Here is a 57,671-nt window from a genome sequence, read left to right as displayed (position 1 = left end):
CCAATCTGGCGTTGATAAGCACCGGTAAATGATCCTTTTTCATGTCCGAACAAAGTACTTTCCAGCAAAGTTTCCGGTAATGCACCGCAGTTTACTTTGATAAACGGGCCGGTTGAGCGGGTACTGTAATAATGAATGGTTTTGGCGACTAATTCTTTACCCGTACCGCTTTCACCAGTAATCAATACGGTGGTTTTGGTTTGTGAAATTTTGGCAATATTGCGGCACAGTTCCATCATATTCGGGCTGTTAGTCAGAATATGACCCTTATTATCCGAGCTGAATAATTCTATTTTTGGCGATAAATCCATTCCCTCTTTTTTAGCTTTGCTCAACTCCAGAGTACGTTTTATCAGTGCTTTCAGTTCATTCAGGTCAAAGGGTTTAACAATATAATCAATTGCACCGAGTTTTAATGCTTCTACCGCCGTATCCACACCGGCATAGGCAGTCATAAGGATGATGGATATATCCGTATAGTTCTGTTTAATTATTTTCAGTGCTTCCAGCCCGCTCATCTGAGGCAGGCGATTATCCATTAAAATTAAATCAACCGGCTGCTGTTCTAAGGTTTCAATAGCGTCTTCTGCATTATCAACAGCAATAACCTGATAATGTTCCTGTGATAAAAAAATAGATAACAGTTTGCGCAGATTTAATTCATCTTCGACAATTAAGATTTTTTCTGACATAAATTCCGGATTATTGTGTATCAGTTAACGGGAAGTGCTACTTCAACCGTAACACCATTGCTGTGTTCATTATTTTTAATGCTAATTTGCCCTTTATGTGAGGAAACTATTTTCTCTACCATGGCCAGACCCAGTCCGGTACCAGAAATTTTAGTGGTAAAAAATGGTGTAAAGATTTTATCCATTATTTCGCTTTTAATGCCTTCACCATCATCCTTTATCCGGATTAACTGATACTTTTGGTTAGCAGACATTAATGTAGAGATTTCAATTTTGCCCTGATCACTGACTGCCTGGATGGCATTGATTAATAAATTCAGTATTGCCTGTTTGATTAATTCTTTATCCAGATACAATGGCGGTAACTGGCTGGCTAATGAAAGAGTCAGGACGATGTTATTTGAGCGGTGAGATGAATTAACCAGTACCAGCACTTCATTAATCAGGTCGTTTAATTGTACCGAAACATAATAATTTTTTGAGGGTACTGAGAAATCAAGTAGCTGCTGAATTACCTGATTAATCGAATCTACTTCTTTCAGAATAATATCAAGATATTCATTTTGCTCCGCACGGGGTAAATCATTTTGCAGATATTGCACGAAACCGCGTACTGCAGCCAGCGGATTGCGGATTTCATGGGCAATGCCTGCCATCAGCTCGCCCAGTGCCACCAGACGTTCGGTTTGCTGGATTAACTTTTCTACTTCTTCCCGTTCGGTGATATCTTTAAAAATAACGACGGCACCAATAATATTGCCCTGATAATCTTTCAGATGGCTGGTGCTGGCTGAGATTCGGATAATTTGCCGGGCAACCGGGAAATCTACTTCCACACCGACATGATCGATACCATTATATAAAGTATCCAGTAAAGGACTTTGAAAATTTTTATCATCAACTATGGTTGAATATGGCCGACCAAGGACTTGTTCCAGCTGATAGCCGGTGATTTTTTCTGCAGCCGGATTCAACATGGTAATAAAGCCATTATTATCCACAGTAATAACCGCATCCAGTGTGTTTTCCAGAATCAGCTCGTTGATGGTTTTGGTTTTTCTGAGCTTTTCGGCCAGACTGTTAATTCCGCTGACAATTTCATTCAGCTCACCGCGTATAACCGGCAGACGCCTGTCCAGCGAGAAGGGGAGTTTTTCCAGCCCCTGTTTGATTATATTGATATCAGTATTCAGTTTTCTGGATAAAACAGAAGCAATACAAATACAGCTCAGCATACAGATCAGGCTGATAATAATGACATTTTTATCAAATACAAAGGCCTGTTTTTCAATGTCATCCAAAGTTTCATTAGCCCAGATATAGCCGATTATCTGATTATTGCGCACAATAGGAGTCATGGCATTCATGATATTGCCGCGGACTTGCTGTCCGGTTTCAATCATATGCCGGCCGCTGGTCATGACTTCACGCCCTTTATGCTCAGCCGGAATAGATTTACCAACATTCACACCATAGGCTGACTGTGGGGCATACAACACAATGGCATCTAATTGTTTATGATAATAACCGGCTGCAATATTCGGCATGTTTTTCAGCAGCGGTTCGATTTTAGGAGAGAGATACTGATTAAGCTGGGTTATTTGTTGTGTTCGGGGCAGGCTTTTATCCACCTGCTGGTAAGCATCACCTAAAAGCAAGTCCAGAGTTTTGGTAATGGCATAAAGTTTATGGCTTTTTTCCTGTCTGAGAAGTTCACGCCCTTCTTTATCAATTAGAACGGCACAGACAAAAATTGAAAAACAGGATAGGAAGGTCACCAGTAAAAAGATACGGGCACTGATTCGTTCCGGATATAGGCGCTGAAGAAAACTGGTGTTCATAAGTGCTCAAATATCCATAATTATCAATAAAATATTTTTAGTATCCGGCTGGTATACAGCCAAAATATTTATCTGAATTAATTTTAAATTATCAGATGAATTATGCAAATTAACAAGTCAGGCGATATCGGAGAAATTCATTACCACCTGACTGTTTAACCTAATCATATGTCTGTTAACCAGACATAACTATTAGTTTGACCGGATTGTCATTAACAGCGTTCCAGAATAACAGCCGTACCTTGTCCGCCGCCAATGCATAATGTTGCCAGACCCAGCTGTTTATCACGATGAAGCATAGAATAAAGCAGGGTAACCAGAATACGCGCACCGCTGGCACCAATAGGATGACCCAGGGCAATGGCACCACCATGAATATTGGTTTTGTCCATGTCAAAATTCAGCTCGCGTCCGACACCGAGGAATTGGGCAGCAAAAGCTTCATTTGCTTCGATTAAGTCGATATCAGACAGCTGCAGTGCTGCTTTTTGTAAAGCCAGCCGGGTGGCCGGTACCGGACCCATCCCCATTATGCTCGGATCAACGCCGCCAGAAGCGTAGCTGCGAATATATGCCAGTGGTTTTAAGCCTAATTCTTTTGCTCTGGTTTCTGACATCAGCACAAGAGCAGCGGCACCGTCATTAATACCGGAAGAATTACCCGCAGTCACTGTACCGTCTTTTTTAAACGCCGGTCTGAGTTTTGCCAGACCTTCCGCAGTGCTGTCTGCTTTGGGATATTCATCCTGTTTAAAGATAATATCGCCCTTGCGTGAGCTGATGGTAACCGGAACAATTTCTGCTTCAAAGTCACCATTGTTATTAGCTTCCGTAGCCAGCTTTTGAGAACGCAGTGCCAGTTCGTCCTGTTCCTCACGGCTGATAGAATACTGTTCAGCAATATTTTCTGCCGTAATTCCCATATGGTAATGATTGGTAGCACAGGTTAATCCGTCATTCACCATGGTATCGTACAGTTCGGTATTACCCATTTTCAGTCCCCAGCGGGCTTTACTGCCAAGCAGATAGGGTGCCTGAGACATATTTTCCATACCGCCGGCGACAACAATATCATTGTCACCGGTTAAAATACTTTGTGTGGCCAGTACGATTGATTTAAGTCCGCTGCCGCATACCTTATTTACAGTAAAAGCCGGTACGCTGCTGGGAATACCTGCATTCAGTGCAGCCTGCCGGGCAGGATTCTGTCCCAGTCCGGCCTGAAGCACATTACCCATAATCACTTCATTTACCGCACCGGCATCCAGTGCAGCACGTTTTAAAGCTTCGTCAATAACAACTTTCCCCAAATTAATGGCACTGACAGAGGCAAGTGAACCATTAAAACTGCCGATGGCGGTGCGTGCAGCACTGACGATTACGGTTTTTGTCATAATAAACTCCCTTTTTTTAACTAGAAAAAGTACAGACCAATCAGGAATATCGGCGTAGTGAATATCAGCGCTGTCATACAATATCCCATAATGTCACGCACCCCGAGACCGGCAATAGCCAGTGCAGGTAATGCCCAGAATGGTTGCAGCATATTCATCCATTGTTCGCCGTAGGCAATTGCCATCGTAGATTTACCTAAATCAGCACCCAGAGCCTGTGCGGCAGGAATTACGAACGGGCCTTGAATAACCCAGTGGCCGCCACCTGACGGTACGGCAAAATTAATAATGCCGGAGCTGAAGAACGTCCAGATAGGGAAGGTATCCTTGCTGGCAATATTGATGAAAAATTCAGTGATAAGACCACCCAGACCGGAATGTTCCATCATCAGCTGAATACCCGCGTAAAACGGAAACTGAATGATAATACCGGCTGTGCTTCTGGCTGCATTGGAGACAGCACGCATGTACGCCATAGGTGTACGGTGTAACAAAACACCGGCAGTCAGGAAGATCAGGTTAACGGTATTAATGGTGATATTAAAACCATTATGATAGAAGTAAATCAGCAGATAACTGATACCCAGAGCACCTACCAGCAAAGAAAGCAGCTTACTTTCTTCCATTTTTTCAGCTATGGTAGCTGTTTTCCGGTCAAGCTTACGCTGAAAATCGGGTTCCGGTGCCAGCAGCTCTGGATTAACCACATTCACCTTACCGTCAGTTCTGACCATAAACCGCACCAGAAGAGGTAAACAGATAATCAGCATAGAAGTAATAAAAATATTACTGGCTGAAAACATGGTCTGAGAAATCGGCACAATGCCCTGCGGATTAGTGTCACTAATCATAAAGTGTGCAACAGGATTCCCCGGAGTTGCCGCCATTAAAGGCATTGACCCGGACAAACCCCCACCCCATGTCATAAAAGCAATATAAGCACAGGCGATCAGTAAGCCATAATCCACATTCTTAACCTGTCTGGCCACTTCCTTTGCCAGCATGGCACCTACAACCAGACCAAACCCCCAGTTTAAAATACAGGCAATGCAGCCGACAAAAGTAACCAGCATGGCTGCTTGTGTAGGAGTTTTGGCCAGAGAGGCAATAGATACCAGAACAGATTTCACCGGAGGTGAGCTGGCTAAGGCATGGCCGGTAACCACAATCAGGGCCATCTGCATACCAAAGGCCAGCAAATTCCAGAAGCCGTCCCCCCACATTTTTATCAGACCTAAAGGCTGTGAATCAGTTAATCCCCAGGCCATGAAAAAAATGATGAAAGTAAGCAGTAAAGCAAATATCAGCGGGTCAGGCAGATATTTACTGACCAGATTAGTCGTATGTCTGGATAAACGTGAAATCATAAAACTTATGCCCCTGTAGCAATGGACATCGTTTTCAGATTATCCGCAACAATAAACTCTGCCGTGGTGTGCGCTTTTACGGTATCAACATCTACACCCTCAGCGGTTTCAATCAGATACATTTGACCGTTTATAAATTCAAATACAGCCAGCTCAGTAATGACCATGCTGACTTTACCTTTCGCAGTAAGTGGTAAAGTGCATTCCGGCAATATTTTCGGTTCACCGGTTTTAGTACAGTGTTCCATGGCAATAATTACCTTTTTCGCACCTGTAACCAGATCCATAGCACCGCCCATACCCGGCACCATTTTGCCCGGTACCATCCAGTTAGCCAGATTGGCATGCTGGTCAACTTCCAGTCCGCCAAGCACACAGGCATCGACATGGCCGCCGCGAATCAGCATAAAAGAAAATGCACTGTCAAACATCGCCGCACCGGGAACAATGCCGCAAGGCTGACCGCCTGCATTAACAATATTCGGTTCATCAACTGTTTTAGGCCCCAGCCCCAGAAAGCCATTTTCTGATTGCAGCGTAATATTGATACCTTCAGGCAAATAATTCACCACCTGAGTTGGTAAACCAATCCCCAGATTAACAACATCCCCATTACGTAATTCCTGAGCAACACGGCGAGCAATTAATTCTTTTTTATCCATTGTCTTTATTCCTTAATCGTTAGTGCTAACCATAAAATCAACTAAAGCTGCCGGTGTCATCACCGCATCAGGATGTATCTGACCGACTTCTACCAGTTCATCAGCCTGAGCAATCACCGTGTCAGCAGCGGTAGCAATCAGCGGATTAAAATTACGTGCAGCATACTGATAGACCAGATTACCGTTGTAATCAGCCTTATGCGCATGAATGATGGCTAAATCAGCACGGATTGGCAGCTCAAGTAAATACTCACGATTATTAACTGATAAAACTTTCTTGCCTTCTGCAACAATCGTACCGACTCCGGTAGGTGTTAAAACTCCGCCCAGTCCGGCACCGCCGCAGCGAATCCGTTCAGCCAGCGTACCCTGAGGTACCAGCTCAACTTCCATCTCACCGGCAATCATTCTTCTGCCTGTTTCACGATTGGTGCCAATATGGGAAGTAATCACTTTTCTGACCTGATTATTGTTAATCAGCGGTCCGACACCAGTGTCTACAAAAGCTGTATCATTTCCGATAAGTGTTATATCCTTAATACCCGATTCCAGAATTGCATTAACAATCTTTGACGGCGTACCACACCCCATAAAACCGCCAAACATAATCGTCATACCGTCATTAAGAAAATCCCGGATTTTATCGGTAGTGATTAATTTTGTTTGCATCAACGGCTCCTTGTTACACGTTAAAAATTCATCTATGCTTAAAAGCAAGCCACTTTGCTATTGCAATTTGTATACCAGATTGGAATAAGGAAAATAAAATAATAAAATATTGATTTATATATAGAAATTTTATATGACAAAAGATTTTTAAATAAACTTGGCGCAGAAAATTGCACTTGCGTGCAAAAAAAATTGCACGATTAAAGATTTATTATTTATTTGACATTAATGATAAGTAAGAAATTACATTGATTTTAGTTACACCAGCAGACAAGAAAATAAAGTATCAGAATAATCTGGGAAAATAATTAATATTATGATTTATTGGATAAATAATTCTATATTGATAAAAATACTTTCAGTTTATTTTTATCATAAATTCTTCAGGAAAATTCCGATAAAGTAATTTGTACAAGGAAAAAACTATACAGTATTTGCTTGACGTGAATAAACCATAATATATTTTATCAATTTTCAGGTCTGAACTAAGAAGCGCAGAACCTGAATACGTTCATTAGAGTATAAAAGCAAATAGAATTTAAGCTATACAACCATATCTGCAATTAAATATATAGAACTACCAATGATTTGTATTTATCAGGCAGTTTTTGAGGATTAAAATGGCTAAAAAGGCTTGACGAGTTTAATATCGACCCCTATAATGCGCTCTTCCTTTCCCTGATAGCTCAGTCGGTAGAGCGACGGACTGTTAATCCGCAGGTCCCAGGTTCGAGCCCTGGTCGGGGAGCCAAAGGGTCGTTAGCTCAGTCGGTAGAGCAGCGGACTTTTAATCCGTTGGTCGAGCGTTCGAATCGCTCACGACCCACCAATACATTTTCTGATTATCTGATGATTAATTTGGCGGTAAGCTGAAAAACTCAGCAATAAACAGCATCATATTTACCCTATTCACGTACAAAAAGATCATCAGCGATAATAAGATTAATACTTAATATTTAATATAATTATTAATCAGTATCTGTCGTATCAGCCGGAAATAAATGCAATATCACATTTCAGGCAAAATTTATACTGAAAAAATGTTATCAAGAAATGACTTTAGTTTCGGTTCAGCTTCATCTTCCCACTTTTTTATCTCACATTCCCAGAGAATCAGAACCCGCCATCCCTGATTCAGAAGATTTTCTATATTTTTTTTATCACGTTTGATATTAAGCTCAAATTTTTTAATCCAGAAATCCTGATGTGATTTAGGAGCGGATGAATACTTACAGCCGTGCCGGTGCCAGAAACATCCGTGTACGAATATCACAGCTTTCCGGGATCTGAATACAATATCAGGCTTACCAGGCAGATCTGAAGCATATAGTCTGTATCTGTAATTGTTCTTCCATAACCATTTACGTACCAGAATTTCCGGCTTGGTATTTTTGCTCCTGATCTTTGACATATTAAAGGAGCGCTTTTCCGGTGAATGAACATCCATATCTGAATAATATAAACAATAATACTGGAATTTGATTGTTGCCGGTTACAGTGGCAGTTTTATGATATTAACATTTAAATTTAAATGTTTATACAATGATTTCAAAATTTAAATACTTTATAAAAAATAATCTCCGGTGTTAAGGATAACAGATACGGCAATTATTGTAATTTTTAAAAGATTAATTACAGTTTGATTACTGAAATCATCTTCTGGGCAATAGCTTTTATAACCGGTACACATACACTGTTCCCGAACTGCCTGTATGCCTGCACATCAGAAACAGGAATTTTAAAATAATCAGGAAACCCCTGTAATCGTGCGGCTTCTCTGGGCGTAAGCTTTCTGGGATTCTGCCCGAGCTGCTCAATCAGAATTTCACTGCCGTCTTTATAATATCTGGCTGAAATAGTATTAGTATATTCAGAATTGCAATTGACTAACCCGTAACCGAAGCCTTTACCTTTATTTCTGTTTTCAGCTTTCCGTCTCTGATGGCCGGCCCATAATTTATCAGAAATAGTGTATTTAACATCAACTTTCTGTTCCAGTATATCACCCACCTTCGTGGGAATTTTTAACGGTTCAGGAAATGTAAAATCTGCTGAATGATCTAAAAAACCTACTATATAAATTCTTTCTCTGTTTTGCGGAATTCCAAAGTCTCTGGCTTTCAGAACATCATAAAAAACTTTATAACCGGCTTTTTTTAAATGATCTAAAATAGTCAGCAGAGTACGTCCCTGATCATGCCCCTTCAACTGCTTTACATTTTCCAGCAGAAATGCCTTAGGCTGTTTTTTTAATAAAATACGTTCAATATCAAAAAACAATGTACCCCTGGTGTCGGAAAATCCTTTTTTGAGACCGGCCTGGGAGAACGGCTGGCAGGGAAACCCCGCCAGTAGAATGTCATGATCGGGAATATTATCTTCATTTATCTGAGTAATATCTCCTGCAATATTTTCTTTGCCATAATTTTCGGCATAAGTTTTTACAGCATGGCTGTCTATTTCTGAGGTAAATACGCACTCAATATCATCTGAAGCCTGCTCAAACCCTAAGCGAATACCACCAATACCGGCAAATAAATCTATTACTTTCATGACATTAAATTTAATTTCATTTCCAATGATTCAATACTTCAGGAATATCTTTATTGAAATAAGTTTCAAAATCTATAACATTATATTCATTTTTCATTTTTTTTAAAACTTTAACGGAATTAAGAACCACCAGGGTAATGTTATGCATCCCAATTTGTCTAACTTTTTTTTCGGAAATATCTTCATCTACAGTAAGTAAATAAATCCCCGGTACATTTGATCTGCCAATTTCTTCAACAACCTCCTGCCACCGTTCTCTCAAAGTTGTTTTCATTGAACCGATAATTGTATGCCTTCTCGATTTTCCGAATGAATCAACCCCGGGAAGAACTGAATCAACCATTTTACCTAAATGGAGATCAGAGAAAGCTTTTCTGCCAACGCCTTTCTGCGACTCATACGGATAATTAAAATAATCATATAATAAATATATAATTCCTTCAAATACCTTTCCCGCCCTGGATCTTCTGGATTGTGTATTGCTTAAACATAACTGATAAATATACGGACTGATATAACCGGAATAGACACCGAATAATTGATTTAATTTATCATGAAACACTTCTTCTGTAATGCCGGACAAGGAGTATAATTCATCACTGATACTATGAAGCATTTCCCGCGGAGAATTAAAGATATTAGCAATTTCCTTTAAAATTTCTCCGTTAAATATGTTCTCCTGCTGCAGAAAATCGTCATAAGCCAGTTCCCTTAATTTAACAATGGTTTCGGAAATGCGACCTTCTTTAAGTAAGACATTAATTGTTTCTGCATGATTTTCTTTTATCTGGGCTATTGTGTCTTTAGGTGAAAGAAATAATCTGTTCCTTTTTTCCCGTATGATTTGATTGAATTTTTCTACCTCATTTTCAGGTAAACGAAGTAATGGTGTAATAGTTTTCATCGTTTTCATTTCTGTATCAGTTTAATAATAAATTACATAATTTAATAAAAACGATATTTTATTATTGACTAGTAAATTTTCAAATATGGTTTAGGGTGATTTTATTCAAATGTTATAAAAAAACTACACATATTTTTATTCAAAAATGTTATAACTTATGTATAAATATATTATTTTTAATTAATGGTATTCAGAAATAAGTGATATTTTATATCATATCAATATTACTGATTGCCGGTAATAATTTTAAATGTATGATAGTAAAATGTTTGATTTAATTTGTTAATTTTAAATGACTAGCCTTATTTATTCTTAATGGCACCGCACACAATCCCGGATAGCTCTCTGACAATCAGGTTATATTATCTTTTTTATTCACAGCAATGATGCACTTTTTCATCATTTTCCTAAATGGTTTTGATAAAAAATGGTTTGATAAATATATTTGTAGTAATGATTTTTTCTTTGTAGACATTTTCTGACTAAATCATTGGCAAAATTTATCGTATCAGAACAGATAAAAGAATTACAAAATTCAATATGTAAATATATTTGTTGATTAATTAAGAAAAACCAGTTTATATTTAATAAAATTATTATTTATTAACAAATTGACAGGAAAGTTATATGAAGAAAATTGTGAGTTTATTGATAGGGTTATTTATTTCCTTAGCAATTGCTGCATGCGGTGGTAATTCTTCACCAGAAGCTGCTGCAAAAGTATTTACTGAGGCTGTATATAGTGGTGACAGCCAAAAAGTAATTTCTATGATTTATCTTAGTGAAAAAGATAAAAAAGAAGCAGGAGTACAGGATATATTATCCGGAAAAATTAAAATGAGTGTTTCGCATGCCAAAGAAGTTGCTGATAAAAATGGCGGGTTGAAAAATATATCCATTGAGGATATCAAATATGAGGATGATAAAAAATCAGCACATGTTCAAATAAGTGTAACTTTCAAAAATACTGAACAAATAAAAAAGAAAAATTTATATTTAATTAAAACAGATGATGGCTGGAAGGTAAAAAGTTAACCGATGAAGACCTGCTTAAAGCAGGTTTTATTATGTATAGATATTTAATATATTTTTTAATGATTTGCCTGATTCTGCTGACCGGCGGTTCTGCTTCATTTATATTTGAAAGACATCCTCCTTCATATCCACGCTTGATCCGTGATTTACCCTTACTCGAAGTTGGAGACTGGGTTGTGCGTTCAGGTACTGCGAATGACAGTCGATGGATTCGTTATTTGGGAAAAAGTGAGTATTCACACATTGGGATGATTGTGCAATTGCAGCCTAAGGTTTTAGTTATCCATGCTACAACAGATGACGGAGAATCAGTTTCAAATCAGGTGATGATTTCCGAATTAGAACATTTTTTTAGTCCGGTATTGGCTCAGAAAGGTGCGGTTATAAGACCTTTATTTTTGAATAAGCAAGAAAAGCAACGGATTACTGCACAAGTTTTGAACCAGCGCGGAAAACCTTTTGTCTTAGATAACAAAAACGAATCTCATTTATATTGCACAACATTATTATTTGACTCAATTGCTAAATTTCATCCGTCATTTAAACCTGAATGGAATTATATATCAGTGCCGTTTTTTGAGGGTGAATATCTGTTTCCTCAGGCATTTGTTAATTATCCCGATACCAAAGTAATTTATCAGATTAAGAATAACTGAAATTCGGGTTGATATATTATTGTTTAATATAAAATATATTTCTATTATTTGGCATTTAAGATTTAAATCAGATTTTTCAACATGAATAGGTATGTTTAGTAATCTGTATAGCTATACAGATTACTGCTGTTATTCCTTTCGGAATATTCATTCAAAAATTTTGATTATGGTTTGACTATAGATTATATGCTTAAAATGGTAAATACATTTAAAAGACATAATAGTACTGTCGAAATTAAGACTTTGTGAATAAAGTTAGTTCTGATTTATTTTTATACATTTTGTGATTTCAGAACAGATTAATCAGAAGCAGGGGAGGTAAATGCTCAGATTATGGTAGCTCCTAAAGTATTTTGAAAGTGCTTTAATGCCCATGAATGTCCTACCGGGTCAAAGCTGGCCACAGCATGCTGATGAACGAGAATCTGATAATTGAGGTTATATGCATCAACCGCTGTATGTAATACGCAGATATCAGTACATACGCCGGTTAAATGTATTTCGGTAATATTTCTTTCACGCAGGCGTAAATCCAGGTCTGTTCCGCTGAATGCAGAGTAGTGACGTTTATTCATCCAGTAAATTTGCGGATTGGTTTGATTGGCTGTGTAGAGCTGTTTCAATGAACCGAAGAGATTCTGACCGTGGGTACCAATGATATTATGCGGCGGAAATAATTTATTTTCCGGATGGTACTTATCATCAGGCTCGTGCGCATCAATAGCAAATACGACAAAATCTTTCTGCTCAATAAACGTTCTGGTCAGATTTACCATTTCATTTTCTATGGCTTGGCCAGCCTGACCGGTTGTCAGTGCTCCGTCTGTGGCAATAAAGTCGTTGGTATAGTCGATTGAAATAAGTGCTTTCATATGTCATTCTTCAAATTGTTATTGTTGTCTGAGCTCTGTAAATTATAAATTATAAGTTAAACTAATTTCATTTTATTGTGTCTATTGGTGTTTATATAATTTTATTTTTAGTCAAGGTTGAATTCGTGAATTCGAACCTCGTTTCCGTACTGAATCTTCTCCTAAGAATTTCTAAAATTTATATAACTATTTGAAATAATAAAATTAATATTAAATTTATTGTCTATTGCAATCTATTTAACTCTACTTATTAAAGCAAGTACATTTAAGTCCACCGATAAGTCCACAGCTATATTCATTTTAGACAGCTGTTTTAACTGGGTATTTTATTTCCTATAATATATTTTTTAGGTCAGGTAGATACTCGATCATTACAAGGTAGTGTTTCTTAGTTCCTAGTTATTTTTGTCATGAAAATACTTTGAACAACGAATAAGAGGATAACACTTCCAACCGATTTATCAATCCGATGAGCCAAATCTACCCTTAATGTATATATCCTTAAGGACAGGGCTGGTCTTTACCTTAACATTAAGCAGAACATTACTAGGCAATGGCAATTTCGCTTTTACTGAGAAAGTATACAAAAATGGATCTCTTTCGAGGATTAACTCTGATATAAATTTATAGAAAGTACGTTCTTAACGGCAACAGTCTCTGTATTTAATCACATCGGGTGTTAACCCATGTACGGGCGAAAAACAAGATTAAAATTTTTGGAAAATTTTTTCAGATAAAATTAATTTTTGTTGAGTATGTACGAACATAGAAGGAGTTTAAGTTTAGAAAGTTAGAAAGGCCAAGTTAATTATCGATAAAGTACGCATATTCAAATAGAGCAGCGAGGAGGATTATCTATTGCGAAGAAGTATCGAATCTGGTCAAATAAGATTTTTCGTATGCCATCACTGAAGGATTTATTGACCGTAATCCCGCAGGGGATTTAGATATTGTAGCCTTACAATCATTAAAGACCAAGTAAAAAGATATCAACGAAGACAAGAATACTTATAGGAACTGATTACTATCGGCACTGGTTCCAACTAGTACAGATTAAATTTTGATGATAATTATTGCTATCAATTAGGATATGCAAATATATCAAATTCTGTAAAATTAATTCTATCATCTAAACTATCAAAAATATTTTGATTAAAAATTAATTCATTTTCCAATATTTTTAGAATTTTTTTATCATTCACCCATGAATGGTTCCATAGTTGTATCTGTTTATTTTTTAAAGCTATTTGGCATAGATGTTCAGAAAATTCTATATCAGGTAACTTATTTTTTAACATGCGTTGTAGCCATATTTGAGCAAATCCGGAATCAGACATACGTTCTAGCTTTTGATAAACTTTCATTGCAAGATTTTTTTGGTCTTCATCATTCAATATAACTAAGAATTGACTAATTATAGCGCAACAAACCGAAATACTTTTAGGATTTAGATAAGCAATATCTGCGACAATACTGATGATTTGTCTTGAGTATTGACTAAGATTTTTATCCTGTTCTTTTGTAATACGTTTTTGAAATTTGTTAAGTGCTGTTGTGAGACTACCAGAGTTTGGATACTCTAAAGAATGGTATTTAATTAATAGAATATGTTTTTGTAATGTAAGATTATTTATTTCTGGATTTGGTAATTGCAACCAGGCTAGTTTATCTTTTTTGATAGATGCCATGACAACATTATTATGATTTTTTGTTTTACTTGAATTAAGTTTTAAACCGAATGGTCTCAATATTTCAGATAGTAATTTTAAAATAATTTTTCCATCATTCGTAGAGTTTACAAAAATTCTATAATCATCCCGGTATCTGAGTATAAAATAATCATCAATATTATTTTCTTTTATTTTTTCTGTTAGTAGCTCATCAACATATCCTAGAACCATTTCGGCTATAAAATCCATTAAAACAGAGCCTTGTGGTATACCATTTGTTTGTTGGTACTGGGCCTCCTGAATACTAGAATCAATAAAATTGCCAAGCAAGTCTCTCCGACGATTTTTTTTTGCAATCTCTTTTGTTTCAATAGCCCATGCGATAGAATGTGTATAAATTGAACTATAACAATCTGCTATATCTGTTTCAAATATAAAATCATAATCAATGGATAACGCTATTGACTCCTGTTCTACAGCTTCCCACCATTGTGAGATTTGTTGAGCTTTGTCTCTTTGTTTATTTTCTGCTTTGACAGGTATGCTTAAACAGCGAATTTTAGGGTTCTGTTGAAATTCTTTAAATCTTTCTTTTATTTTGTCCCAGTTTTGTGGTTCTGTAATTTTATCTACTAAAGCAACATATACTAAAGGATGGATGATCTGTAAAGGTCTCCATGAGAGCTTGCCATCTTTATTTGTATAAAGAGTATAATTTACATCATCTAGATTTTTTATTTTTTTTAAGTCAGATAATTCATTCAGTGTTCGATGATTTAATTCCTCAGCTAATTTTTGCAGCAACTCTGTAAATGAGAAATATATTGGTAAATCAATATTGCAATAGCTTTCATGTTTTAGAAAAAATTTTTTTGCTGAATCATTTTGTAAATCTAAAAGAGATTTTCTAGATGCCATTACTTAATTCTCATATTGCTTCTTATAAAAAGCTACATTTTATAATTATTGTGAAGAGGATTGACTGATAATTTTTTAAACTTGCTTAGATAATATCCATAAATCGTTTTTAGTTGGAAATGTTAGTCAAAAATATAACACTGTTTTCTGGCTATTGTAAATAAATGGTATTAGCTAAAACAATGATATGTATTTTATAATTTTGTTAACTATTTAGACATTTGCTAGAGAGAAAGTCTGACAAAATATTCAATACTTTGTTGCAGGGCACTAGTCTGGTTTTGTTTATCATTGAGCTAAAGCATTTGTAGTGCCAACTATTATTCTTTCTTAATTAATATATTTAGCGTTAGTGATTTCAGTATTTTACTATTGTTAATAATTCTTCTCTGTACTTTATTAAGTGGCGTTGTAATAAATATTGCAGCAGCCTGATTTAAGAAATATTTATCATTATTTAATTTGGTAGATTAAGCGAAAAGTTTATTCCTCCTTACCATTGTGACTACGAAAGGGAAGTTTATGTTTTGTTTCATCGGTTCTGATACAAGGCATTTTCTTCTTTCCTACAGGACAGTTAGTTAATGAAGCTCTTGCTCCTTGAGCTTCTAGATTTTGAATAGAATGCTCTAAATAAGTTAGCTCTGCACGTCTGTTTTCTATTTCATCAAAAGTAGGTATATAGCAAATTACAAATATGAGCATCATCACAAAGCATAAAGCTAAAACGGACCAATTAATAATAATTATCTTCCATTTTAATTTTTTTGCTGCTTCAGCTAAGGTATCTGCAGTTTGTTGGGCTTTTCTATCAAGTTCTTGTAAGTCACCTATTACTTTTGTGGAGACAATATTGGCGCTTGTTTCTGCGGCACCTTTAATGGTATTCGGAACATCTTGAATAAATTGGTGAACAGTATGTTCAATAGTTTGATGCAGTTGCATTGACCTTTTAATAGCATTTTTGATGTCTTCTTGGCTTTGTGTTTGGTTATTCATTAATATAGCTAATGCATCAAAGCCATCTTGCAATTGTTTATTCATTACTTTGTATTCGTCGTTATTATTCATAATTACCTCTCAAAGCTTGGTTCATCTCTTTCTATTTCTCTTCTATGTCTGATGATGTGTTGTTGTTTAATTTCTACTTCTTTTCCTTTCCACTCTTGCTGTAGAGAGTTTCGCCAGTATTTATAATCCTTTCTTAGATCCATTATATCTTTCATCACCACATAATGAATTTCACCTTTAGTATTGGTGGATAGTAATAATCCTCCTGAACCACATTTTCCACCATTACCTAATGTTTTACGTACTATATTTAAATACCTTTCAGCATCTTCTGGAGTATAGTCATCTGAACCATTGGAGACATCGCTTGCGATATACTCAATAAATTTATTAAATACATTTGGCTGATGCTCTGGTAGTGAATTCATCTCAACATAAGGGCCAATTCTGCTGACTAAGGTGTGGTTATTCAAATCATCTTGGGTTACGCTAGTTTCTATATACCAATGGATTTTTTTAGAAATTGATAGCAGGTCGTAATATTGCTCATTCTTTAAGATATTTTCTAGCATCTTATGACGGATTAATTCTTTGTTAGAACGATTCTTAGCTTCCTTGAATTCAATTAAGTAAACTTTGTTTCCTAGCTTAGCCATTAAATCACCTAATAACTTATCAGCAGGTGTCTGCTGCAGTAGATTAATATGGCTAGTAAATGATAAATCAGTATTTTTAGAGCCAATACGATAGCCTAATCCAAATAGAAAGTTACCGATAATGATGTTCTCGTAGATTTTCATAAAGTGTTTGACCTTAAGACAAAGAATTTTCAACTTTCTGATTGTTTAACTTCATTAAATAGTATATTTTCTAAGGCTTTATTTATTAAGATGACCGCTTGTTTGGCGCAAAACATCCGTAATCCTGCGAAGTATTTGTTTGGGATGATTTGTAAGTCTCAGTTAGGAGCGTTTAGGACCACTAGGTTGGATTATCAAGATCAGGTTTAGTCTTTCATTATAACACTCACATATTAGCTTCAAAAAATACTCGCTTTAGTCAAACTAAAGCGAGTGCTGTTATTTCACGGTGACTTGACCATTCATTAGCATGGGGAGGAGAAAATCTCTTAATGATTGCAAATTATTATTTTCTATTTCAAGTTTATATTGCTTTTGTAAGAGCGGCGTAATCATCTCTGTAAATTTCTTTATAACAGATAAATTTGCATAGGCGAAAACAAAATTTTTTAACACCCCATGTCTAATTCCTTTGTGAATACTACCTGATGATGAGTTTTTAGAAAAAACTTTCATCTGCTCGCTTGATAGTAGTTTAAATAAATATTCACTAGTTACTAATGACTCATTAGCCCTAATAGTAAAAACTGACTCATTAATATTCCAATTAACAGGTTTTTCATGAATTAAATATGTGAGCCCAACAGGTTGTATACTTGTAAAAAGTATATCTCCTACTTTGATATCTGATCGTTTATTAATAATATCAAGTGTTACATCACTTACTCTATCCGTTTTATCAGAGAAAATTATTCTGCCCTGTTCGATATCTTTGATAGTAATATAATAATTATTACCTTCTCCTAATTTGAAATTATCTCTTGGGTTTAATCCTGTTCCAATACGTTCTACTACACTATTAAGTTGCTTATCAACCCAGCCATCTGGTATTTCTTGTTTCAAAGTAGTGTTATAAACCATCTTACCGCCTGAGCTTTTATAGGGTTTACCTTCTTCATTAGGAAAATCAAACTGCACAAACCAGTAGTCATATAAGGTTTTTGCCATCGCTTCTAATTCAGCATTGATGCGGTTGTTTAGTTCAATTTTTTGATCTAAAGTTGATAAAACATTAGCTATTTTAGTTTGATCATCTTTACAAACATGGTTTAAAGTCAATGTTTCCAATGCTGATATGTATAAATTTTTTTGAATACTACCGCCAGATTTATTTATTAGTTCATTTCTTTTGTGTTGCAATGTATAAAAAACATACATTAAATTTGATAAATTCTGCTTTACATGAATGTTGATAATTGCCCTATTACCACACATTTCATCTTTTAATATTCCTAATAAACCAATAGTTCCAGACTTACTAATTGCTATAGTATCTTTGCTAAACAGCTTTGCACTTTTTCCAGCACTTTCAAAACCTTTTTCCGTAAGAGTTCTTTCAGTATCATATACGTATCTATTATTAAGATCAGAAGCTCTTAACCACTTTATATTTCCACCAAAATACTCAGGTTGCTTTTGAGATGGATTTACATAGCCTTCTTGGAAATCACAGCAATCTTTTAATGTAAAACTTTTACTCATACTTCAACCTCGCCAACTGCTTTTTAATTTCTTCTTCCATCGTATGCGACTCTTTAAATAGCTCTTCAAGGTTTTGAGTATAGCCTTGCATTTTGGTAACGAATTCTTCGGGGGTAATATCCACGTACTCAATTTTTACGTCAAAATATTGCCCTGCGCTTAGGGAATAGTTTTTGTTGATAATCTCCTCATAACTCACCACCACAGAAAAATCTTCGTGTGCTTGTTTTTGGTTGAAGGCTTCGGTAATTTGTTGTTCTTCTGCTGGGGTGAGTACAGTTTTTTGGTTTTTGCCGTCTTTCACTTTTTTACCAAGGTTGGAGGCATCAATCAAAATTACCTTATCTTTATTAGTGGTATCAATAAAGATAATTGAGACATTAGTGCCAGTGGTGGCAAAAATATTGCTGGGCATGGAGACTACGCCTGCCAGCATTTTATTATTCACCAAATGCTCACGGATTTTTTTATCAATGCCTGATTGAGCGGTAATAAAGCCGGTGGGCACGACTACTGCTGCTTTACCTGTGGGTTTTAAGGAAGTGATAATATGCTGTAAGAACAATTGGTAAATCTCCATTTTGTCCTTATCTTTAGCTTTGATTTTTGGAATGCCTGCAAAAAAACGATCTTTATTAGCTTTGGTGTCTAAATCATCGCGGTAGTCGCTAAAATCCAGTTTAAAGGGTGGATTAGACACAATGTAATCAAAATGTTTTAGTTGATTGCCTTCTTTATGATAAGGGTGCAATATAGTATTGCCCTGTATTACATTAGGAATAGAATGCACGAGTCGATTCAATATTAAGTTTAAGCGTAATAGGTTAGACGATTTTTGTGAGATATCTTGGGTATAGATGCTGCATCTGGTTTCACCAATAGCATGGGCAACGTTCATTAATAAAGTGCCCGAACCTGCCGAGGGGTCATAACAGCTAACGTTATTTACTTTCCCTCGTTGTTCAACAGGTACTAGTATCGCCGTCATAATACGGGCTACAGCATGAGGGGTGTAATATTCGGCATATTTACCGCCGCTATTGCTATTATAGTCTTTGATAATGTATTCAAAAATAGAGGCGAAAAAATCAAAGCCTTTTGAGAAATTATCTTTAATCTTAAATTCCACTAGTTTATTGATAATGGCACGGCAGAAGGCATCTTTTTTACTGTCATCAGCAATAAAGTTACTGAGACGATCAAACAAAACAACCTTAGCACCGCCTCCTGTTTTAATGGAGAATACGTCGGTATTGCTACTGGCAATATCGATAAGCGTGTCATCAAATATTTTAGCAAAATTTTCTTGATTTTGGTTGTTAAACAAATAGCGAATAAAATGCACAGGCTTTAAATGCGCAATTCCCGCAGGTAAACTCAACAGGAGCATTTCATAATCATCTTCATCATTATGCTCCATTGAAGCCAAAGATTCTTCCCAATTATCGGTTTCAGCTATGTGAGGTTGAATTTTTTTAACGGCTGAAGCAAATTGGTCGTTTAAAAACTTATAGAGAAAAGCTTGGGTAATGATTTTAAATTCGTTGCCATCGTTACCCAGACCGTAGTTAGCACAAATAGCCTTTAGATCGTCAATTAATGTGCGAGTTTTTTTTTGAAAGTCGAGTTCGAGTTCATCTACCACTGAGAAGCTCCGTTAGTAAATTCCTTAAGGTATTCTTTAACCACCAGTTCATTAATATAATGAGAGGTAGCAGGATCTAATTTTATCTGATGTTGTGTCTTAAATTGGTTTATGATAGCTTGCATTGTAATTTTTTTAAAATATCCTTCATTATTTATAATTGGTAAATTTTGAAATATTTGCTCATCGGTATCGTGCTTTACATCATTTAGAGCTTGAAAAATTTGACGTTTATTGGCGCTCATTATATTTTTTTCTATTAAGCGTTTATGAATGCGGGTGTATTTTTCATCGCCCGAGTATTTTTGACGAAGTAAATTATTCTCTCTATTTAATTCATTAACACGCTTATAAATATTATTGAGTATTTCGGTATTGGCTTTCATTTCTTCTTGGGTGGTTGCACTCAAGTTCTTTTTCCTAAATAGCCGTTCCAGTTCTTCTTTTAGGGTGATGAATTTGGGGTCGTCTTGGTCAAAATTATCGTTCAGTGCCTCACGGGTACGCCTGAGTGTTTGCTGATAAGCATCGGCCAGCTGAAGTTCTTCTTCACCTACTTTAATAAATTCAAAAAGAATATCTTCTAAGGCGATATTCAAGAGATTGTTGGTTTCTGTGCCTTTTTCTAGGCTCTCTTTTAAATTGAGCAGATTCAGCCGATTAGTCGCCTCACGGTAAAGCAGATTAAGTTTGTTAAAATCGAGCTGGTCTAAGAAGCTAACCTCTTCTTGCAGACGAATAAGATTGTATAGGCTCTTAGCATTAGCCAAGGCTTTTTTAAGAGCTAAGATTGTTTCTCGGTTGTCTATTTCATTAATCTGCTGTGAAAAAATTTCTGCATTGGTGATATTGTAATTAAATAGCAAATCTTTAATCTGTTCGATTTCTTGCCGAATTTCTTGTTGCGATTTAAACAGCTGTGAGTAGCTTTCTATTTCATCGCCCAGTTCGTCTTGCAGCTCTTTGAAATAGGCTTTATTGGTCTCATCAAATTCTTTGCGAATATCGGCAAAATCAACCACATAACCATAGCGAAAATCTTTATAAGGCCGATTTACCCGTGTTAGGGCTTGCAGTAGATTATGAGAGCGGATGACACGCCCTAAATAAAGCTTTTTTAATCGTCTGGCATCAAAGCCTGTTAAGAGCATGTTAAATACAAAGAGTAAGTCGATTTTGCCTGCTTTAAAGTCTTCAATCCAGTCTTTACGCTGTTGTTTTGTACCTACGTCGTGCAAAATTAACGCAGCTGTTTTAACTTTGTTATCTTGCTTACGTTTAACAGTATATGTTGTGATTGGTTCTGCTACTTTTAATGGAGTCAGTTCGTTATCGTTAGCCGCTGCCTGGTTGAGCAACTGGTTATTTTGTAGGTAACGGTCATTAAATAGCTTAAAGAGTTGCTTGGCTTGTTCCGCACTGTCACAGATGACCATTGCACCAATGGTGGAGTCAGCAAGGACGCCTCTGCTTTTTTGAAAATCAGTAACAATATAATCCAGCATGGGTTCAACAAAGCTAGAGTGGGCATAAATAAATTTTCTATCCGCATCCCCTTGTTGAATCTCAGCTTCCTCTAGGGCTTTTTGTAAAGCCATTTTGTAATGAGTGGCGATTTCTTCACGAATTAGCCTTAGGGTGTAGCCATCGGCAATAGAGGCGTTATAGTAGTATTTATGAATATAATCGCCAAATAATTGGCGCGAGTTATAGTCTGTACCCAATAATGGCGTACCGGTTAAACCGATTTTAATCGCATTACGGTCAGATTGCTCGAGATTGGCTAAAAAGCTCCCTTTCGGATTATAGCTGCGGTGTACTTCATCTAAAAAGTACACCCGTTGAATACTGAGGTCATAATCTTTCGTAGAAACGACATCAGGATCATCTTCAAACTTTTGGATATTGACTACGGTAATTTCGGGCTTACCGGTATTATTATGAATCGCTTTAGTAGATTTAATATCTTGACTAAATGTCTCGCGTGAGTCGATGGTATAAACGGATAAGCCACGGCAGGTAAATTCACGCTGTGCCTGAATGAGCAGATCAATCCGATCCACAATAAAATAAAATTTAGGGATAATCTGTTTTTGCTGAAAATAATCGGTTAAGAATCTAACATTATAGTAGGTTAGGGCTGTTTTGCCACTTCCTTGAGTGTGCCAGATAATGCCTTTTCTAATACCCTCATTAAGTTTGTGCTCAATCGCTTTGGTTGCAAAAATTTGGGGGTAACGCATTATGTGCTTTTCAATCCTTTGTGTTTCTTCCACATAAGTAAGCGCATAACGTAAAATAAAAGCTAATCTGTCTTTGCTTAATAATGAAGTACAAATACGGTTTGTTGGCCTAAGCTCATTTTTATTGAGCTGAAATTCTTCACTGCTTCGAAGAATGACTTTATTGTTATCTTTGAGAATTTCTAGTTCTTTTTGCTCATCCAGCGGCTTAGAAAGCTCAGGTAAAATTAATGTTTGTTCTTCTCTAAAGTAGTTAAAAACAGGTTCACCATAAGAAGTACTAGCATAGAACGCGCCTTGTAGTGGTTGAATAGCGCCATCCTCATATTCCATGTTATTAGAAAAGATCATAAACTGTGTTATATTTATAAAACGCTTAAATTTTTTATTTTGAAAGCGTTTATTAATCCGATCACGCTCAGCTAATATTCCTTCAGGATTATTTGGTTTTTTAACCTCAATAAAGACTAACGGCATACCATTAATGAGTAATGTTATATCGGGTCTAAATTCTTCATCCCCATTTTTGTAGGTTAACTCAGTCACCACATGAAAGCTGTTGTTATTAAAACACTCGAAATCGATAAGTTTTGGACCTGAACTCGCTGTTAATTTTTCATAAAAAGCTTTCCCTAAATCCTCATTATCTAAACTTAGCTTCACTTCTTCCAGTAATCGCTTTGCATCATCTTGTTTTAATTGAGGATTGATTTTTTCAATCGCTTGAAGGAATAATTCAGGGAAAATATTGGTGTCAATATCGCACTGCGGTGTTTTAAGTGATAAATACTGATATCCCAAACGAACCAAATGCATTATGGTTGGTATTTTAACGCGTGTATCTTCATTGAATGCCATGGCTAATCCCCTCAATTTTTATAGCAGCCAAGACCAGATTTTATAATAACCCACTCTGATGATGATTTCAGTCGGGTGGTATCTAGCCTGAATTGTCACCAAGTAATGTTTGTGCAGATGCTGTTACTCGATGTATTTTTCCTTAATCAGTTAGATTATTATTATTGTAATAATCTACGTATTCGTCCAGATAAAATTTGAATGTTTTTTACTCGATATAGTAATTTTTAGTATAAATTAAACTTTTATTAGCTTGGGAAACTGGCTTCAATTTGTATTGAATATAGATATTATTAACTTTTTTTGAGAATACTCCGCTCTTAACTGAATGTTCTTTGATTTTTGGATGAATCCCATTTAAAAGGCAATCTTGGTTATGGATAGTCTGTGTAAAGTATTCAGATAGTTAATATTTCTGGAAATCTGGTAGTGATGCAGTTGCTTAGCTGAGTTCGGGTCATAAGCCAGTCGCCGGATTGCAGTTCGCTGCCAAGCCGGATGCTGCTGCGGCCGTAGCGGCTGATGATGTTGTCCCATGCTCTCATTAGTTCAGGGCGGTGATTGTACTGGCTATGGCAGAGTAAATCTAACTGCCGGAAGGTGTGCACTGGTTCGATGCCACTCAGTTCAATTCCACATTTTTTATATTCGTAGCCGGAACGGTAAATGCTGTTTAGCAGGTGCCGGGCAATGTGGTTGAGGGTGAGTGTGTCGTTACTGGCCTGAGGCAGTTTGGTAATCCGGTAGCCGTTGTATTGTGGCAGGTCGTGGCGAAAGCGGTTGGTGTAGATAAATACACCAATGATATGTGCCTGACTGTTTTGTTCGCGCAGTTTGGCTGATCCGGCGGTAATGTGATGGCTAATGGCCGCCTGTAAACCGTCAAGATTGGTGACCATGTTGCCGAAGCTGCGGCTACGGACGATATTCTGGCGACCGGCTTCTTCTGTGATGAGTTCGCTACAGGGAATTCCCTGCATTTCCCGCTGGGTACGTTCGAGTACAACACCAAATTGTTTTCTTAAGGTTGGGGTATGGGCATTGATGAAATCCAGAGCGGTGTGAATGCCTTGGGTGGCGAGCTTGTGGCCAATTCTGCGACCGATACCCCATATTTCGGTAACCGGCTCGCTGGCAAGGGCTCGTTGTCTGATATTCTGATTCCAGTCTGTCCAGACAATAACGCCATTGAAATGATGGCGGTGGCGTTTGGCCAGATGGTTACAAAATTTAGCTAGTGTACGGGTAGGGGCAATGCCGACACATGTCGGTATACCTACCCACTGCTGGATACGGGAGCGGATATTGTGGCCGAGCTGATGCAGGTTGTTCAGACCGTGCAGGCTGGCAAAGCATTCGTCGATTGAGTAGATTTCAATGGCCGGTACCAGTGAGGCAATGGTACTCATCATGCGTCGCGACAGGTCGGCATACAGCTCGTAGTTGGACGAGAAGACGATTAGCTTGCCTTGCCGAACTAGGTGCTGAATCTGAAAGTAAGGTACACCCATTCTGATGCCCATGTCTTTGGCTTCATTGGAGCGGGAAATGACGCAGCCATCGTTATTGCTCAGTACGATAACGGGTTGCTGCCTGAGTTCGGGGCGATAGGCTCTTTCACAGGAGCAATAGAAGTTATTGCCGTCAATCAGGGCAAACATGGGCAGGATTCAGGGCTTGCAGCAGATGTTTATGCTGACGGATGATTTGATAGATGTCGCGATCAAGCTGTCCTTGCGGCTGATTGAGCAGGGTTTGCAGTTCGTCGGTATTGCCGGCGCTGCCCAGATAAATCCAGTGGTGAAAGATGTGGTATTTGTGCTGTTCTTTTATATAGGCGTAACCACTAAACGGCCATGCAGCCAGTTTAATTTTCTGTAAAGCCAGTGCAAGTTTGAGGTTGTGCATGTCGGCGGTAATTTTGTTGATGCAGGCACCACTGCACTGATGCAGCTGATGGCGGAAGCAGGGGCGGTTATTGCTGCCTTTTTCGATCCCCAGAGTTTGCAGACACAGATCGGTGTTGCTGATGATGTTTTTAATGCTTTTCTGTGCATCACTTTTGCTGTGAAACAGGCCGTAATAGTGCTGTTCGCGGTTAAGCTGAACGTGGCGCATGGGAACAATGCTCAGGGTGTTGTATCCGTTAGTATTGGTATTCAGCCGGAAGCTAAACAGGTCTTTCTGACGGCGCAGGCGACGGTTGAGGATGGGCTGGCGCTGTTTAATCTGGGCTGATTCGGTGAGCAGGGCATCCAGTTCGCCGCTACAGGGGATAATGTCGATTTTTCTGGCTTGCTGTGACAGGCTCATTTCTTTGCTGTTGTGTACATCCTGACTGAAATGGCTCATCAGGCGGGTTTTAACTTGCTTGCTTTTGCCAATATACAGAGGAATGTCGTTGTCACCATAAATAAGGTACACGCCGTAATCGTCGCTGATGTTATCCAGAACATCGCTGTGCAGGTGAGCGGGCAGGCTGGGGCGCTGCATGATGGTTTTACAGGCCTGATGCAGGATATCTGCGGGAAAGTTGTGTCTGAGCTGCTGCCAGAAGTCGTAGATAGCCCGGGCATCGGCAAAGGCTCGATGACGGTTTTGCATGTCGATGTTATGGCGGGCAATAATTTTGTCCAGTCCGTGATGTTTGTGTTCGGGATAAAGCAGACGCGACAGTTTAACGGTGCACAGTTGCTGCGGGTTGAATGTTCTGCCCAGCCGTTTAAAAGCGGCTTTGATGAAGCCGTAATCAAAACGCACATTGTGCGCTATAAAGATTCGCTCTTTGAAGATGGCAGCCAGTCGGTCGGCAATTTCATTATCGAAATAAGGTGCTTTTTCTACCATTTTATTGCTGATGCCGGTAAGAGACTGAATAAAAGGCGGAATGCTGGTATCGGGATTAAGCAGGGTATGAAAAGTTTGTGGTTGCTGCTGTCCGGCTTCTGTGTAAATAACCGCGATTTCGGTAATACGGTCACTGGTGGTGCGTCCGCCGGTAGTTTCGATATCGACAAAGGCAAGTTGCTGATCTGAAAACATGGTTTCTTGGTTAGCGGATGTGTTTGATAACGTAGGTTACGACGCCGACGATGGCAAGGGTATCGCCTTCTTTTAGGCTGAAATTGGGATAAGACTGGCTGCTGTTTTCGGAGTGTAGTTCGATATGGCTGTTATCCAGTTTGTGTAGCCGTTTGATGGTAAATTCATTACCTAAATCGGCCATGACGATATCACGGTGTTTGGGTGTGATGGAGCGGTCGATGATAAGCAAATCGTTGCGGCTGATACCGGCATCCTGCATAGAATCACCACCGCAGCGTACGGCAATGGTGGCAGCCTGATTTTTTATCAGGTACTGGTTGAAATCCAGATAATCGCTGATATAGGGTTCTGCCGGGCTGGGAAAGCCGGCGGGAATGGTTTCGGTGGCTAAGGGAATGTTGAGCTGCATGAGGTTGTCGGCTATTTTCCAGCAGTTAGCAGGCAGATGCTGTGCCGGTCGCAGCGGGGTAACAGCCAGCTGATTCATCAGATGTTCTACTGCCGGTATCAGGCTGACAGGAATACGTTTGACTATTTTGGGTCCGGCAATTCTGGCTTTGCGTCCGGCGCCGGCTCTTACGCCGCCATGCTGATTGTGTTTTGCTGCTGTATCAACCACAATTGTGCTCATCTTGATTAAGTTATTTAATCAAGAATGGTAGATTTTTGATTTTTCTGCGTCAATTATGCCTGCTGCGGATGGCTGGTAATGGTTTGTTTTTTAGCTGTTATGCTGTCGGATATTACCCATACTAATCAAAGCTAACTTATTTTATAGTTTTGAATTGGTTTGTATTGATGTTATCGAATGCAGATAAATTGTGATGGCAGACAATAGGTTTACTGATGTTGTGCAGGCAGGGAGGCAGGACGGGCCGGATGGCTGTTTGAGCCTGAAGCGTTACTGGCTGAGTTTATTTCATCCGCAATCCGGTCCAGGGTAGTGGTGGTTTCCAGATGGGTACTTTGGATATCCGAAGCGGTGATAGCCGCAGCTTCACTGATGCTGTGTGTGCTCTCATTATGTGAACAGGCTGTCAGGCAGATAAGTGTAAGAGTGAATAGTGGAAGAGAAATTTTCATGGTAGTTGTACGGATGCTGATTTAATTCTGCTTATTATGATCGGGTAAGTGGTGTACAGCCACATTGGGTAAGCAGCTGAGTAGTTTCGTATACAGGCAAACCCATGATGCCGGTGAAGCTGCCGCTGATATGCTCGACCAGCATTCCGCCCATCCCTTGGATACCGTAAGCTCCGGCTTTATCCAATGGCTCACCGGTAGCAATATAAGCGGCAATCTGTTCATCATTTAAGGCGGCAAAACTGACTGTACTGGTTTGCAAGGTCTGAAAGGTTTGATTTTGCCAATAGATGCAGACTGCTGTATGGACATGATGTTGTTGTCCTGACAGCAGTTTAAGCATACGAGTTGCGTCGTTGATATTTTCCGGTTTACCAAGAATCAGGTTATTCAGGCTGACGGTGGTATCGGCACTGATAAGGGGAAACTCTGGTGGCTGCTGTTTGTTTTGCTGCCAGGCATTGAGTGCTGCACTGTTTTTCATGCTTGCCATGCGCCGGACATAATCTGTGGCGTTTTCATCCGGATAGGGAGTTTCATCAATCTCTGCATTTAGCCGCAATACATGGTAGCCAAGATTAATGAGAATTTCATGCCGGCGCGGGCTGCCTGATGCAAGATAGACGGTTAGCGGATTCATTGATACAGGATGATTATGTATGGTTGAAATTGACTACGGTTATTTTAGTATTGCTTTAAGTTAGCATGTTTCTTGTTAACAATATAATAAAAGATTATGCCGGATATTTGTTAGCTGCAAGTCATATCCGGCAGCAGATTAGGTTTACTATTATCGGTTTAATGGTTTACATCGACAATAAATCGTCCTCGGATTTTACCACTAATGATATCTTCTGCAATGTCGCGACACTGATTCAGCGATATGGTATGCGCGATATTTTCTAATTGCTGAATGTCCAGATGTCTGGCAAGAAAATCCCAGGCTGCAATACGTTTTACCCGTGATGCCATGACGCTATCAATACCTGCCAGGGTAATACCTCGCAAAATAAATGGTGCAACTGTGGACGGAAAATCCATACCCTGTGCCAGTCCACAGGCAGTAACAATGCCACCATACCGGATTTGTGCGCAGATATTAGCCAGACTATGAGAACCAAGCACGTCAATGGCTGCCAACCATTGTTCCTTTTGTAATGGCTTGCCTGTACCAGACAAGGTTCTGCTGTCGATAATATGCTGCACACCTAGTTGCTGCAGATAATCTGTATCGTTGATTTTGCTGGTAGCTGCGGTAATGGTATAGCCCAGCTGGGTGAGTAACATAATCGCCACTGATCCGACACCGCCGGTGGCTCCGGTAACCAGAATATTACCCTGTTCGGGGGTAATGCCATGCTCGAGTATACGTTGTACACACAAGGCTGCTGTATATCCGGCGGTTCCGATAATCATGGACTGTCGGGTAGTTATGCCTGCGGGTAGGGGGATAAGCCAGTCTGCATTGAGAAAAGCACGCTGGCTCATGCAGCCCCAGTGGGTTTCTCCACAGCCCCGGCCATTTAAAATCACTTTATCTCCGGCTTTGAAATGCTTACTGCTGGTGCTGATAACGGTTCCGACACCATCTATACCGGGAATCATCGGCCACTGCCGTACCACAGGTCCACTGTTGGTAATAGCCAAAGCATCTTTATAATTCAAACTTGAATACTGCACCTCAATCAGGGTATCACCTGGTTGTTGCAACAGGGTGTCTTCACTAATATTTTGGATGTTGCAGGAAAATTCAGTCTGATTTTTTTCTAAGAGTATGGCTTTGGATAGCATGATGATATTCCTGTTATTGTTAACTAGACGAATGGTCTGTTTTTATTATAGACCGGTTGTCTAGTTGTAAGCAATTATTGCCGAATCTATTCAAGTATAAGGGATTTTGATTAAATTTCAGTTAAGTAGAGTGTTATTGATTATGACTGGTAACAGATATTGGAAGCTGATTAATGGTTTTTTATCAGATTAAAAAAATGTTTGGTAAAGATATCCAGCGGCGTTGCATTTTTGAGCAGTTTGGCACGGCTGACTGCACCTTCCCAGCCAAGCCAGAAAAAGTAAGCCAGTTTTGTGCAGTCTGTTTGTGAACTGATTTCTTGCTGCTGTTGCGCCAGCTGCAAACAGCAGGCTATTTTATCCTGCCAGTTGTGCAGGATGTTGTTGAGTAAAGCAGGATAATTTTGTGGCAGAAGAGATTCATCCTGCATTAGCTCACCCACCAGACAACCTCTGTTGAAATGATATTTGGCCATGCTGGTTTTGGCATCTGTGCAGAATGCATTAATTCTGGCCAGTGCGGAAGAGATATTCCGGTTTAATAAATGTTGTTCCAGTTTTTCAGTAAAAAAGTGGTCGTAGTATTGGAGTATGGCTATGCCAAACTCTTCTTTACTCTTGAAATAGTGATAAAAAGAACCTTTGGGTACGCCTACCTGTTTCAGTATGCTTTCAATATTGGCACTGATGTAGCCGTGTGTGGTCATGGCTGCTACGCCGCTGCGGATAAGGGCGATTCTGGTGTTATTACCTTTGCGGGATAATGAGGGTGTACTGAATAATTCTGTCATTGTTATAAGATTTTTGCGGGCTGGTTGGGACAAATGGCTGTGGCAGGGGTCAGTTTGATTTTCCCTGTTTTCTGACGGCAGTGCGACACAGCCAGTCCAGACAGCTGATGGGCAGGAATTTTTTCAGATACCAGAAGAGGTGTGCCGGTACGGTAACCGGGTAACGTGCTTTAGGTTTGCTGGCATTGAGTGCACGGGCGCAGACCTGAGCGCATTGTTCGGCAGTCAGTGTAAACGGTGCGACAGAACCGGCAGCCTGCAGGCGGTTGAGCTGTGCCTGATAGGCGGCACGATGCACGCTGTTTTCAACATCTATATATTGTTTGAATTTAATCAGAGCATTGGGACGAAAGCGACTGGTGATCGGTCCGGGCTCAAGCAGGCTGATATAAATACCACTGGCATGAGTTTCATGACGCAAGGTATCACAAAGTCCTTCCAGTGCAAATTTGCTGCTGGTATAAGCACTGCGCCAAGGCATGGCTGCATAGCCCAGTATGCTGGAATTTACCAGAATACGGCCATGCTGCTGACGCCGGAAAATTTTCATTGCTGCGTTGATGCATTGCCATGTGCCGAATACGTTGGTATTAAACTGTTCCTGTAAGGCTGCCCGGCAAAGATCCTCGGCTGCACCTGTCTGACCGTAACCGGCATTGCAAAATAAAGCATCAAGGTGGCCGAATTCGGCTATTACGGTTTCGATAGCTGCCAGTATCTGTTCATCATTGGTAATATCCAGTTGCAGACTGTGAAAACCTTCTGAACGTAAGCGCTCTACATCTTCTGCCCGACGGCAGCTTGTATAAACGCGCCAGTTGTCTTGTCGCAGAAGCTGAGCGGTTGCATACCCGATACCGCTGGAACAGCCTGTGATCAGAATAGTTTTCATCATATTTATGTCGGTTGGAATTTATTTACCGGATGTAGTTTAACATGCCGGAAAATGGATATGTCCGGGTTGTTTGACAGTTATGCTGTTAGCAGCAGGCGGTAAAATATCATTTTCCTGTCTGTGCGGAATATGCAGCTTCTGCCGGTAATCAAATTATTTTATTGCGTTATCAGTGTGCTCAGATTAATCATTAATCAAAAGATTACTGTTCTTTTTCAGCTGCTTCATCATAAGCGTCGACAATTTTCTGTACTAACGGATGGCGTACTACGTCTTCGCTGGTGAATACGTGAAAATAAATCCCCTCAATGTTGCTGAGTTTTTCACGCGCATCTTTCAGACCGCTTTTGATAGTTTTAGGTAAGTCGATCTGGCTGATGTCACCGGTAATCACTGCTTTGGCTCCGAAGCCGATACGGGTCAGGAACATTTTCATTTGTTCTGGTGTGGTATTCTGGGCTTCATCAAGAATAATATAAGCCCCGTTAAGTGTGCGTCCGCGCATATAGGCTAAAGGTGCGATTTCAATCAGCCCTTTTTCCAGTAGTTTGGTCACACGGTCGAAGCCCATCAGGTCATAAAGGGCATCATACAGGGGACGCAGATACGGATCGACTTTTTGTGCCAGATCGCCAGGCAGAAATCCGAGTTTTTCTCCGGCCTCTACAGCCGGACGAACCAGTACGATACGTTCTACCTGATGTTTTTCAATGGCATCTACTGCAGCAGCGACGGCAAGATAGGTTTTACCGGTACCGGCAGGCCCCAGCCCAAATACGACATCATGTTTTAATAATGCCTGTATATAACCGTTCTGACGCGGGGTGCGCCCGCTGATGTTGCCGCGGCGGGTGCGCAGAGTCCAGACTTTGGGTTCATGGTGGTCTGAATTTTCCTGTGTGGTGGTTTTGGCTTCTACCGCAGCTAAATGGATGTCACTATCGCTGATATCGCGCTCACGCGCTATGCTGGCCAGATTCTCCAATGCTTTCACTCCTTGACTGATATGTTCTCCGCTTAAGGTAAAATGGTCAAAACGACGGGTAATTTCAAGATCCAGAGCTTTGCCCAGGCTGATAATGTGCTGGTCTAATACGCCGCACAGACGTTGCAGAGAAATATTGTCTATCTGATGTAACTGATAATGGCTGGTTTGACTCATAATTACAATAAATAAAAAGATAAATATTGATTTTAATATGTAGTCAGGCTGATCGAAAGCAAGAGAGGATGATTTGATAATATTTTATCTGATAAACGTGTTTTTTGTGTTTGCTGAAAAGAAAACACCGGCTGACCTTGCCGGCAGAAATGAGTTGATATAGATTGTAGGTGTAGTGGAGAAATGCCGCAGGCAATTTATACTACTGCATATATAAATAATTTTGAAATGGAACATTGCATGCGAACTGCGACAATTACGCGTAATACCAGTGAAACAAAAATACAAATAAGTATTAATCTTGATGGCACCGGTATAGGAAATTTTGATACCGGAGTGCCTTTTCTGGAGCATATGCTCGATCAGATTGCCCGTCATGGGTTAATTGATCTGGATATCCGTTGTCGCGGAGATCTGCATATTGATGATCATCATACTGTTGAAGATATTGGTATTGCGCTGGGACAGGCGTTAAAACAGGCACTGGGTGATAAATGCGGTATTACGCGTTATGGACATAGTTATGTGCCGCTGGACGAATCTTTGAGCAGGGTGGTGCTGGATTTATCCGGTCGTCCCGGTCTGGTTTATAACGTAGAGTTTACCCGGGCGTTAATCGGTCGGTTTGATGTGGATTTGTTCAGTGAATTTTTTCATGGTTTAGTGAATCATGCCATGATGACTCTGCACATTGATAATTTGCGTGGTTTGAATGCTCATCATCAGGCAGAAACGATTTTCAAAGCGTTCGGGCGTGCTTTGCGAATGGCTGTTACTCAGGATGAGCGAATGGCAGGGGTGATGCCGTCGACGAAAGGGACGCTGACTGCATAATGGTTTTGTATAGATTCTAATCCGCTGGTGTGTATACATTGGCGGATAAATTTATTTATGTCGGTCTGTACGAGTAATTATGAAACTATCTGCAATAATTTATTTTGCAAGTCACAATTACTGATGGCTGTCTTATATACGTTATGTTGTGTTGGAAGTGATTGATTACAGTTTCTATCGGCTTTTGCAATCAATTGCTGATGAATATGCCGGTTATTTATATCTTCAGGATTATTTTTTTACGGTAAGTTGTCATTGAATTTAACGGATAAAAATAAATGAAATCAGTCACCGGATAATAAAATTCTGATGGATAATATGGAAATAATCAGCATAATTGCTGATAAATATGTGTTTTTTTAGCAAGATTATGGCTACGTATCATAATCTGCCAGTTTCAGATTTTCAGCTATCCGGTGTTCATGTATGATAACAAGCTGTTTCTTAGCAGGCAGCCCGTTAGTGATAACCGGACTCCGGATAAACTTTTGCTGCAGGTATGTTCAGTTGATTTTATAAAGATATGAAGATGAAAGTAGCCATTGTCAATTATGGTATGGGTAATCTGCATTCAGTGCTGAAATCTGTACAGGCGGCAAACCAGTTACAGCAGATGCAGGCGGAAGTTATTCTGACAGCCGAACCGGATGAGGTATATCAGGCTGATAAAATTATTTTTCCTGGTCAGGGGGCTATGCCGGACTGTATGGCTGCTTTGCAGCGGAGCGGATTGGCTGATGCGCTGGAAGACGGATTGCGGCGCAAACCGTTTTTTGGTATCTGTGTTGGTGCACAATTGCTGTTTGAATGTAGCGAAGAGGGTAATACGGCCGGATTAGGCTGGTTTCAGGGTACGGTACCGCGTTTTCAGGCTGCATTAAGTACTGATGGCAGGCCACTGAAAATACCGCATATGGGCTGGAACCGTGTACATCAGATGCAAGAGCATCCTTTATTTGCCGGTGTGGCTCAGGATGAATGGTTTTATTTTGTTCATAGTTATTATCTGCGACCAGAGGATCCGTCAATTATTCTGGGTACGGCTGATTATGCCGGTGATTTTGCCTGTATAGTAGGCAGAGATAATGTTTTTGCTACGCAGTTTCATACTGAAAAAAGCCATGCGGCCGGTTTGCAGCTGCTGGGTAATTTTTTACGGTGGGATGGTACGTTTTAATTGAAGTAAAGGTACCGGTGTTTAACTCGTCAGTATATTTGAATTTAATATGTTATTGATTCCAGCAATTGATTTAAAAGGCGGACAGTGTGTACGTCTTCAACAGGGGCTGATGGAAAAAGCCACTGTATTTTCTGATGAGCCTGCGCAGATGGCTGTGCACTGGTGTGAGCAGGGGGCGCGTCGTTTGCATTTAGTTGATCTGGATGGTGCTTTTGCCGGAAAACCAGAAAACATGACCGCCATCAAAGCGATACTTGAACAGGTAGCGGATAATGTGCCTGTGCAGCTTGGCGGTGGCATTCGTGATTTGCATACAATTGAACAATATCTGCAGCTGGGACTGAGTTTTGTCATTATTGGTACAGCAGCTGTGAATAATCCCGGATTTGTGCGTCAGGCATGTGCAGCTTTCCCCGGACAAATTATTGTCGGGCTGGATGCCAAAGATGGTATGGTTGCCATTGATGGCTGGGCGAAAGTGACAGATATTCATGTTACTGAGCTGGCAAGACAGTTTGCGGATGATGGTGTTAACAGCATTATCTACACTGATATTGGTCGCGATGGAATGATGAGTGGTGTGAATATTGATGCCACAGTTAAGCTGGCACAGGCAGCTTCTGTGCCGGTTATTGCATCCGGCGGGGTGAGCAGTATGAAAGATGTGAAAGCTTTATGTGCCGTAACCGGGCAGGGTGTTACCGGAGCTATTGTAGGACGCGCGATTTATGAAGGTTCACTTGATCTGGCCGCAGCACAGCGGATGGCTGATCAGTATAAGTAATAAATTTTGCTGACAGTGCTTGATCAGAATATTTTCTGATAATCTGATTTTGTATAAATTAATAATCATATAGGACTCGATTAATACCGATAGCCAATATGATTTTTGGACTGTAACTGTACAGGTAATCAGGGAGGACGTTTATGGTTAGCATCTTAGGTGCGGTAGTAATAGTTTTATGGCTATTCTTTACAATGAATCGCCCGAGACAGACATTTTTTCAGGCCAGTATATTTACGATGGCGATGATGGTATTCAGCAGTATCATAGAACATGCATGGCCGGAAGTTAACAATGTCTGGTTAGTGGGATGGATGGCACAATGGGTATTTGTATTCATTGTCATATGGCTCTTTGATATTATTGCTGTAAGTACTACCAGTGCTGTGATTTATACATTAATTGTGGGTATTGCTTACTATTTTTATCAGAATCATATTTTTGCTCTGGTTGAGCAGTGGCTAAGTAAATGATTGCTGCTCAGTAGCAGAGAAAGATGGCATTATTATGGCTTTAGCCAAACGTATTATTCCCTGTCTGGATGTTGATAACGGGCGGGTAGTTAAGGGAATTAATTTTGTTTCTTTGCGTGATGCCGGTAGTCCGGTTGAGGTAGCACAGCGCTATAATGATGAAGGTGCTGACGAGCTGACTTTTCTGGATATTACCGCCAGTTCGGATAATCGTGATACGATTTTACATGTTATTGAAGCGGTAGCCAGCCGGGTATTTATTCCGCTGACAGTAGGAGGCGGCGTGCGCAGTGTTGAAGACGTGCGCCGCTTACTTAATGCCGGTGCTGATAAGGTATCAATTAATACTGCAGCAGTGACCAACCCTGAACTGGTTAGTGAAGCCAGTGCATTTTTCGGTAATCAGGCAATTGTTGTGGCGGTAGATGCTAAAGCAATCAATGCCGAGAATACCTGCTGGGAGGTTTTTACTCATGGCGGACGCCGGCATACCGGACTCGATGCAGTAGCCTGGGCACAGGATATGGCCTTACGCGGAGCCGGTGAGATTTTGCTGACCAGTATGGATCGTGATGGTACCCGTGCAGGGTTTAATTTACCGTTAACCCGGGCTGTAAGTGATGCTGTGTCGGTTCCTGTTGTTGCATCGGGAGGTGTGGGCAATATTGAACATTTGATAGAAGGTATTCAGGAAGGTCATGCTGATGCTGTACTGGCTGCCAGTATTTTTCACTTTGGTGAAGTACGTATTCAGGATGCCAAGATAGCCATGAAACAGGCCGGTATTGAAATGCGTATCTAATCTGGCTTCTGATAGTGGTTGTATGTTTACCTGAAAATAAGGACAATTGCAGTGTTTGATACGCTTCTGGAAGCGATAAAGTGGGATGATAAAGGTCTGGTTTGCGCGGTGGTACAGGACAGGCATACTCAGCGCGTTCTTATGGTGGCATGGATGAATGCCGAAGCTTTGCGTCAGACGGTAACTACTGGTCTGGCTCATTATTACAGCCGGTCACGCCAGCAGCAATGGATGAAAGGCGAACAGTCCGGGCATACGCAAAAGGTATATGAAATGCGGCTGGATTGCGACGGTGATGCACTGGTGCTGCTGGTTGAGCAGTCCGGAGGTATTGCCTGTCATACCGGACATGCCAGCTGTTTTTATCGTGTTTATCATGATGGTGACTGGCAGAGTACTGACCCGGTTATCAAAAATGAAAATGAAATATATACACGTCCTGCCAATGGACACACACATACTGATTAAAGAGGAAGCAGGATGACACAATTGCCGGAAAAAGCAGATTTTTCCAGAGTATTAACTGAACTGGCTGATGTGCTGGACAGCAGACGTGAAGCTTCACCGAAAACTTCTTATGTTTCTCAGTTATTACATGCCGGTGAAGATAAAATCCTGAAAAAAGTGATTGAGGAAGCCGGTGAAGTATTAATGGCATCCAAGGACGGGGATAAACAGCATTTAGTTAAAGAAGTTGCTGATGTCTGGTTTCATACGATGGTGTTATTAACTTATCATCAGATTCGGGTTGAAGATGTATTGCAGGAATTGCAGCAGCGGCAAAATGTGTCTGGTCTGACTGAAAAAGCCAGTCGCCAGCCACAGTAATTACAATGGAATTTTAAATATGCGCAGCTGTGAGTAAACAGCAGGCGCATGTTTTTTTAGGCAGTTGAAGTAAAGGATAACATCATGGGCAGTTTTTCAATTTGGCATTGGGCTTTGGTATTACTGATTGTTGTACTGATTTTTGGCACCAAAAAATTACGTAATCTTGGTAAAGATCTGGGCGGAGCTGTACATGATTTTAAGCAGGGACTGAACGAAAGTGACCGGGAAAGCGCAAAAAATGATGATGTAATCGAACATAATAAAGACGACAGCAAAGTGTAGAAAGCATTTATGTTTGGTTTGGGGTTTGGTGAAATTTTACTGATTGCTGCTGTGGCTCTGGTTGTACTCGGACCGGAGCGGCTACCCAAGGTAGCACGCAGTGCCGGTCTCTGGGTCGGGCGCATTCAGAATTTCATTAATAATGTTAAAACCGAACTAAGCCAGCAGGCCGGCGTGGCAGAATTCAGGCAGGCGCGTGACAGCATTGAAGCCGCAGCCCGTTCTTTTGAGCATGATATCAATGCCAATGTGCATAGTATCCGCGGTGAAGTAGATGAACTTAAACGTCAGCTCTCTAAAGATGAACAGCAAACTGAAACAGACAGTACGCCGGAGTTCTCTGGGTCGTCACAAAATTATCATTTGCCTGTAAGGGAAGCACCATTGCTGCATCGGGTATCGTTACGCCGGCAGGCTCTGCAACGCCGGCGGGATATGCGACCGCGGCACAGCATTACTCCTAAACTGCGGGTACGCCGACATTGATGGATAACCGATTGTGAAGCAGGTTGAAGAAAATACTGAATTGACACTGATTGATCATTTGCTGGAATTGCGTCGCCGCTTGATGTGGATTCTGGGAATTCTGCTGCTGTGCTTTGTAGTTTTAGTGCCTTTTGCGCAAAAAATTTATACTTTTGTAGCTGAACCATTAATGGCGAATCTTCCGGCTGGTCAGCATATGATTGCTACTGAAGTGATTGCCCCGTTTTTTGTGCCGTTAAAAGTAACATTGATGGCGGCATTTCTTCTGACACTTCCGCATACACTGTATCAAATCTGGGCTTTCGTGGCACCGGGTTTGTACAGACATGAGAAACGTCTGATACTGCCATTGCTGATTGCCAGTGTTTTATTATTTGCTTTAGGTATGGCATTTGCCTACTATCTGGTTTTTCCGGTTATTTTCCGTTTTCTTACCGGTGTTATTCCTGTCGGTGTCAGTATGGCAACTGATATAGATAAATATTTGTCTTTTATTCTAGGTATGTTTGTAGCATTCGGAGTAACATTTGAAGTGCCTGTACTGGTGATTCTGTTAAACAGAATCGGAGTAGTGTCTGTTCAGCAATTGAAAAAAGCCCGTGCCTATGTGGTGGTAGGTGCTTTTGTTGTGGCTGCCGTAGTAACACCACCGGATGTGCTGTCGCAAACATTACTTGCTATACCATTGATTCTTCTTTATGAAGTAGGAATTCTGGTGTGTCGCTGTTTGGGTAGTAGTAACGAAAAGACTGCTTTAACAGTCCACTCGGGAAGAGAATAGTTTTGTCACTTTTACTTTTTTACTGAAATAACAGGCTGCCTGAAAATTTTCAGGCAGCCTGTTTAATAAATAATATAAGCCGGCTAATGATGTTATTCGTTGGAGAGTTGTATGAATCAGTCACAAATTGATTCGTGTCCGAGTATTTACCGTCTGTCCACGCTGATATGGTGGCTGGGGATGCTGACTTTATGCATTGTGCCATTTATGTCGAGTTGGCGGGTAGGTACGCTGTCAAGCTTTTATCTGGAAGCCGGGACGTTATTTTTTGCTCTTTGTCTGACTGGATTAACGGTACTGACACGCAACACTCAGTTTTCATTTCCTCCTGCCTGTATCAGTCTGCTATTGCTCGCTTTTTTGCTGATGCTACAGGCAAGAGTTATGCATCTTACTTATATCAGCCAGTCTGATCTGACTGCTCTGGTATTTGTAGTAATGGCTTTGCTCGCATGGGCTGCACGGGCATGGGTGATTCGCATAGGCCAGACTCAGGCTGTCACTATTCTGGCGATGGCTCTTGTGCTGGGTGTACTGCTACAGTCAATCGTATGTGTAATGCAGTTTGCTGATATTGCAGACCGGGTACCGGGAATATTGCGCGGTCCGGGTAATCATTACATCTATGGTCAGCTGGCACAGCGCAATCATCTCGGGCATTATCTGATGTGGGGCGTGCTGGCACTGTGCTTTTTATGGGAACAGCGACGTCTGCCTAACTGGCTGGTATGGATTTTATTAATCTGGTTTACTGGCATCATGGGACTAATCGGTTCACGGACGATTGTTGTCTATGTGCTGGTAATAGGACTGTCACTATTTTTCTGGCGCTGGCGTGCTGGTTCTGCAGCGAATCGCCTGTTGCTGATGCTGGGTGTTGCCATAGGTCTGGTATTGTTGTTTCAGCTGATATTAAGCCCATTATTTGACATGTTGCTGCATATCAATTTTCAATCCGGAACAGCACGGCTGGAACAGGGTGGATTTGCCCGGTCTGGCAGGCAAATGGAGTGGCATAAGGCCTGGCTGATATTTCAAAGTGCTCCGTGGTTTGGTTATGGCTGGGGCAGTTATTCATATCAGGGCTTTGCTATTGCAGATGTTTATCCGAATGGTTTTCGTCAGTATGAAAATACCGTGCTGTTTACTCATTGTCATAATCTGGTATTACAATTACTGGCTGAAACAGGCATAGTCGGACTGCTAATTGTCAGTGCCTGCTTTGTATGGGTTATCTGGCCTTATTTACGTAAGGGATTTAATCCGGCATCAATTGTGCTGATCAGTATGATTCTGGTGTCTTTATGCCACAGCATGCTGGAATATCCGCTGTGGTACAGCTATTTTCTTGCTGTGTTTGTTTTGTTTGTGGCACTAACGCCTGTATCACAGAAAGACTTGAAACGGTCTTGCCGTCCGGCGTCCGGCCGCGTAAATCAGTTCTGCGCCATAGTGGTATTGATTTCGATGATTCTGCTTCTGTGGCAAATGATGAACTATCAGCGTTTTTTAAAAGTGCGTGCTGAACGTAATCTGCCCCAGGCTGAACAAGTAAGCCGTATGCATGATTTGCGTAATCAAATGTACTTTCTTCGTTATTATGTAGACATGGCAATTATCGAAAAGTTGAATGTTACTGATTCTTTTTTACCTTTATGGGGTAAACAGGCTGCATTACTTGCCGGACGGTATCGCCCGTATAGCAACACTTTCATGCGCGGATTTTACTTAGAGCAAGCACATCAGAATAATGAGGCTAAAGAGTGGTTCAGCCATGTAAGTCATTATTATCCTGTACTTGTTCCTGGTTTTATAAGCAGATTTAAACAGCAGCCTCAGGCCGTGGCAGTAATACCACAATTGCAACAAGATTGCCTGAAATATCAGCAGCAAAGCATGCAGAAAGTGAATTGTTTATAGAGTTCAGACAAATATTTAACATAGTGCTTTTTAATGAAAAAATGAGCAAAAGCCTTGTTATTGTAAAGATAATCTCAACCTACATGTTAAGATACAAAGTGTAAATATAGTAAATTCGTCTGTAGTCAATACAGACAACGCACTTCCATTTAGGAGGATGATATGAATCGCGTATTATTAATTGATGATGATAATTTGTTGACTGAACTGCTCACTGAATATCTGACAGCAGAAGGTCTGGAAGTCAGCCGCGTTGCTGATGGTGAAGCCGGTGTTAAAGAAATTTTAACCGGTCAGTATGATGTAGTGGTTCTGGATTCCATGATGCCGAAAATGAACGGTCTGGATGTATTGAAAACGGTACGGGTTCAAAGCAAGATTCCGATTATTATGCTAACCGCCAAAGGTGATGATATTGATCGCATTATCGGTTTGGAAATGGGTGCGGATGACTATGTGCCGAAACCTTGTCAGCCGCGTGAATTGCTGGCTCGTATCAATGCTATTCTTCGCCGTACACATCAAAGCCATGACAATGACCAGAATGGCATTCCGAACAGTATTGCAGCCAGTGGTGTAGTACTTTATCCGGCTAAACGTCAGGTTACTATTGAAGAGGAACCACTGGAGCTGACCAGTACCGAATTTAATCTGCTGGAAGTTCTGATGCGTCATGCCGGACAGGTAGTTAGCAAAGAAACACTGTCTCTGGAAGCACTAGACCGGAAGCTGGCTAAATTTGATCGCAGTATCGACGTTCATATATCCAGTATTCGTCATAAGCTGGGCAATGCCAGTCTGATTCAGACTGTGCGTGGTCTGGGTTATCTGTTTGTAAAAAACTGAACCAGTGGATACAGGCTGTTAATAAACAGCCTGTTCTGATTTATGAAACTGTTCCCCCGTATCTTTGCTACTTTTTGTGCTGTTATTGTTTGTGCCATTTTTGTGGCCAGTTCTTCATTCTGGCTGGTACAAAACACTTTAGCCGAAACACGGTTTAAACAACAGCGCAATTTTGAAGAAAATCTGCTGAGCAGCACCATGAATGCGTTTCAGGCACGTGGTGATGCCGGTATACGCGAACAACTGGTTGAGTGGGGGAATAGTCCGGGTGGCGAAAACCTGTATGTTATTACCGGTGACAACAAAAACGACATACTAGGGCGCCCTATTGATCCTGAGGATATCGATAAAGCACATGAGTTCGCTTTGTCACATCCGCACTCAAAACTCGTACAGATTGCCTATAATTCACTGGGTGAAGAATATCTCTTCATGATTCGTGGCTGGAACCATGAACGTACTCCACGCCCGCCGAGCCCGTTTTTTATTCCCGGTTTACCCATTGCACCAGTCTGGCACGAATTTATCATTCTCAGCTTTATTATTGTTGTTGGTTTATTAACAGCCTATATTCTGGCTAATAATATTACTCAGCCAATCCGCGTATTATGGCGCGGGATGGATCGTCTGGCTCATGGGAATTTGCAGACCCGTGTTTCTCATCAGTTATCAGAACGTCGTGATGAACTGTATTCTCTGGCCGTACAGTTTGACAATATGGCAGATAAATTGCAGAAACTTGTGGAAAAAGAACGTCACCTGCTGCACCATGTATCGCATGAAATGCGCTCCCCGCTGGCACGCATGCAGGCAATTATTGGTTTAATTCACGTACAGCCACAAAAACAGGAACAACACTTGCAGCGTCTGGAAAGTGAACTGGGGCGTATGGATTTATTGGTAGGTGAATTGCTTACCTTATCACGGCTGGAAACTTCTGATTTGCCTATTACGCTCGAACCTTTGTCTTTGGTGCCACTAATCAAACAAATCGTGGAAGACAATCAGGCCATAGCTATGCAGCATCAGCAAACTTTATCATGGCAGTGTGATATTCCTGATACTGCTATGGTAAAAGCCAATGAAAGCTATTTATATCGGGCTTTTGATAATGTTGTGCGTAATGCCATTAATTACAGCCCTGATGGCAGTGAAATTAAGGTTTATCTGCATGAGGGTGGTAAACAGCAATGGCAGGTTGATATCAGTGACAATGGCCCCGGTGTAGCAGAAAATCAGTTACCGCATATTTTTACTGCTTTTTATCGTGCAGACAGCAGTGCTAATAAACCGGGTACAGGTTTAGGCTTGGCGTTAACCAAACACATCATTGATCGCCACCATGGCAAAATTTATGCAGATAATCAACAACCCAAGGGTTTAAGTATGCATTTTTTACTGCCTAAATTTACGCCGGGCAGAAACAGGAACCGCCAGAAAAATAAAAATCAGTTGCCTGTAGCCAACGGATAAAGTTATTTATACTTATCCGGCTGGCAGGTTCTCTCCAAAGAATACGTTGTAGTTGTATGTAAACTGCTACTATTTAAATTTCAATATCGATATGGTTTTAGTCTGGCAGATGTATAGTACGACAGATAACTATTAATCTGTGGTTCTCTGGTCTGGTTTGTCTGCATCTGTTGTCAGATTAGTTTGTTGGGTAAACCAATCAGTGGCAATTTGATTGACCTCATCTATACCTTGCTTTTTCAAACTGGAAAACAGTTGTACCGTAACTTGCTGGCGGGCAATGTAAGGTTGAAGTGCTTTTTTCACACTCGCCAAGGTTTTAATTTGATCGTTTTTTGATAATTTATCTGCTTTAGAGAGCAGAATATGGACAGGGCGCCGAGTTACCGCGAAAAAATCAAGCATCTGTTTGTCCAGCTCTTTAAGCGGGTGGCGGGCATCCATAATCAGAATCAGTCCGATCAGCTGCTTGCGTGTTTGTAGGTAATCGCCCAGTAGTGTCACCCAGTGTCTGCGGATTGCCTCAGGTACCTGAGCGTAACCATAACCGGGTAAATCCACCATAAACCCGCCATTAGTCAGTTCAAAAAAATTAATGTGCTGGGTACGGCCTGGAGTTTTGGATACATAAGCCAGACGAGTATGATTAGTCAGTGTATTGATTGCGCTTGATTTACCCGCATTGCTGCGACCGACAAAAGCAATTTCAGCGGTTGTTGCGGGCAGGTCTTTCAGATGATTAACGGTAGTATAAAAACGGGCGTGACGAAACAGATTCATGAGTAATTAAAAAAATAGTAAGGTGATAGCATACCATATTTTGAGCCCAATCCGGATTCAGCTGTTTATGTAAATGCTTGCTTTCAGGCGGGGTACTTGATTTTTTGTTTTATGCTGCTAAACTGCATTTAAGATTATTTTAAGGAAACTTTCAGATGGAAGACGAGGTCTCGAGCAGTTGTATCGTGCATGTAGACGTGTTTTTTCTCTGATTTAAGGCAGCCTTGCTCATGTAGCAGGCTGCCTGTTTGTATTTAACGCATAGGAAAAGAAAATGGATTTTAGCTGGTTAGGAGAACCGGCCACATGGGTAGGGCTGATTACCCTGATAATTCTTGAAATCGTTCTGGGTATCGATAATCTTGTATTTGTAGCCATACTGGCGAATAAAGCCAGTCCGAAAAAGCGCGACCATGCCCGTATAGCTGGTTTGTCTCTGGCAGTGCTGATTCGCATTCTGATGCTGGCACTGATGTCTTTTATCATTACCCTGACCAAGCCCTTTGTACATATCAGCGGTTTTGCCATTTCAGTTAAAGATCTGATTATGTTCGGTGGCGGACTCTTCCTGCTCTATAAGGCAACAACTGAGTTGCATGAACGGCTGGAAGGGCATACTGCTATGGCGTCAATTACCAATGTCTCCGTTTATGCCAGTTTCTGGAGTGTGGTATTACAAATTGTCGTGCTTGACGCGGTATTTTCACTTGATTCAGTTATTACCGCTGTCGCCATGGTGCAACACATTACAGTGGCAATGCTGGCCGTGATTATTGCTATGGCAATGATGATTTGGGCAAGCGGACCATTAACAGAGTTTGTAAATCGCCATCCTACAGTAGTGATGCTGTGTCTGGGCTTTTTACTTATGATAGGGTTCAGCCTGATTGCTGAAGGCTTACACTTTGAAATACCAAAGGGTTATCTGTATGCCGCTATTGCTTTCTCCATTCTGATTGAGATATTTAATCAGATTTCTACCCGGAATACCCGTCGTAACGATATGATTGGCCGCTCTTGGCGTTATCGTACCGCTGATAGTGTGCTGGGTATGATGGGTCTGCGTGAAAAAGAGCTGGCTAAAAATGGTACGCAAACTGATGATGACGAACATTTTGAAGAAAATGAAAAATCCATGATTCGCAGCGTACTTACTCTGGCCGAACGTCCGATAATGGGTGTCATGACACCGCGCAGTGATATTGAACGTCTGGATTTATCTCAGCCGCGTGAGCAGCAGTGCCAACAATTACAAAGCACACCATTTTCACGGCTGGTAGTAGTAGGAAAGGCCGGAATTGATGAGCCGCTGGGATTTGTGAATAAAAAAGATTTACTTAACCAGTTATTGAGCGGAGAGCAATTAAATATTCAGGCTGCGTTACGACAGCCGCTGGTCTTACCGGACAGCAGCACTGTACTTGATGCTATGGAGCTGTTTCGTTCGCGAAGTGCTGATATTGCGCTGGTAGTTGATGAATTTGGCGCTGTACTCGGACTGGTTAGCATGAAAGATTTAATGGAAACCATTGCCGGTGATTTTCCAGAAGAGTATGAGCGTGCCGATGCGCCCAGTATCCAGCAAAATGCCGATCATAGCGTTACTGTAGACGGCAGTCTTGAATATGCTATTCTGGCTCAGCATCTGCATTTGCCTACCTTACCGGAAGATGCTGAGTACCATACTGTAGCCGGATTAATTATGGAAGAAATGCAGGATATTCCGGATGTCGGAGATACCATTGATTATGCCGGTTACCGTTTTGAAGTATTGAACAAAGACGGGCACCGTCTGGAACGGGTACGTATCAGCAAAATTGAACAGCCGGAATCTGAATAACCCAATTGATAGCCATAAAAAAGCCTGCTGATAACAGCAGGCTTTTTTCGTTAACTAATTTGATTATTGAATCTGGCTACCGATAACGCCACCCAGAGCAGCACCACCTAAAGTAGCACCAGTATCTTTACCTAACAGATTACCAGCCACACCTCCTACTACTACACCGGCAGCAGTATTACGCTGAGCTGGGGTCATATCAGCACAGGCAGAGAGAGAAGCAGCTACTGCAGCTATTAAAGTCAGTGTTTTTAGATTTGATTTCATGTTAATACCTCTTTCTATTCTGAATAAAGAATTGCGTGTTAATTAATATTTATATGTTACCTATGAAATATTTAACTACAAATAAAATATTATTTCAAAGTTAATTATATACCTTTGGCAGAGCAGTTTAGTAAAAAACTGCAATCAAAATCACAAATGCATTTTAGAGATATATTCAAAATATCTGCCGATTATTCAAGTTCAGCAGCAGTATCCGTATCAGTATATATTTCGGGTGTCTGGTGTGAAGGCTGCCTTTTTTCTTTATATTTAATCACAGCCCTGTCCAGTTTATCCATCAGACAATCGATAGCAGCATACATATCATTATCCAGACATTCAATATGGATATCTTTACCGGAAAGATGCAAATCAATTTCAGCTTTTTTCTGTACTTTAAATACAGAGAAAGTGACAGTTGCGCTGATGACCTGATCGGCATGACGGATAATGCGCTCCAGCTTATTCAGTGTGTAGTCTTTCAGAGCTGCGGTAACATCAAGATTCTGTCCGATAAATTTAAGATTCATAGCCTGATCCTTTTTAAAGGGTTTAGGAAAAAACAGGATAAATTTTATGGAAGTTAACTGAAAATTAATGATTACTGTACTGTACTTTACGTTGGTGCGCCGGAGGAATTTTCAAGTCCTCACGATATTTTGCAACTGTGCGCCGGGCCAGATTAATACCCTGCTTAGCCAGCTGATTTGCCAAATGTGTATCAGAATAGGGATGTTGCGGGTCTTCTCCGTTAATTATACTTTGCAACAGTGATTTAATTGCTGTCTGACTGTTACCTGTTCCATCATCCGTTGCTGCAACAGACTGGTTGAAAAAATAGCGCAGAGGAAAAACACCTTGTGAGCAGGTCAGGTATTTCTGATTGATTGCCCGTGAAACAGTACTCTCTGCCAGTTCGAGAGCCTGAGCTGTTTCTTTAATAGTTAAGGGAGCCAGCGCCAGAGAACCAAAACTGAAAAAATCCTGCTGTTGCTGCAAAATCCATTCGCCCAGACGTTGCAGAGTGGTTTTACGCATCTGCAGGCTGTGAAGACAGGTTTGTGCTTCCTGCCATTTGTTTTTACACATAGTGTCCATCTCTGTGCTTTTTTGCTCTATCCACTCTTCGACACCGGGTTCTATTCTCAGCTGAGGAAAAGTATCATGCAGAAGGCGTATCTGCCAATTACCACTTTTATTGATATAAACTTCCATATCAGGGCGTACAGACAGAATACCATTACGATCAGGTAATCCGTAACAGGGATAAGGATTCAGTGCGCCAATGAGTTTACAGGCTGTTTCAAGTGTGTTTGCAGAAAACTGGGGCAGTTGCCGGCAAAGTTGTTTAAACTGATGGGTACTCAGCCACTGACCAAAGTGTTTGCTAATCAGTAAGCGCGCACAGGTATGAATTTCATCATTATCGACAGATTCGTCAGACAGATTATCCAGTTGCAGTAACAGGGATTCCTGTAAATTCCGAGCACCAACACCAGTAGGTTCAAACTGCTGCAGAATCGTCAGCGCCTGTGCCAGCTCTGTTTCGTCCAGCCGCCATTCCAGCGGTGCATTTTCTACCAGATCAGTTAAACTGCTGTCCAGATAACCCTGCTCATTCAGATTCTCTATCAGAAAATACACCTGTGCTGCCGTAACGTCATCCAGATCGTATTCACATACCTGCCGGCGCAGCAATTCATACATATCAGGATTGTCGGCAATCGTGTCCCAGACATCACTTTCGGCTTGCATAATACCCAGCTGTGGCGGCTGTACATACTGAGTATCAGAAAAGCTGTCTTCAGATGTATTTTCTACTTCCTCAAGAAAAGGATTATCTGCCAGCCAGCCGGCTACCAGTTCCTGTAATTCCAGCGTAGACAGCTGCAACACCTGTAGCGATTGTTGCAGCTTCGGACTAAGGCGGGTTGTAAGACTGAGTCGGAGATGAGTAGCTGGCCTTTGCATAAGCAGTTAATACTCGAAATGCTCACCCAGATAAACAGCGCGTACCTGTTCATTATTAACCAGCTCTTCCGGTACACCGGAAGCTAGTACACTACCCTGATTAATAATATATGCACGGTCACAGATGCGCAGGGTTTCACGTACATTATGGTCAGTAATCAGTGTGCCGATACCACGCTGTTTCAGGAAAGAAATCAGATTCTGAATATCAATCAATGCTATCGGATCAACGCCGGCAAACGGTTCATCAAGCAGAATAAAACGTGGATTGATAGCTAGTGCCCGCGCAATTTCGACTCGACGCTGTTCACCGCCTGACAGGGAACGTGCAACATTGTTGCGCAGGTGCTCAATATGCAGGTCGGCCAGTAGCAGTTCCAGCTGTTCGGCTCGTTTTTCCGGCGGATAATTAATTTCCAGAATAGCATTGATATTCTGGGCTACTGTCATTTTACGGAAGATTGATTGTTGTTGGGGCAGATATCCCAAACCCAGACGAGCCCGCTCATAAACCGGACGATGAGTAATTTCCTGCCCATCTAGCATAATATTGCCACTATCAGCCGCTATCAGCCCTACAATCATATAGAAGCTGGTGGTTTTACCGGCACCATTCGGACCAAGCAGTCCGATTACTTCGCCACTGTTGACTTCCAGTGTGACATCGTTAACTACCTGACGCTGTTTAAAACTTTTTTTCAGACCGCTGACACGAAGCTGACTTGGCGGCACAGTAGGCATTACATTCATGAGTATGGATTATTTCTTTTTCTGTTGCGGTTGGATAATAACGTGTACCCGGCCTTTAGGCGCGCTTTTAACGGTATAAACCTCAGTATTGGTGTTATAAACAATTACTGCACCGCGTGCCATATCACCACCACGGTTTACCTGAGCATTACCGGTAATCGTAACAATACCGCTCAGGCTTTCATAATGTACATTATCTCCGTGACCGGTTACCATGCCATCTTTTTCCAGCTGCTGTCCGAACGTAGCAGGCTTGCCATCAGCAATAATTGTCTGGTTACCGGCATTATCCTTATGCGCAGTGATACGGGCTGCATTCATATACATACTGCCCTGCCGCATTTTTACATTACCGGTAAATACGGTTGTCTGATTCTGTTTATCCAGAGAGCCTTGATCGGCTTCAATCTGAATAGGTTGCTGCCGGTCACTTTCCAGTGCCCATGCATGCATACTGCCGGCAAGCAGACAAAAGACTGCTAAAATTTTGCCGTTAATGAGAGTGCGGGTCATAAATAATCGCCTTTACGCGTGCGGGTAAATTCAGAAAGCCGCGTTGTTTGTCGTATTCGAAACCTTGTGATGTACCGTGAGATATACCATACTGATAAGAAACCTGTGCATCAGTTTTGATTACCTGAGTTTGTGTATCAACATGTAATACACTGGTTTCCAGCTGTCCTGCCGGTTCATTTCCCACCGGATTTTTGTGCCAGACTACCTGTCCCAGTAAATCTACCTTGCGGCTGTCGGTATAGTACTGTCCGGTATTGGCCTTAATACGATAAAGTTCAGCACCGTTTTTATATAATCCCATATTGGGATTATCAATATAAATAACAGTTTGCTGCGGAAACTGCCGGGCAGCAGTGGCGTGAATGGTTTCACTTAACTGGCCGTGCTCATCATACCGTTCACCGTCGATTAAATTAATCACATATTTAGGCTCTTTCGGATTCAGGGGAACTTCCACTGTCTTGATATCAGTAATCCGGTCTAGCCAGAAGCTTATGCCGCCAAGGGCTACAGCCAGAATCAGCGGAAACGCCCAGTTACTGCGGCTGCGAATCACATTCATGCCAGATACTCCGCCATATCCTGAGCCAGAAAGCCCTGTGCATCCAGTAATAAATCACAGACTTCACGTACTGCACCGGCTCCACCGGGCGCACGAGTAACATAATCAGCATGCTGTAACACCAAAGGATGAGAACCGGGTACTGCAACTGCCAGCCCGCAATGTTTCATAACCGGTAAGTCTACGACATCATCACCGATATAAGCACATTGCTGCTCATCTAAACCAAGCTGCTGTAATAATTGCCGATAACAGCTGCGTTTATCCGAAATACCTTTAAAATAATATCCGATGCCAAGCTGCTGTACCCGGATACCGACAGAGGGTGCGTCGCGTCCGGTAATAATTGCCGTTTGAATGCCGTGGCGGTGCAACATCTTCAATCCGTGGCCGTCAAGTGTATGGAATGATTTGATTTCCTCGCCGTTATCACGGATAAAAATACGACCGTCAGTCAGTACGCCGTCTACATCCATAATAAACAGCCTGATTTTCCGGGCAGCTTCAACCACCGCACTGGCAGACATCATCGTATTCATCGGCATTCCTCAGTCATAACATTCTCACGCATTTAAACAATCCGTGCCTGTAATAAATCATGCATATTCAGTGCACCAACCGGACGATTATTTGCATCAATTACTGCCAGCCCGTTTACATGATTCTCCTGCATGATTTTCAGGGCTTCCGTCGCCAGCCGGTCGGCAGAGATGGTTTTAGGGGTATGTCCCATTACATCGGCCATCAGCCATTCCTTTAATTGCTGGTTATCCTGAAATAAACGACGTAAATCACCGTCTGTAAATAAACCGCAAAGCTCTCCGGCAGTATTGACTACCAGCAGCATTCCCAAACCTTTTTCACTCATAGTAACAATGGCTTCACGCAAAGGCGTATTTTCCTGTACCAGAGGCATATCTTGACCGCCATGCATAACATCAGCCACCGTTAACAACAGACGTTTGCCCAAACTGCCGGCAGGATGGCTCAGCGCAAAATCTTCAGGGGTAAACTGGCGTGCACGCAGCAGTGCCACCGTAAGCGCATCGCCCAATACCATTACCGCTGTTGTGCTGGATGTTGGAGCCAGTCCTAACGGACAGGCCTCCTGTGATACATGTGCGCATAAATGGATATCCGCATGTTTCGCCATACTCGAACTGGTTTTACCAGTTATACAGATCAACTGCACATGCTTACGTTTGATGGCCGGTATCAGCGCCAGAATTTCCTCGCTTTCACCAGAATTGGATAATGCTATCAGCACATCGCCATCTACAATCATACCCAGATCGCCGTGTCCTGCTTCTGCCGGATGCACAAAATAAGCCGGTGTGCCGGTAGACGCCATTGAAGCGGCAATCTTACGCCCGATATGGCCGCTTTTGCCCATACCGGTGATAATCACCCGTCCGCGGCAGTCGAGAATAGTCGTTACCGCCTCAGCAAAATGCTCATCCAGACTATTGGCAACTTCACGTATCGACTGCTCTTCAATAGCAAAAACTTCTTTACCCCAGCCTAAATATTTAACCTGTAAATTCATAACATCATCAGCAGTAATAATAAGCAAACGAAAACACAATAAAGTTAACCGGATTATAACCTGATACCGGTTATTTTGTTTGCTTCGGAACTTGTCAAATTACACCATCCTCGTTAGAGTAATCCATAATTCATGAATAACCAGTTTAATCGATTGATTAACCTTAATAAAACATATCTAACATATATTTACTATAAGGAAATAATATGGCCGTATTAGCTCAAGTCAATACATTAGGGCAGCAAATCTGGCTGGATAATCTTTCCAGGAACCTGATTCAGTCAGGTGAACTGGCACATATGCTTGAGGCGGGTATCAGTGGCGTGACTTCCAATCCGGCCATTTTTCAAAAAGCTTTTGCCAGCGATACCCTTTACCAGAATGATATTAACCAGCTAAAACAGCAGCCGCTGTCCCCCAAACAGCGTTATGAACAACTGGCCGTGGCCGATGTACAGGCTGCATGTGATGTCTGTCTGCCATTGTATGAACGCAGTCAGGGTAAAGCCGGATTTGTCAGCCTTGAAGTGGCGCCAGATCTGGCCGATGATGCTCAGGCTACCATTACCGAAGCACAGCGACTATGGGAAGTTCTTAACCGACCCAATGTCATGATAAAAGTACCAGCAACAGACAGCGGAATACAGGCATTAACCACACTGGTTGCACAGGGCATTAATGTTAACCTGACCCTGCTGTTTTCTAAAACCCAGCTTAGCAAAGCATGGCAGGCACACGCTGCCGGCATTCGCCAGCGTCTGGCGCAAAATCTGCCGGTTAACCGTATTCAGGTAGTCGCCAGCTTTTTCCTGTCCCGCATTGACAGCGCTCTGGACATTACTCTGCCGGAATCTTTGCAGGGTAAAACCGCCATTGCACTGGCCAAAACAGCTTATGCTGAATGGCAGGAATTTATCCAGAGCCGTGAATTTACCGATCTGGCTGCACAGCAGGCAGCACCACTGCGTTTGCTATGGGCATCCACAGGGACTAAAAATCCGGCGTATTCCGATGTTTGCTATGTAGAAAATATTATTGGTGCTGATACCATTAATACCGTACCCACCAACACGCTTAATGCCTTTATCGATCATGGACATGCTAATGCCACACTGACACAAGATGTACAGCAGGCTAAAAACATACTGATTGAAATTCAGAAGCTGGGTATTAATCTTGAATCCCTCGCAGTGCGCTTGCAGCAAGAAGGCTTACAACAGTTTGTGGATGCATTCGATGCATTACTGCAACCTCTGGCTTAAACGGAATAAATAAAACACAACAGACATACGGAAATCTGAATTGTGGCTTACCGGTTAGACTTATCAGAATAATCGGTAAGCTTTTTATAATTTTAGATTAAAAAAAGCATATTGAAAATACATTTGTAATATAAAACTTAAAAAATATTAATTTAAATGATAAATCACACTTGATAATTTAATTTATAGATAAATAAATTAATTTTTAAATTTATATTTAATGATTTTAAACTTTAAAATTAATAATAACAACTATAATTTATAATCTAAACATAAATAATTAATCAGAAAAATACCATATAAGCCGCGCTGAATTAATTTTAACCTTATAATCGGTATTGCAGCCAGCTTTTGGCCATAAGCCATAATCTTTATCCAAGGCTCAGATGTTCATGGTTGTTGAATTCAGACTAATATACATAAAAATGCCACAAAAGCATAAAACTCTTGTGGCATAAGCATGGATTGTCACTCAGACGGCAACCGACCGGCGGTTCTGTTAAATTTTAATGTAAACCGACAATATTACCTTCAGCATCAATATCAATCTGTTGATAAGCAGGCAGAGTACCCAGCCCTGGCATAGTCATCACATTACCCGCATATACACGGATAAAGCCTGCCCCGGCCGATACCTGTAAACGGGCAATTTCAACATCAAAATCTGTCGGCACATTTTTCAGATTCGGGTCTGCACTGATAGATAATGGTGTTTTCACCATGCATAACGGTAAATGATCAAGCTTAAGCTGCTTGATTTCTTCAATATTCTGCAAAGCCTGTGCCGACAGATTAGCCTGACGTGCTCCGTATTTCTTCACCATGGTCTGAATTTTTTCCGGCAGCGGTATATTGTCAGCATAGGGCAGAGTAACCGAATTTTCCTGATTGCAGGCAGCGACTACATGCTGAGCCAGAGCCTGAGTACCCGCACCACCCTGAGTAAACGCATCACTGATTTCACATGCACAGGCACCGTGTTCCAGCGCATACTGGCGTACAAAATCCAGCTCTTCCTGATGGTCGTACGGGAAGCGGTTAATAGCCACAATCACAGGCAGGCCATAGCTTTTCGCATTCTGAATGTGCCAGCCCAGATTAGCACTGCCTTCAGCCAGCAGCTCAACATTACACTGAGTAACTTCTGCCGGTAATGGCTGACCCGGCTTAATATTAAACCGGCCGCTATTCGATTTCAGACTGCGTACCGTGGCTACCAATACAACGCATGAAGGCGCCACACCTGTCTGGCGATATTTAATATTAAAGAATTTCTCCATGCCCATATCAGAGCCGAAACCAGCTTCTGTTACCACATAATCCGCCACTTGCAGACCGACCATATCCGCCAGCACCGAAGAATTACCATGGGCAATATTGGCAAACGGTCCGGCATGAATTAGTACTGGGGTCTGTTCTGCCGTCTGCATCAGATTCGGATTAATCGCATCTTTCAGTAACACCGTCATCGCACCGGCTACCTGAAGTTTTTCTGCCGTAATTGGATTGCCCTGAGTATCATAAGCCAGAATAATCCGCCCGATACGCTGGCGCATATCCTGTAAATCCGTCGCCAGAGCCAGAATCGCCATTAATTCGGAAGCAGCAGAAATCTCAAACCCGTCTTCACGCTCCACACCATTAACACCACCGCCCACACCTACTTTAATCCGGCGCAATGCACGGTCGTTGTGGTCGATTACCCGTTTCCAGACAATCCGGTTTTTATCAATATTCAGCCGCGGCAGCTTGGTTTGCGCCGTAAACTCCTCGCCCAGATGTTCTTCATGGTATAAGCGTGCATCCAGTGCCGCAGAGGCGAGATCATGAGCCGCTGTAATAGCGTGAATATCACCGGTTAAATGCAGATTCAGCTTTTCCATCGGCAAAACCTGTGCCTGACCGCCGCCGGCTGCCCCTCCTTTTACCCCGAATACCGGCCCCAGACTGGGCTGGCGGATACAGGCAATTGCTTTCTTACCGATAAAGTTCAGCCCCTGACTCAGCCCGATGGTGGTTACTGTTTTACCTTCTCCCAGCGGTGTCGGCGTAATAGCCGACACCAGCACCAGCTTACCCTGTTTGCTATCCGGCTGAATCACCTTTAAATCTACTTTAGCTACTTCACGGCCGTAAGGAATAAGGTATTGTTCGGGAATGCTGCTGTTGCGGGCAATTTCGGTGATGGGGAGTAGGGTAGACATAAAAAATCCTTAGAAATTGAATAAGTCAGTTTTTGTAAACAGAGTATTATTGCTGTATTTTAAATGGAAAACAAATAGCATTTATCTTTATTCAGCAGATAAATTATTTTTAAGTAAATACTGAAGCTTTGTTTAATGCTAAATGATATATAATTCTAACAACTTAAATATAAATTAAATAAAAGATATTAACTATGATTACAGAAATGTTAATTACTAAAGCAATTGAAAAATTTATTAATAATTTGGCTAGTTATATTTCTAAAAAAGCCCCTGAATTCTGTATTGCACAATATAAAAAACATGAAATGAAACTAAATAAAGGGCTGCCAGAATATATAAAAGCAAATTACCAAAGATGTGCTTTTGTGCGTACCTTACTGAAAAGGGATAGACCTACAGAACTGGATAAAATTTACGAGCCACTGCAATTTAAAATAGATGATGATATTTTAGAAGAAGATGAAATAAAGTTATCAATAGCCTCAAATTTACACAGAACTATTATTTCAGGCTATGCAGGAAATGGTAAAACAATTTTTCTAAAAAAAATTTATAAAGAATTAATTGATAATCAGGTCAATTTTTATCCTATTTTTGTTGAATTAAGAAATATATCATCAGATACTCAAACACTACTTGATTACATATATGAATCTATCAAGACATATTCAGATAGTTTTACCCAAGAACAATTTACATATGGTTTAGAAAAAGGCTTATTTTATTTTTTAATTGATGGTTTGGACGAAGTAAGTGATTCGCAACAAGGCAATATTCAAGAGGAAATAATCAAATTAACTTTAAAATACCCGGATTGCCCCTTTGTTGTAACAAGCCGCCCGAATGAATTCACAACGTGGGAAAATTTTTATGTTGCGCACTTGCTTCCCTTTGATTATCGCCAATGCCAATCATTCATTAAAAAAATTGATTATGTTAAAGAAAGAAAAACAGAGTTTCTTGAGTTTTTAACGGAATATAAATTTGCAAAGCATAAAGAATTTCTCTCAAATCCTTTATTAGCATCAATGATGCTACTGACATTTGATGAATATGGCGATATTCCGGCTAAAAGGCATATTTTCTATGAAAAATGTTTTCAAGTTTTGATTAAAGAACACGATGCATCAAAAGGACGATTTCTCCGGCCATTAAAAAGCAAGCTATCCCATGAAAACTTAGAAAAAGTTTTTATGTATTTTTGTGCAATAACTTATCAGAAAAAAAAATATAGATTTAGTTTGCAAGAAATTGATAAATATATAGATTTGGCTTCACAAACGCTGAGTTCAGATAAAATATGTAAAAGTAATGATATTCGATATGATTTTGTGCATTCAGTGTCTTTACTTTTACAGGATGGTAGTTTTTTTGAATTTATCCATCGTTCATTTCAGGAATATTTCTTTGCTAAGTTTATTGTGAATGACAGAAAATTAGAATTAGAAAACAAGTTGGATAATATTGATGGTCTTTTTTCATTAACAAAATTAAATTTTATTGCGATGATTGAAGATATGAATCATGATTATTTTGAAACAGAGTATGTATTAAAAAAATTAAAAGCATTAAATGAATATTTTGAAAGTATTGATGCAGAAAAGGAACCGGAAAAGATCTTTAATAAATTTACTACAACAATAAGAATGGTTCGCCTCCTAAACCCCCTAAAAAAAGATAAATTTACTTTGAGGATTTTTGTTCCAATTAATAAAGATAAAGAAATGCTAATTAATAGTTTTATTTTACGTAAATGTAAAAATTTTATCAATTATGCAAAGAAACACTATATCGATTTATCTAGCAATAAAATATTAAAAATACATAATGAATATAATAATTTTAATATCAAACTACGTAGGGATGAAGATGAAACAATTGTAAATGTAATTTTTGATTCAAACAGGGAATTATTAATTGAATTTAACTGTACTGAATACGCACAGTATATCAAGAAAAGTTTAAATGATTATTATCATGATATATTATCCAGAACAAAAAAACAGTATTCAATAATCGATGAAATAATTTTCAAAAACAAAAGGTTGAAAAATATTATTCCAGGATAAACTTTAATATAAATATATTCTCGGAAAAGATTTAATCTCTATCGCATGCGTAGCATACAAGCAAAAAATCAGTCTTGGAGATGAAATAATTATGTTGGAATTTAAACAACACTGTCGTCAGAAATTGTTAGATAAAGATTTTTACCATTACTTTCAAAAAAGCTTACTAAACTAATTGGTCTGATTGATGGTGATATGAAAAGCAAAAAATGATAATGCTGAGTTTAAGGTAGAACTGCAATATCAATAATTAAGTTTAGATTAAACAGTAGGAAAAGTTGTAATAAGTTATTTGCTTGGATGGAACATAGTATAAAACTGACTAAGAGCTTAAATGATTATACGGACAAATATAATCTTGCCAACCCAGATAGTGAAATGAGGAATATTAAATTAAGGAAATACTTTACAGCTAAACACTGCTAACCTTATTAGGTTTAAGTATTTTATTAATTCCTTTATTGATTCAATAGTTATTGAAAACAAAATTTGTTTCCAACAATTTTAACAAATCATATATTACCAAGTGACTAGGATAAATTACTGAATTTTAATTGATTGATAAGTTGATTGCTGGCGTTAATGCTAGCATACCAATTAAGCTTTTAATGGTTAATCTCCAGTTATAATTACCAACAATTAATTTATCCCGTCGTTAAGTAAAATCATGAACAATGCTAAAAAGCGCTCTCAGATATGGTGGTCGATTCTTTGTTTAGCTTTTGCCGGATTTATTTTCAATACCACCGAATTTGTACCGGTTGGTTTACTGCCTAATATTGCAGAAAGCTTTTCGATGGATGTCGCTCATGCAGGGTTATTATTAACGATATATGCATGGGCAGTATCATTACTATCTTTACCCTTAACCGTATTAACATCCAGAATGGAGCGTCGCAAGCTCCTCATTTTGCTGTTTTGTTTATTTATCGGCAGCCACTTATTAGCTGGTTTTGCCTGGAATTTTTATAGCTTAATGACAGCTCGTATTGGTATCGCTTGTGCACATGCTGTATTTTGGGCTATTACCACGCCTTTAGCTGTTCAGTTGGCGCCGAATGGCAAAAAAGCCAAAGCAATGAGTTTTATCGTAGTTGGCACATCAATGGC

The 57,671-nt window shown here is 40.4% G+C and carries 53 protein-coding genes, 2 tRNA genes and 1 pseudogene (2 of these 56 running past the window's edge); 21 read left to right on the top strand and 35 right to left on the bottom strand.

The genetic code is table 11. From position 1 onward, the window contains the following. From GYY70_RS09145 to atoD, 6 genes are all read right to left on the bottom strand, one after another. Positions 1-692, bottom strand: the 5' portion of a protein-coding gene (locus tag GYY70_RS09145; RefSeq protein ID WP_174832128.1) for a sigma 54-interacting transcriptional regulator. 703 nt of this gene lie to the left of the window's left edge; only the first 692 of its 1,395 coding nucleotides appear in the window; the start codon lies at positions 690-692; its stop codon lies off the left edge, out of view. Between the two features lie 20 nt (positions 693-712). Continuing rightward, positions 713-2,533: a two-component system sensor histidine kinase AtoS gene (gene atoS, locus GYY70_RS09140; protein WP_174832127.1), complete on the bottom strand. Its 1,821-nt coding sequence runs from the start codon at positions 2,531-2,533 to the stop codon at positions 713-715. A gap of 212 nt (positions 2,534-2,745) precedes the next feature. After that, positions 2,746-3,927, bottom strand: coding sequence for an acetyl-CoA C-acetyltransferase (locus GYY70_RS09135; RefSeq protein ID WP_174830599.1), 1,182 nt, complete (start codon positions 3,925-3,927; stop codon positions 2,746-2,748). Between the two features lie 20 nt (positions 3,928-3,947). After that, on the bottom strand, positions 3,948-5,294 hold the full coding sequence (locus tag GYY70_RS09130; RefSeq protein ID WP_084565342.1) for a TIGR00366 family protein: 1,347 nt from the start codon (positions 5,292-5,294) through the stop codon (positions 3,948-3,950). A 5-nt stretch (positions 5,295-5,299) separates the two neighbouring features. Continuing rightward, positions 5,300-5,956: a 3-oxoacid CoA-transferase subunit B gene (locus tag GYY70_RS09125; protein WP_025331311.1), complete on the bottom strand. Its 657-nt coding sequence runs from the start codon at positions 5,954-5,956 to the stop codon at positions 5,300-5,302. Positions 5,957-5,968: 12 nt separating this feature from the next. Continuing rightward, on the bottom strand, positions 5,969-6,625 hold the full coding sequence (atoD, locus tag GYY70_RS09120; RefSeq protein ID WP_084548394.1) for an acetate CoA-transferase subunit alpha: 657 nt from the start codon (positions 6,623-6,625) through the stop codon (positions 5,969-5,971). Positions 6,626-7,300: 675 nt separating this feature from the next. Between atoD and GYY70_RS09115 the strand changes: the two genes are divergently transcribed. Beyond that, positions 7,301-7,376, top strand: a tRNA-Asn gene (locus tag GYY70_RS09115). 2 nt (positions 7,377-7,378) lie between these two features. Then, positions 7,379-7,454 (top strand) — tRNA-Lys (locus GYY70_RS09110). A gap of 198 nt (positions 7,455-7,652) precedes the next feature. Here GYY70_RS09110 and GYY70_RS09105 read toward each other — a convergent pair. The 3 genes from GYY70_RS09105 to GYY70_RS09095 form a co-directional block, all read right to left on the bottom strand. Then, positions 7,653-8,072 (bottom strand): very short patch repair endonuclease, encoded by a 420-nt coding sequence (locus GYY70_RS09105; RefSeq protein ID WP_174830598.1) that lies wholly within the window; start codon positions 8,070-8,072, stop codon positions 7,653-7,655. 185 nt (positions 8,073-8,257) lie between these two features. Then, on the bottom strand, positions 8,258-9,178 hold the full coding sequence (locus GYY70_RS09100) for a DNA cytosine methyltransferase (protein ID WP_174832126.1): 921 nt from the start codon (positions 9,176-9,178) through the stop codon (positions 8,258-8,260). Positions 9,179-9,194: 16 nt separating this feature from the next. Continuing rightward, on the bottom strand, positions 9,195-10,082 hold the full coding sequence (locus GYY70_RS09095; RefSeq protein WP_174832125.1) for a type II restriction endonuclease: 888 nt from the start codon (positions 10,080-10,082) through the stop codon (positions 9,195-9,197). Positions 10,083-10,709: 627 nt separating this feature from the next. Here GYY70_RS09095 and GYY70_RS09090 point away from each other — a divergent pair. Both GYY70_RS09090 and GYY70_RS09085 read left to right on the top strand, forming a co-directional pair. Next, positions 10,710-11,117: a DUF4878 domain-containing protein gene (locus GYY70_RS09090; protein WP_174832124.1), complete on the top strand. Its 408-nt coding sequence runs from the start codon at positions 10,710-10,712 to the stop codon at positions 11,115-11,117. 32 nt (positions 11,118-11,149) lie between these two features. Next, a complete protein-coding gene (locus tag GYY70_RS09085; RefSeq protein ID WP_174832123.1) occupies positions 11,150-11,773 on the top strand; it encodes a YiiX/YebB-like N1pC/P60 family cysteine hydrolase in 624 nt (207 codons plus the stop codon). Positions 11,774-12,099: 326 nt separating this feature from the next. Here the strand turns inward: GYY70_RS09085 and GYY70_RS09080 are convergent, their stop codons facing one another. From GYY70_RS09080 to GYY70_RS09005, 16 genes are all read right to left on the bottom strand, one after another. Beyond that, positions 12,100-12,645: a cysteine hydrolase family protein gene (locus GYY70_RS09080; RefSeq protein ID WP_174832122.1), complete on the bottom strand. Its 546-nt coding sequence runs from the start codon at positions 12,643-12,645 to the stop codon at positions 12,100-12,102. Between the two features lie 1,079 nt (positions 12,646-13,724). Next, complete coding sequence (locus tag GYY70_RS09075) at positions 13,725-15,233, bottom strand: RNA-directed DNA polymerase (RefSeq protein WP_174832121.1); 1,509 nt, start codon at positions 15,231-15,233, stop codon at positions 13,725-13,727. A gap of 483 nt (positions 15,234-15,716) precedes the next feature. Continuing rightward, positions 15,717-16,304 (bottom strand): hypothetical protein, encoded by a 588-nt coding sequence (locus tag GYY70_RS09070; protein ID WP_174832120.1) that lies wholly within the window; start codon positions 16,302-16,304, stop codon positions 15,717-15,719. Between the two features lie 2 nt (positions 16,305-16,306). Next, positions 16,307-17,044 (bottom strand): hypothetical protein, encoded by a 738-nt coding sequence (locus GYY70_RS09065; RefSeq protein ID WP_174832119.1) that lies wholly within the window; start codon positions 17,042-17,044, stop codon positions 16,307-16,309. Positions 17,045-17,323: 279 nt separating this feature from the next. Further along, the gene (locus GYY70_RS09060; protein ID WP_174832118.1) at positions 17,324-18,586 is read right to left on the bottom strand and encodes a restriction endonuclease subunit S; all 1,263 of its coding nucleotides are present in this window, start codon (positions 18,584-18,586) and stop codon (positions 17,324-17,326) included. Beyond that, positions 18,579-20,231 carry an N-6 DNA methylase gene (locus tag GYY70_RS09055; protein ID WP_174832117.1) on the bottom strand — a complete coding sequence of 551 codons (1,653 nt, stop codon included), beginning with the start codon at positions 20,229-20,231 and terminating at the stop codon, positions 18,579-18,581. The genes GYY70_RS09060 and GYY70_RS09055 overlap by 8 nt, the downstream gene beginning before the upstream one ends. Then, positions 20,225-23,332 carry a type I restriction endonuclease subunit R gene (locus GYY70_RS09050; RefSeq protein ID WP_174832116.1) on the bottom strand — a complete coding sequence of 1,036 codons (3,108 nt, stop codon included), beginning with the start codon at positions 23,330-23,332 and terminating at the stop codon, positions 20,225-20,227. Before GYY70_RS09050 ends, GYY70_RS09055 begins: the two co-directional genes overlap by 7 nt. Positions 23,333-23,730: 398 nt before the next feature. Further along, entirely contained in the window at positions 23,731-24,993 is a 1,263-nt protein-coding gene (locus GYY70_RS09045; RefSeq protein WP_174832115.1) for a Y-family DNA polymerase, read from the bottom strand. Next, positions 24,977-26,374, bottom strand: a complete 1,398-nt coding sequence (locus GYY70_RS09040; RefSeq protein WP_174832114.1) for a 3'-5' exonuclease family protein — start codon at positions 26,372-26,374, stop codon at positions 24,977-24,979. Before GYY70_RS09040 ends, GYY70_RS09045 begins: the two co-directional genes overlap by 17 nt. A gap of 10 nt (positions 26,375-26,384) precedes the next feature. Beyond that, the gene (locus tag GYY70_RS09035) at positions 26,385-27,008 is read right to left on the bottom strand and encodes a LexA family transcriptional regulator (RefSeq protein WP_174832113.1); all 624 of its coding nucleotides are present in this window, start codon (positions 27,006-27,008) and stop codon (positions 26,385-26,387) included. A gap of 209 nt (positions 27,009-27,217) precedes the next feature. Continuing rightward, complete coding sequence (locus tag GYY70_RS09030) at positions 27,218-27,460, bottom strand: hypothetical protein (RefSeq protein ID WP_174832112.1); 243 nt, start codon at positions 27,458-27,460, stop codon at positions 27,218-27,220. Positions 27,461-27,494: 34 nt separating this feature from the next. Continuing rightward, a complete protein-coding gene (locus GYY70_RS09025; RefSeq protein WP_174832111.1) occupies positions 27,495-28,100 on the bottom strand; it encodes a nucleoside triphosphate pyrophosphatase in 606 nt (201 codons plus the stop codon). Between the two features lie 158 nt (positions 28,101-28,258). Beyond that, a complete protein-coding gene (locus GYY70_RS09020; protein ID WP_174832110.1) occupies positions 28,259-29,251 on the bottom strand; it encodes an MDR family oxidoreductase in 993 nt (330 codons plus the stop codon). Between the two features lie 170 nt (positions 29,252-29,421). Beyond that, positions 29,422-30,042, bottom strand: coding sequence for a TetR/AcrR family transcriptional regulator (locus tag GYY70_RS09015; protein ID WP_180214739.1), 621 nt, complete (start codon positions 30,040-30,042; stop codon positions 29,422-29,424). Positions 30,043-30,091: 49 nt separating this feature from the next. Continuing rightward, positions 30,092-30,934, bottom strand: a complete 843-nt coding sequence (locus GYY70_RS09010) for an SDR family NAD(P)-dependent oxidoreductase (RefSeq protein WP_174832198.1) — start codon at positions 30,932-30,934, stop codon at positions 30,092-30,094. Positions 30,935-31,139: 205 nt separating this feature from the next. Next, complete coding sequence (locus GYY70_RS09005; RefSeq protein ID WP_174832109.1) at positions 31,140-32,099, bottom strand: PhoH family protein; 960 nt, start codon at positions 32,097-32,099, stop codon at positions 31,140-31,142. 243 nt (positions 32,100-32,342) lie between these two features. Here GYY70_RS09005 and hisB point away from each other — a divergent pair. The 13 genes and pseudogenes from hisB to GYY70_RS08940 all read left to right on the top strand — a co-directional run. Beyond that, positions 32,343-32,933 (top strand): annotated as a pseudogene (gene hisB, locus GYY70_RS09000) (imidazoleglycerol-phosphate dehydratase HisB); the annotation flags it as partial. A 529-nt stretch (positions 32,934-33,462) separates the two neighbouring features. Next, the gene (gene hisH, locus GYY70_RS08995; protein WP_174832107.1) at positions 33,463-34,110 is read left to right on the top strand and encodes an imidazole glycerol phosphate synthase subunit HisH; all 648 of its coding nucleotides are present in this window, start codon (positions 33,463-33,465) and stop codon (positions 34,108-34,110) included. Between the two features lie 49 nt (positions 34,111-34,159). Beyond that, complete coding sequence (hisA, locus tag GYY70_RS08990; protein WP_174832106.1) at positions 34,160-34,897, top strand: 1-(5-phosphoribosyl)-5-[(5-phosphoribosylamino)methylideneamino]imidazole-4-carboxamide isomerase; 738 nt, start codon at positions 34,160-34,162, stop codon at positions 34,895-34,897. Between the two features lie 143 nt (positions 34,898-35,040). Beyond that, positions 35,041-35,370, top strand: a complete 330-nt coding sequence (locus GYY70_RS08985; RefSeq protein WP_174832105.1) for a hypothetical protein — start codon at positions 35,041-35,043, stop codon at positions 35,368-35,370. 34 nt (positions 35,371-35,404) lie between these two features. Beyond that, positions 35,405-36,172, top strand: a complete 768-nt coding sequence (gene hisF, locus GYY70_RS08980) for an imidazole glycerol phosphate synthase subunit HisF (protein ID WP_174832104.1) — start codon at positions 35,405-35,407, stop codon at positions 36,170-36,172. A gap of 51 nt (positions 36,173-36,223) precedes the next feature. Continuing rightward, entirely contained in the window at positions 36,224-36,640 is a 417-nt protein-coding gene (hisI, locus tag GYY70_RS08975; protein ID WP_174832103.1) for a phosphoribosyl-AMP cyclohydrolase, read from the top strand. Between the two features lie 12 nt (positions 36,641-36,652). Continuing rightward, the gene (locus tag GYY70_RS08970) at positions 36,653-37,000 is read left to right on the top strand and encodes a phosphoribosyl-ATP diphosphatase (RefSeq protein WP_174832102.1); all 348 of its coding nucleotides are present in this window, start codon (positions 36,653-36,655) and stop codon (positions 36,998-37,000) included. A gap of 84 nt (positions 37,001-37,084) precedes the next feature. Continuing rightward, complete coding sequence (tatA, locus tag GYY70_RS08965) at positions 37,085-37,285, top strand: Sec-independent protein translocase subunit TatA (RefSeq protein WP_084585738.1); 201 nt, start codon at positions 37,085-37,087, stop codon at positions 37,283-37,285. A 9-nt stretch (positions 37,286-37,294) separates the two neighbouring features. Further along, complete coding sequence (gene tatB / locus GYY70_RS08960; protein WP_174832101.1) at positions 37,295-37,771, top strand: Sec-independent protein translocase protein TatB; 477 nt, start codon at positions 37,295-37,297, stop codon at positions 37,769-37,771. 13 nt (positions 37,772-37,784) lie between these two features. Then, positions 37,785-38,552 carry a twin-arginine translocase subunit TatC gene (gene tatC, locus GYY70_RS08955; protein WP_370521175.1) on the top strand — a complete coding sequence of 256 codons (768 nt, stop codon included), beginning with the start codon at positions 37,785-37,787 and terminating at the stop codon, positions 38,550-38,552. A gap of 111 nt (positions 38,553-38,663) precedes the next feature. Then, a complete protein-coding gene (locus GYY70_RS08950; RefSeq protein ID WP_174832100.1) occupies positions 38,664-40,472 on the top strand; it encodes a PglL family O-oligosaccharyltransferase in 1,809 nt (602 codons plus the stop codon). Positions 40,473-40,634: 162 nt separating this feature from the next. Next, entirely contained in the window at positions 40,635-41,318 is a 684-nt protein-coding gene (locus tag GYY70_RS08945; RefSeq protein ID WP_025331280.1) for a response regulator transcription factor, read from the top strand. A gap of 42 nt (positions 41,319-41,360) precedes the next feature. Continuing rightward, a complete protein-coding gene (locus GYY70_RS08940) occupies positions 41,361-42,791 on the top strand; it encodes a cell wall metabolism sensor histidine kinase WalK (RefSeq protein WP_084553809.1) in 1,431 nt (476 codons plus the stop codon). Positions 42,792-42,923: 132 nt separating this feature from the next. Here the strand turns inward: GYY70_RS08940 and yihA are convergent, their stop codons facing one another. Next, positions 42,924-43,571 carry a ribosome biogenesis GTP-binding protein YihA/YsxC gene (gene yihA / locus GYY70_RS08935; protein WP_174832099.1) on the bottom strand — a complete coding sequence of 216 codons (648 nt, stop codon included), beginning with the start codon at positions 43,569-43,571 and terminating at the stop codon, positions 42,924-42,926. A 274-nt stretch (positions 43,572-43,845) separates the two neighbouring features. Here yihA and GYY70_RS08930 point away from each other — a divergent pair, with 274 nt between their 5' ends. Next, complete coding sequence (locus GYY70_RS08930; RefSeq protein WP_025331277.1) at positions 43,846-45,411, top strand: TerC family protein; 1,566 nt, start codon at positions 43,846-43,848, stop codon at positions 45,409-45,411. 63 nt (positions 45,412-45,474) lie between these two features. Here the strand turns inward: GYY70_RS08930 and GYY70_RS08925 are convergent, their stop codons facing one another. The 8 genes from GYY70_RS08925 to GYY70_RS08890 all read right to left on the bottom strand — a co-directional run bounded on the left by GYY70_RS08925 (position 45,475) and on the right by GYY70_RS08890 (position 51,023). Next, positions 45,475-45,678: a glycine zipper 2TM domain-containing protein gene (locus tag GYY70_RS08925; RefSeq protein ID WP_174832098.1), complete on the bottom strand. Its 204-nt coding sequence runs from the start codon at positions 45,676-45,678 to the stop codon at positions 45,475-45,477. Between the two features lie 191 nt (positions 45,679-45,869). Then, on the bottom strand, positions 45,870-46,208 hold the full coding sequence (gene hpf / locus GYY70_RS08920; RefSeq protein WP_174832097.1) for a ribosome hibernation-promoting factor, HPF/YfiA family: 339 nt from the start codon (positions 46,206-46,208) through the stop codon (positions 45,870-45,872). A gap of 64 nt (positions 46,209-46,272) precedes the next feature. After that, positions 46,273-47,649, bottom strand: coding sequence for an RNA polymerase factor sigma-54 (rpoN, locus tag GYY70_RS08915; protein WP_174832096.1), 1,377 nt, complete (start codon positions 47,647-47,649; stop codon positions 46,273-46,275). A 6-nt stretch (positions 47,650-47,655) separates the two neighbouring features. Continuing rightward, positions 47,656-48,399, bottom strand: a complete 744-nt coding sequence (gene lptB, locus GYY70_RS08910) for an LPS export ABC transporter ATP-binding protein (RefSeq protein ID WP_078475710.1) — start codon at positions 48,397-48,399, stop codon at positions 47,656-47,658. A 9-nt stretch (positions 48,400-48,408) separates the two neighbouring features. Further along, complete coding sequence (lptA, locus tag GYY70_RS08905) at positions 48,409-48,912, bottom strand: lipopolysaccharide transport periplasmic protein LptA (protein ID WP_037392713.1); 504 nt, start codon at positions 48,910-48,912, stop codon at positions 48,409-48,411. After that, positions 48,893-49,477, bottom strand: coding sequence for an LPS export ABC transporter periplasmic protein LptC (lptC, locus tag GYY70_RS08900; RefSeq protein ID WP_084547647.1), 585 nt, complete (start codon positions 49,475-49,477; stop codon positions 48,893-48,895). The genes lptA and lptC overlap by 20 nt, the downstream gene beginning before the upstream one ends. Next, the gene (gene kdsC / locus GYY70_RS08895; RefSeq protein ID WP_025331270.1) at positions 49,474-50,007 is read right to left on the bottom strand and encodes a 3-deoxy-manno-octulosonate-8-phosphatase KdsC; all 534 of its coding nucleotides are present in this window, start codon (positions 50,005-50,007) and stop codon (positions 49,474-49,476) included. The genes lptC and kdsC overlap by 4 nt, the downstream gene beginning before the upstream one ends. Positions 50,008-50,048: 41 nt before the next feature. Beyond that, positions 50,049-51,023 (bottom strand): KpsF/GutQ family sugar-phosphate isomerase, encoded by a 975-nt coding sequence (locus GYY70_RS08890; RefSeq protein ID WP_174832095.1) that lies wholly within the window; start codon positions 51,021-51,023, stop codon positions 50,049-50,051. 206 nt (positions 51,024-51,229) lie between these two features. Between GYY70_RS08890 and tal the strand changes: the two genes are divergently transcribed. After that, the gene (gene tal / locus GYY70_RS08885; RefSeq protein WP_174832094.1) at positions 51,230-52,285 is read left to right on the top strand and encodes a transaldolase; all 1,056 of its coding nucleotides are present in this window, start codon (positions 51,230-51,232) and stop codon (positions 52,283-52,285) included. Between the two features lie 506 nt (positions 52,286-52,791). On the opposite strand, the gene GYY70_RS08880 is transcribed toward tal, so the two are convergent. Next, a complete protein-coding gene (locus tag GYY70_RS08880; RefSeq protein WP_174832093.1) occupies positions 52,792-54,489 on the bottom strand; it encodes a formate--tetrahydrofolate ligase in 1,698 nt (565 codons plus the stop codon). Positions 54,490-54,683: 194 nt separating this feature from the next. On the opposite strand from GYY70_RS08880, the gene GYY70_RS08875 reads away from it, so the two are divergent. Next, positions 54,684-56,561: an NACHT domain-containing NTPase gene (locus GYY70_RS08875; RefSeq protein WP_174832092.1), complete on the top strand. Its 1,878-nt coding sequence runs from the start codon at positions 54,684-54,686 to the stop codon at positions 56,559-56,561. Positions 56,562-57,228: 667 nt separating this feature from the next. Further along, on the top strand, positions 57,229-57,671 hold the beginning of the coding sequence (locus GYY70_RS08870; RefSeq protein WP_084565529.1) for a sugar transporter. 721 nt of this gene lie beyond the right edge of the window; only the first 443 of its 1,164 coding nucleotides appear in the window; the start codon lies at positions 57,229-57,231; its stop codon lies off the right edge, out of view.

The sequence above is a fragment of the Snodgrassella sp. ESL0324 genome (assembly GCF_013344955.1).
GTDB lineage: Bacteria > Pseudomonadota > Gammaproteobacteria > Burkholderiales > Neisseriaceae > Snodgrassella > Snodgrassella alvi.
Note: the sequence above shows the minus strand (reverse complement) of the source record. Positions and strands in the feature narration are given on the sequence as shown.

Excerpts from the sequence above, each read along its gene's own strand:
- GYY70_RS09090 (WP_174832124.1), top strand. The coding sequence starts at position 10,710 with ATGAAGAAAATTGTGAGTTTATTGATAGGGTTATTTATTTCCTTAGCA.
- lptC (WP_084547647.1), bottom strand. The coding sequence starts at position 49,477 with ATGAATGTGATTCGCAGCCGCAGTAACTGGGCGTTTCCGCTGATTCTG.
- GYY70_RS09095 (WP_174832125.1), bottom strand. The coding sequence starts at position 10,082 with ATGAAAACTATTACACCATTACTTCGTTTACCTGAAAATGAGGTAGAA.
- GYY70_RS09020 (WP_174832110.1), bottom strand. The coding sequence starts at position 29,251 with ATGCTATCCAAAGCCATACTCTTAGAAAAAAATCAGACTGAATTTTCC.
- GYY70_RS08970 (WP_174832102.1), top strand. The coding sequence starts at position 36,653 with ATGACACAATTGCCGGAAAAAGCAGATTTTTCCAGAGTATTAACTGAA.
- GYY70_RS09125 (WP_025331311.1), bottom strand. The coding sequence starts at position 5,956 with ATGGATAAAAAAGAATTAATTGCTCGCCGTGTTGCTCAGGAATTACGT.
- hisA (WP_174832106.1), top strand. The coding sequence starts at position 34,160 with ATGTTATTGATTCCAGCAATTGATTTAAAAGGCGGACAGTGTGTACGT.
- GYY70_RS09040 (WP_174832114.1), bottom strand. The coding sequence starts at position 26,374 with ATGTTTTCAGATCAGCAACTTGCCTTTGTCGATATCGAAACTACCGGC.
- GYY70_RS09025 (WP_174832111.1), bottom strand. The coding sequence starts at position 28,100 with ATGAATCCGCTAACCGTCTATCTTGCATCAGGCAGCCCGCGCCGGCAT.
- GYY70_RS08985 (WP_174832105.1), top strand. The coding sequence starts at position 35,041 with ATGGTTAGCATCTTAGGTGCGGTAGTAATAGTTTTATGGCTATTCTTT.
- GYY70_RS08880 (WP_174832093.1), bottom strand. The coding sequence starts at position 54,489 with ATGTCTACCCTACTCCCCATCACCGAAATTGCCCGCAACAGCAGCATT.
- GYY70_RS09010 (WP_174832198.1), bottom strand. The coding sequence starts at position 30,934 with ATGAAAACTATTCTGATCACAGGCTGTTCCAGCGGTATCGGGTATGCA.
- tatA (WP_084585738.1), top strand. The coding sequence starts at position 37,085 with ATGGGCAGTTTTTCAATTTGGCATTGGGCTTTGGTATTACTGATTGTT.
- tal (WP_174832094.1), top strand. The coding sequence starts at position 51,230 with ATGGCCGTATTAGCTCAAGTCAATACATTAGGGCAGCAAATCTGGCTG.
- GYY70_RS09085 (WP_174832123.1), top strand. The coding sequence starts at position 11,150 with ATGTATAGATATTTAATATATTTTTTAATGATTTGCCTGATTCTGCTG.
- atoD (WP_084548394.1), bottom strand. The coding sequence starts at position 6,625 with ATGCAAACAAAATTAATCACTACCGATAAAATCCGGGATTTTCTTAAT.
- GYY70_RS08925 (WP_174832098.1), bottom strand. The coding sequence starts at position 45,678 with ATGAAATCAAATCTAAAAACACTGACTTTAATAGCTGCAGTAGCTGCT.
- GYY70_RS09075 (WP_174832121.1), bottom strand. The coding sequence starts at position 15,233 with ATGGCATCTAGAAAATCTCTTTTAGATTTACAAAATGATTCAGCAAAA.
- lptA (WP_037392713.1), bottom strand. The coding sequence starts at position 48,912 with ATGACCCGCACTCTCATTAACGGCAAAATTTTAGCAGTCTTTTGTCTG.
- GYY70_RS08940 (WP_084553809.1), top strand. The coding sequence starts at position 41,361 with ATGAAACTGTTCCCCCGTATCTTTGCTACTTTTTGTGCTGTTATTGTT.
- rpoN (WP_174832096.1), bottom strand. The coding sequence starts at position 47,649 with ATGCAAAGGCCAGCTACTCATCTCCGACTCAGTCTTACAACCCGCCTT.
- GYY70_RS08950 (WP_174832100.1), top strand. The coding sequence starts at position 38,664 with ATGAATCAGTCACAAATTGATTCGTGTCCGAGTATTTACCGTCTGTCC.
- GYY70_RS09050 (WP_174832116.1), bottom strand. The coding sequence starts at position 23,332 with ATGGCATTCAATGAAGATACACGCGTTAAAATACCAACCATAATGCAT.
- atoS (WP_174832127.1), bottom strand. The coding sequence starts at position 2,533 with ATGAACACCAGTTTTCTTCAGCGCCTATATCCGGAACGAATCAGTGCC.
- GYY70_RS09045 (WP_174832115.1), bottom strand. The coding sequence starts at position 24,993 with ATGTTTGCCCTGATTGACGGCAATAACTTCTATTGCTCCTGTGAAAGA.
- GYY70_RS09015 (WP_180214739.1), bottom strand. The coding sequence starts at position 30,042 with ATGACAGAATTATTCAGTACACCCTCATTATCCCGCAAAGGTAATAAC.
- GYY70_RS09035 (WP_174832113.1), bottom strand. The coding sequence starts at position 27,008 with ATGAGCACAATTGTGGTTGATACAGCAGCAAAACACAATCAGCATGGC.
- GYY70_RS09080 (WP_174832122.1), bottom strand. The coding sequence starts at position 12,645 with ATGAAAGCACTTATTTCAATCGACTATACCAACGACTTTATTGCCACA.
- GYY70_RS09060 (WP_174832118.1), bottom strand. The coding sequence starts at position 18,586 with ATGAGTAAAAGTTTTACATTAAAAGATTGCTGTGATTTCCAAGAAGGC.
- GYY70_RS09100 (WP_174832126.1), bottom strand. The coding sequence starts at position 9,178 with ATGAAAGTAATAGATTTATTTGCCGGTATTGGTGGTATTCGCTTAGGG.
- tatB (WP_174832101.1), top strand. The coding sequence starts at position 37,295 with ATGTTTGGTTTGGGGTTTGGTGAAATTTTACTGATTGCTGCTGTGGCT.
- yihA (WP_174832099.1), bottom strand. The coding sequence starts at position 43,571 with ATGAATCTGTTTCGTCACGCCCGTTTTTATACTACCGTTAATCATCTG.
- GYY70_RS08945 (WP_025331280.1), top strand. The coding sequence starts at position 40,635 with ATGAATCGCGTATTATTAATTGATGATGATAATTTGTTGACTGAACTG.
- GYY70_RS09130 (WP_084565342.1), bottom strand. The coding sequence starts at position 5,294 with ATGATTTCACGTTTATCCAGACATACGACTAATCTGGTCAGTAAATAT.
- kdsC (WP_025331270.1), bottom strand. The coding sequence starts at position 50,007 with ATGATGTCTGCCAGTGCGGTGGTTGAAGCTGCCCGGAAAATCAGGCTG.
- GYY70_RS08875 (WP_174832092.1), top strand. The coding sequence starts at position 54,684 with ATGATTACAGAAATGTTAATTACTAAAGCAATTGAAAAATTTATTAAT.
- hisH (WP_174832107.1), top strand. The coding sequence starts at position 33,463 with ATGAAAGTAGCCATTGTCAATTATGGTATGGGTAATCTGCATTCAGTG.
- GYY70_RS08890 (WP_174832095.1), bottom strand. The coding sequence starts at position 51,023 with ATGAATTTACAGGTTAAATATTTAGGCTGGGGTAAAGAAGTTTTTGCT.
- lptB (WP_078475710.1), bottom strand. The coding sequence starts at position 48,399 with ATGAATGTAATGCCTACTGTGCCGCCAAGTCAGCTTCGTGTCAGCGGT.
- GYY70_RS09105 (WP_174830598.1), bottom strand. The coding sequence starts at position 8,072 with ATGGATGTTCATTCACCGGAAAAGCGCTCCTTTAATATGTCAAAGATC.
- hpf (WP_174832097.1), bottom strand. The coding sequence starts at position 46,208 with ATGAATCTTAAATTTATCGGACAGAATCTTGATGTTACCGCAGCTCTG.
- GYY70_RS09070 (WP_174832120.1), bottom strand. The coding sequence starts at position 16,304 with ATGAATAATAACGACGAATACAAAGTAATGAATAAACAATTGCAAGAT.
- hisF (WP_174832104.1), top strand. The coding sequence starts at position 35,405 with ATGGCTTTAGCCAAACGTATTATTCCCTGTCTGGATGTTGATAACGGG.
- GYY70_RS09030 (WP_174832112.1), bottom strand. The coding sequence starts at position 27,460 with ATGAAAATTTCTCTTCCACTATTCACTCTTACACTTATCTGCCTGACA.
- GYY70_RS09135 (WP_174830599.1), bottom strand. The coding sequence starts at position 3,927 with ATGACAAAAACCGTAATCGTCAGTGCTGCACGCACCGCCATCGGCAGT.
- GYY70_RS08930 (WP_025331277.1), top strand. The coding sequence starts at position 43,846 with ATGGATTTTAGCTGGTTAGGAGAACCGGCCACATGGGTAGGGCTGATT.
- GYY70_RS09005 (WP_174832109.1), bottom strand. The coding sequence starts at position 32,099 with ATGAGTCAAACCAGCCATTATCAGTTACATCAGATAGACAATATTTCT.
- GYY70_RS09065 (WP_174832119.1), bottom strand. The coding sequence starts at position 17,044 with ATGAAAATCTACGAGAACATCATTATCGGTAACTTTCTATTTGGATTA.